The sequence below is a fragment of the Micromonospora sp. DT233 genome (assembly GCF_049841815.1).
Classification (GTDB): domain Bacteria; phylum Actinomycetota; class Actinomycetes; order Mycobacteriales; family Micromonosporaceae; genus Micromonospora.
The window spans coordinates 449,536-507,206 of the sequence record NZ_JBNCLB010000001.1; the positions used below are offsets into that span (position 1 = coordinate 449,536).

The window sequence follows — 57,671 nt, forward strand, 5'->3', positions numbered from 1 at the left end:
TGTCGCTCGCCGCGCCGCTCCTCGGCCATGAGCGGAGACACCTTGCCCGACATGCGGGAGTGGGAATATCCCCGGCCGGCGGGATCAGACGCCGGGGACCAGCTCGCCCGCGTACCGGCGGCCGTCGAGGTAGGGCCAGGCATTGGCGACGCAGCCGTCCAGGCCGTACGTCTGCTGTTGCATCACCGGCGCGGGCTCGCCGGGGCCGGGGCACGCCTCGTGCAGCTCGCCGAACTCGTGCCCGACCTCGTGGTTGACCACGTACGTCCGGTACACGGCCAGCGGCGCCCCGTAGTCCGGTACCGCCTCCATCCAGCGGGCCAGGTTGATGATGACCTGGCCGGGGAGCCGGCAGGAGGTGTACCGCTCGGTGCTCAGCCCGCCGAACGCGCACATCCGCTCGGACGTCTCCGGGGTGGCCAGGTAGATCGTGAAGTCGGCGTCGGCGTCGGCCACCCGCTGCACCCGCAGGTGCCCGGAGGCGATCCAGCTGCGTGGGTCGCCGAGCACCTCGTCGACGCCTGCCGCGAAGGCGTCCACGTCCTGGCCGCTGTCCTGCTCGACGAGCACCCGGTAGCGGTGCAGCGGCCCGTCCGCGCCCCGCTCCGGCGACTGCCCCGCCGCCGTGGTGAACCGGCCGGAGCCGCTGGTCGGCCAGCCGGTCGGCGCGGCCCGGTCGGCCGCCCCGCTCGGCGCGACCCGGTCGCCCGCGCCGCCGCCGGGCACGATCCACCGCCCGCCGCCGATGCCGGCCGGGCCGCCCGCCGATCCGAGGCCGAGCACCAGGGCCACCGCCGCGCCGAGCGCCACCAGCGCGGCAAGACCGCCGAGCAGGGTACGCGCACGCAGTCGCCGCCCGGCTCGCCCGGATCGGCGCGCGGCCGGACGGGCGGGGCGGGACGGCTCGGATGGGGACGCCGAAGTCACCCCCTCAGCGTGCCAGACCAACCGGGCATTTCGCCGACTTTGCCGCGACTACCGTGAAAACGCCTCGCGTTGCCCGGGCCGCCTCGGGTGTGGGCGGTCTACAGCGGCGGGCCGACGTGGCGGCGACCCTTCAGGTAGGGCCACGGATTCGCCTTGCACCCCTTCAGGAACAGGGTCTGCTGCATCATCACCGGCGCCGGCCGGCCCGCCTTCGGGCAGCGCTCGTGGCGGTGCCCGAGTTGGTGGCCGACCTCGTGGTTGACGACGTACGTCCGGTACACCGACAGCGGCACGCCGGCCGAGACGAAGTGCGGCACCGAGGTCCGCCAGCGATCCAGGTTGATGATCACCTTTCCCGGGGCCCGACAGGAGGTGTACGGCCGGCCGCCCACCCGGATGTCGACCCCGCCGGCCGCGCACATCCGACCCGCCGTGCGCGCCGTGGCCAGGTAGACCGTGAAGTCGTGCCGGCCGTCGCCCGGAACCCGCTGCAACCGCAGCCGGCCGCCGTCGACCCAGCTCCCCGGCCCGGCCAGCGCCTGCTGCACCGCCGCGCCGAACCCGCCCGCGTCCTCGCCCGTCTCCCGCTCCACCGCCACCCGGAAGCGGCGCAGCCGGCCGGCCGTGCCGAGCACCGCACCGGCGGAGGTGTCGTCGTACCGGAAGACGCCCCGGCCGGTCGACGGCACCGGGCCGGGCAGCCGCAGCACCGGCGGCCCGGAGTCGCCGGTGCTCGGCGCGGCCGACGGGACACCCGACGAGGCCGACGCGCCGGGCGCGTCCCTAGGGCCGCTCGGACCGCTCGGACCGCTCGGGCCGCTCGGGCCGCTCGGGCCGCTCGGGCCGCTCGGGCCGCTCGGGCCGCTCGGGCCGCTCGGGCCGCTCGGGCCGGCGAGCTTCACCGGGTCGGCCAAGCCGAGCGCCGGGGCGACGAGGGTCACCGGGGCCGGTGACGACAGGGCCTGGCCCAGGGCCAGCCCCGCCGCTTCGGCCGGCGGGTGCGAGGGGTGCGACGCGTGCGGCGGCTCGCCGACCGACTGCCGGCCGGCCGTCGGTGTCACGCCGGCCAGCACGCAGCCGGCGAGCGTGACCAGCGAGACGACGGCCCGCCGACGGCGGGCGGGGCGGGGCGCGGCGGCCGCCGGGACGCTCGCGCGCAGGACGCGACGGAAGAATGATCCGGACATCCCGGTCAGCTTGCCATGTCCCGCTCGACCGTATCGTGCCCGGTCTCGGCCAGCAGCCCGAGCACGGCCCGGGCCACGGTGCGGGGTACCTCCATCTGCGCCACGTGCCCGACGCCCTTGAGCATCAGCAGCCGACTGTCCGGGATCGTCCGGGCGGCCTGCGGCGCCACCCGCACGTCGACCAGCCGATCGTGCGACCCGCCGATCACCAGCGTCGGCGCGGTCACCGAGGCGGCCATCCGCCACAGCGACTCCGACCCCGGCAGGTAGGAGCGCAGGAAGCTGGAGACCAGCCCGCGGAAACTGCGCACGTACGCGGCGGCGTAGTGCGCGGCGGAGTTGCGTTCCCGGATCTCCTCCAACGTCTCCTGGCGGCGCTGCTCGCTGATCCGGGTCAGGTCCGCCACGCACGACTCCATCACCTGCCGCGCCATCGCCTCGGGGGCCAGCCGGGCGAGCTGCCAGCCGACCAGGCGTTCCGCCCGGGGCACGGCCAGCACCGGCAGCATGCGGCCCTGTAGCGACCGGCGGAAGTCGAGGAACGGCAACGCCGGGGAGACCAGCGTCAGGGTACGCACCAGGTCGGGTCGCAGCGCCGCGATCCGCACCGAGACGGCCCCGCCCAGCGAGTTGCCGAACAGGTGCACCGGCCCCCGGCCGGAGTACTCGATCCAGCGGACCAGCCGGTCGGCGAAGGCGGGGACCGTGTAGCGCGGCCCCGGCTCGCTACGCCCGAAGCCGGGCAGGTCGACGGCCTGGCCGTCGAGGCGGTCGGCGAGCAGCCCGGCCAGGTCGGTCCAGTTCTGCGCGGAGCCGCCGAGGCCGTGCACGTAGAGCGCCGGCTCCGCGCCGGGCGCGGTGGCCGGGGTGTCCCGGACGTGCAGGACCGAGCCGTCGAGGTGGATCTCCCGGCCGGGCCACGGCGGCGGGACCGCGTGGGCGGGAAGGAGGTGGTCCGGCCCGAGGATGGCGCGCTTCATGGCCTCAAGTCTGCCCGCCCGGGTCGCCCCGTCCAACGCTTGGCCGTCACCCGCGCAGCGGGGAAGGCCGGTCAGGCCAGCAGCGCCTCGAGCCGCCGGTTGACCGCTGCCAGGGTGGCCCGGACGACGGCCTGCCGCGGATCGCCCGCGACCAGCGCCGACCCGGCGAGCTGCTCGACCCAACCGTCACAGACCAGCAGCACCACGACCGTGGCCACCTCGCAGTTGCCGAACGGCACCACCGCGGCGTGCTCGACGAAGCACCGGCCCCGGTCGGTCTCCTCCTCCTCCTCGCCGCGCAGCAACCGGTCGACCGCCGAAGCGGCGGCGATCGCGCAGAGCCTGAGCACGTAGCCGTCCACGGCCGGCCCGGTGGAGAGCCCCTGCGCGCTCGCCGGGCCGGCGAGGAGCCGGACCTCCACGGTGGCGTCCAGGCCGAACGTGCTGACCTGCACGTGGTCGATCACCACCCGGGGGCCCGGCACGCCGCCGGTGTCCAGCGGTCTCGACGGCGCGGTCTCCGTCGTGGTCACCTGACCGCCCGAGTACGAGGCGCCGACCGTCACCGGGCTGCCGGTCGCCGACCCGGCCACGCCGGTCGGTGCGGTCGCCACCTGACCCGGCTCCTCCACGGCGGCCCGGCCACGGTGCGCGCTGCCCTGACGGCGGCGACGCAGCAGCTCACCCGTCGGCTCGGTGCGCCGCTCCTCCGGGTACGGCGACGCCTCGGCCGACGTGGTGCGGCCGTCGGCGAACCGACCCTCGGGCAGCCGGGACTGCGGCATCGGCTCCGCCGAGCGGCGGCGCACCGGCGCGGGCGGCGGGGCGGCGGGCATGCCGGGCAGGTTCTGCGGCGCGGCGGCCAGCCCCATCCGGTCCTGAAGCAGTCGGGCCACGTGCCGGCTCACCTCGGCCGGGTCCGCGCCGTCGGCGAGGTCGAGGCGGAGGCTGTGCGCGCCGGCGGGGGTACGGCGCAGCGACGCCCCCCGCACCCCGGCCACGCCCCGGACGGCGTCGAGGATGGCGTCGACGTCGAACCCCTCCGGCCGTTCCTGTGGTGGCGCGGGCTCGTCGTCCCGGCGTAGGTGGGTGGCGATGCGGGCGAGTTCCGGGGTTTCGGCGGGTGGCTCCACGGCTGGCAGCTCCGGCACTACGGGCACGTCCGGTTCGGCGGGGACGCGCTGCGGCAGCACCGCCGAGGCGCGATCCGGACGCCGGTCCCCGTCGACCGGGGCGGCCGGGGATACCGGGTCGGGCGCGGATCGACGGGCCGCGTACGGGGGTGCGCTCGTCGGCGCGGGCGCTGGGGTGCGGATGAGCCGCCCGATTCCGCTCGTGGCGGGCACGGCGGCCGGCCCGGCGCCGGTGGGCGCCTGCGGTCGGCCGGGAACCTCGGTGGACGGGGCATCGTCGCTGCCGGGGCGTGGCCGCGACGACCGGGCGGCCCGCAGCTCGGCCGGGTCGACGGCACCGGTCTCCGGATCCGGCTCACCGAGACCGGCCGGGGCCGGCGCGGGCGGGGCCGCCCCACCGGCCCAGGCGGGCCGCTCGGTCGTCGCCGGGGCCGCCTGGGCAGCCGGGTCCAGGCCCGCCCGCGCCTGCGGCCGCGAGAAGTCGTACGGCCCACCGGCCCCGGCTCGCAGCGGCTGGGCGGGCTCGGCCCGCGCACCCTGGTACGGCCGATGTGGTTCCGTCGGCTGCGGACGATCGGCCTCGCCCGGATGCGGGCGCAGCGGCTCTTCCGCCCGGCCGGGGGTCGGCTCCGCCTGGGGCGGGTAGACCGGCTCCCCCGCCTGGGCCCGGGGCCACCCCCCGACCGGGGCAGCGGTCGACTCGCCGGCCTGCGGGCCGGCGGCCTCGGGGACGTAGGGGCGGCCCGCATCGGGCCGGTACCCCCCGGGGCTCGGCTCCGGTGCCCAGTCGACGGCCTGCTCCTCGCGGGGCCGGCGGCCGGTCACATCGCTTTCCTCGGCACGGGATCGGCGACCGATCGGGACCTCCTCGTCACGGGACCGACCGGCGGTCGGGCCCTCCTCCTCACGAGCGCGGCGGGCGGCCGGGGCGGCCTCCTCGCGGGGCGGAGCGGCGACGTCGCCGCCGCCCTGCTCTCGGGACCAGGGCGGGGCCCAGGCACCGCCCCAACTCGGCCTGTTCCAGGCCGGTTCGGGCCACCCCGGCTCGGCCGACGCGGCGCGCTCGTCGCCGGCCCGACGATCACCGGCGGCACCGGGACGGCCCGCCCGCTCGGCGTCGACCCCGGTCCGCTGCCCGACCCGCTCGGCGTCGGCCGGACGCGGCGGACGCTCGGGATCGACCGGAGGCGGGTATCCCGCGGGCCCGGGGTCGGCCGGAGGGCTCTCGTCGGGCAGGTATGCGGGTCGAGCCGCCGGCCCCGGTTCGGCACCGGGGTGACCGGCCTGGTCTGCGGGGAACGGGTGGGCGGGTCGCTCGGCGCCGAGCGATTCGGCCGGCGGATATCCGCGCGGGTCGACGTCGGGCGGGAGCCGATCGCCCCACTCGGACGAGCGGTCGGCCCGCTCGACCGGACGGCCCGGGAGGCGGGCCGCCCACTCCGAGGCACGGTCGGCCCAGTCGGCAGGCGTACCGCCGGACGGGGTCGGCTCGGGGCCGGAGCGGGCGGGAGCCACCGGGTGCGGCCCGGCGGGGGCCTCGAAGTCGGGGGCCGTCGCGCCGGCCGGGGGCGCGGACGACGGGACGCTCGCCGGTGGCCAGCCGCCGGCACGGGCGGTCGGCGATTGCTCCGAGGCGTGCCGGGCCGACGCCGGGTCGGCCTCGACGCCGTACTGCGGCGCGGTCGACCGTTCGACGGCCGACGCCAGCCGAGGCGCGGGGACGATCGGCCGATCGCCGTCGCCGTCCGGGCCGGGCTCCCCGCCCAGGGGCGGCGCGCTGACCGGCGTCCGGCGGGGCGCTGGCGGCTGCCCCTCGGCGGCACTCACGCCGTTGACGTGCGAATGACCGTTGGCCCGGAGCGGGGGCCCTGACTCCGGGGACAGCCCCGGCAAGGGCGGCGGTAGGTCTCCGTAACGTGACGACGAGGCCCCCCAGCCGGCGGTGAGCTCGGGCCGACGCCAGGGGGACGCGGACTCCCGCCCCCCGTCTGCCCCGGTGGACCAGTCGGCCGCCGAGGGCGCCCACCCGCTGGCGGAACGGGCCAGGTCATCCTGCCGACCCGTCCCGTCGCCGTGCTCTCCCGGGGTGGCGGCACCGGGTTGCCCTGTTTCACTCACCGCGCGCTCCTTGGTCGCCCCCGCTGAGGCTACCGTGTGGTGACAGTGGCGATAAGTTACAGCGGCGGGCCAATTCCGCGAGGGGGTCGAACCCCGTCCGGTTCGGGCGATAAGTGCCGGCTCCAACGAACAGCTTCGGAGGTTCCCATGACGGCTGTGGGGAACGGTGCCCAGACTGCAGGCCGGCCCACCCGGCTGCCCCGCTCGGCGCGGCGCCAGCAACTGCTGGCGGCGGCACAGGAGGTGTTCGTGGCGCAGGGTTATCACGCCGCCGCCATGGACGACATCGCCGAGCGGGCGGGCGTCTCCAAGCCGGTGCTCTACCAACACTTTCCCGGCAAGATGGATCTCTACCTGGCGCTGCTGGACACGCACTGCGACGCGATCGTCGCCAAGGTGCGCGAGGCCATGCGCGGCACCAACGACAACAAGGAGCGGGTCAGCGCCTCGGTGCGCGCCTACTTCGACTTCGTCGACCACGAGAGCGAGGCGTTCCGCCTCGTCTTCGAGTCCGACCTGCGCAACGACCCGGCCGTGCGGCAGCGGGTGGAACGCGTGGAGCAGGGCTGCATCGCGGCGATAACCGACACGATCATCTCCGACACCGGGGTCAGTCGGGCGCATGCCGAGCTGCTGGCCTCCGGGCTGGTCGGCGCGGCGGAGACGGCTGCGCAGTTCTGGCTCGCCGACGGCCGGCAGCTGCCCAAGGCCGAGGCCGAGGCGCTCGTGGCCGCGTTGTCCTGGCGGGGCATCGCCAGCTTCCCCCTGCAGGGTGAGTCAGCCTGAACATCAGCTCGCGAGATCGGATAGCCTTCCTGCGGCGGCTTTTTCGCCCCAGTTGAGGAGGCATCGTGGAGGTCAAGATCGGCGTGCAGTACGCGCCGCGCGAGCTGGTTCTGGAGAGCGCGCAGTCGCCGGCCGAGATCGAGCAGATCGTGACCGACGCCATCGCCAAGGGCGACGGCACGCTTTCCCTGACCGACGAGAAGGGTCGGCGGGTCATCGTGCCGATCGGCAAGGTCGCCTACGTCGAGATCGCCGAGGCGTCCCCCCGGGCAGTCGGTTTCACCGTCCGCTGATCCGTCCGGCGTCCGTGGCCGGGCGCGGCACACGCAGCCCGCCGCCCGCCACGGACGCCCGGCCTGTCTAGTAGGTCCCGGCAGTCGTAGGACCTGGCAGTCGGAGCGGGCGCGGAATCTTGGGCGCTTCACGTCATCTCTGCACGTGAAGCGTCTCTGCACGTGAAGCGTCCAAGGTCCGCCGAACATCCTGATCGCGCCCGCCATGAACTATCCCGCCCGCCGCGAGCTGCCCCGCCCGCCGCGAGCGGCGGTCGTCGATGCGCGCGGCCCGGCCGACGCCGCTGCTCCCGAGCGCCAAGATCCGCACATCTTCGGGGAAGATGTCGCCTCCCCTCCGAGCCCAGGCAGCATTTTCCCCGAAAATGCTGCCTGCCGGTGCCCGCGAGGGCGCGGGGTGGGGTGGGCGGGACGAGAGCGGGGCAGCGGGTGTGACTCGGGTCACAGTTCGGCCCCCCGGATGTCGGGCCGCCGCCCTGAACAGGGACGACAACGCGCAGGCTCAGGTAGTATTGAGCAGTTGCCGCGGACGTCGATCATCTTGACGTCCTGCCCGCGACGCGCGTGCGGCCCGGTCCGGCTCGGCGATTCCGCCCCTGACCGTGTGGCCCGCGCAAATACCGACCGCGCCCTGAGGACATGAGGGGCGCACCACGAGAGGGCACCCCCAAATCCATATGAGCGAGCAGATTTTCGATCCCACAGCGGACCACGAGCTGGTCCCGACCGCCCCGGTCCGCCCGGAGGCCCCGACCTTCGCCGAGCTCGGCGCCCGGCCGGAGACCGTCGAGGCCCTGGCCGCCTCCGGCATCACCCGCGCGTTCGCCATCCAGGAGTACGCGATCCCGATCGCGATGCGCGGCACCGACATGATCGGCCAGGCGCCGACCGGCACCGGCAAGACCCTCGGCTTCGGCGTCCCGCTGCTGGAGCGGGTCTTCGCCCCCGCCGAGGGCAGCGACGGCGTGCCGCAGGCACTGGTCGTCGTCCCCACCCGTGAGCTGGGCATCCAGGTCGCCAAGGACCTCGCCGCCGCCGGCCGCACCCGGGGCGTGCGGGTGCTGCCGATCTACGGCGGAGTGGCGTACGAGCCGCAGATCGACGCGCTGCGCAAGGGCGTGGAGATCCTGGTCGGCACCCCGGGCCGCCTGATGGACCTGCAGAAGCAGAAGCACCTGCGGCTCGACCGGGTGCGCGCACTCGTCCTGGACGAGGCCGACCGGATGCTCGACCTGGGCTTCCTCGACGACGTCGAGAAGATCCTGGCGATGTTGCCGGAGGACCGGCAGACCATGCTCTTCTCGGCCACCATGCCCGACCCGATCGTCACGCTGTCCCGGCGCTTCCTGCGCCGGCCGATGACGATCCACGCCGGGCACACCGCCGAGACCGGCCCGTCGCCGCAGACCCAGCAGCTGGTCTACCGCACCCACTCGATGAACAAGATCGAGATTGTGGCCCGGATCCTCCAGGCGGAGGGGCGCGGCCTCACCATGATCTTCACCCGCACCAAGCGGGCCGCCGACCGGGTCGCCGAGGACCTCGACTTCCGGGGCTTCGCCGTGGCGGCCGTGCACGGTGACCTGGGCCAGGGTGCCCGCGAGCGGGCGCTGCGCGCGTTCCGGGCCGGGAAGATCGACACGCTGGTCGCCACCGACGTGGCGGCCCGGGGCATCGACGTCAGCGGCGTCACCCACGTCATCAACTACGACTGCCCCGAGGACCAGGACACCTACACCCACCGGATCGGTCGTACCGGGCGGGCCGGCGCCACCGGCGTCGCGGTGACCTTCGTCGACTGGGACGACATGCCCCGCTGGCGGATCATCGACAAGACGCTCGGGCTGGACATGCCGGAGCCGGCGGAGACGTACCACACCTCCCCGCACCTCTACACCGACCTGGACATCTCCACCGAGATGAGCGGCACGCTGCCCACCGCGGAGCGGACCCGGGCCGGGCTGTCGGCCGAGATCGAGGAGGACCTCGGTGGCCGGCCCCGACGCGGCGACAGCGCCGGTGGCGGCCGTACCGCCCGACGCGGCGAGAGCCGCCCCCGCAGCGAGTCGCGGGTCGGCGGCGACCGCCGGCGGAGCCGCTCCGGCCCGGCCGCCGAGCCGGACGCCGAGCAGGCCCCGGTGGCAGACCAGCCCGGCGATCTCTCCGCCGACGAGGGCGCCCGCACCCCGCGCCGGAGGCGTCGTCGTCGGGCCGGTGAGCCGGTCGCCGGCGAGCCGACCGCGGTGATCTCCGCCGAGGCGTCCGGCACCGAGCCGGCCACGACCGAGGCCGGCGCCGAGGGCGACCCGACCAAGCCGCGCCGCCGCCGGCGTCGCCGGGGTGGCTCCGGCACCGGTACGCCCGCCGAGGCGACCGCCGACTGATCACGCTCGACCCTCGACATCCCCCGTTCCGGTCCTCGGCGCGGGGGATGTCGCCGTTTCCGCCGAGACGACCTCCCCGGGCCGACATCGCCCGACGCCACCGCCCGACGCCGTCGGCGACTCGACGAGGAAGATGGAGACCATGCCCCAACCGCTGGACGCCGCCCTGACCGAGGTCCGGGCGCTGCTGCTCGACCCCTCGCTGACCCGGGCGGTCGCCGCCGGGCGCCGCCGGGGACACCGGCCCTCGGTGGAACGCGCCGAACTGCGCCCGGTGGCCCTCAAGGGCGGCCCCCGGCTGCAGATCGCCACCTCTGACGGCGCGCGCCCGTACACCCGCAACGTCGCTGCCGGCGCGGAGGCCGACGCGGCCGTGGACGCCCTGCTGGCCGAGCCGTTCGGCAACTGGCACGTGGAGACCACCGACGTGACGCTCCAGCTCCGGGTGACCAAGTCCGGCGAGGCGCAGGTGCACCGGTCCGCCGCCACCCGCCCCCCGGTCGAACCCGGCGGCCACGACCGGGCCAAGGAGTGGCTGCTCGACCCGGGCGACGAGATCTTCACCGAGATCGGTGGCTCGGCGGCGAAGCGCCGCCAGGTCGACGCCTTCCTGCGGGCGCTCGCGGCCACCCTGCCCGACGACCTCACCGGCCGGCTACGGGTGGTCGACCTGGGCTGCGGCAACGCTTACCTGACCTTCGCCGCCTACCGTTACCTGTCGCAGCGCGGGCTGGACGTGCGGCTGGTCGGCGTGGACGTACGCGAGGACCAGCGGCGGCGCAACACCGAGCTGGCCGAGCGGCTGGGCTGGGCCGACCGGGTGAGCTTCGTGGCCGGCACGATCGCCGACGCGGTCGTCGAGCCCGCCCCCGATCTGGTGCTCGCCCTGCACGCCTGCGACACCGCCACCGATGAGGCGCTGGCCCGCGCGGTGCGGTGGGGCGCCCGCTGGGTGCTGGCCGCGCCGTGCTGCCACCACGACCTCGCCGCCCAGCTACGGGCCCGGCCGGCCCCGGCCCCGTACGAGCTGCTGACCCGCCACGGCATCCTGCGGGAGCGCTTCGCGGACGTGCTCACCGACTCGCTGCGGGCCGCGCTGCTGCGGCTGCACGGGTACCGCACCGAGGTGGTGGAGTTCGTCGACTCCCGGCACACGCCCCGGAACCTGCTGATCCGGGCCCGTCGGGTCGAGGCCACCCCCGGTTCCGCCACCGGTTCCGCCACCGATGACGAGCAGCGGGCGCAGTACCGGGCGTTGCTGGACCAGTGGCAGGTCACCCCGCGCCTGGAGACGCTGCTGGCCGACGCGCCAGGCTGATCCCGCGCCGACGCGCGAAGCTCATCCCGCGCGGACGCGCGAAGCTCATCCCGCGCCGACGCGCCAGGCTGAGCCCCGGCCCCGGGTCGGTCCGGGGTGGCTCAGCGGTGCCGCTCGCCGTTGCCGCCCCGGTCCCGCCCGGCCTTGCGCTCGTTGGTGAGGCTCCGGTCGAGGATCGACACCCGGGCTCCGGTGCCCCGGCCGGAGCGCTCGGTCTCCGACGACGTCGTGGGGAAGGGCGCCACCTTGCCCTGGGCCTCGGCGTTGCCCTGGGTCTCGGAGTTGCCGGCGGCGGTGAAGGCGTTCCAGGAGATGTCGACCAGCAGCCGCTTGAGCTCGGCGTGCCGCACCGCCGCGTTGCGTTGCAGGGCCATCCGGGCACCGAGGACCACGCCGACGAGCGTCGTGGTGATCCCGCCTGCGGCGGCCAGCACCTGCGTCGGGCCGGGCTCGTCGGCGAAGAGCACGAGGACCAGCAGCCAGCCCCAGAAGCCGGCGGCGAAGACGCCGGCCTTGGCCACGAAGAAGAGGCTGACCGCGCCCGGACGGTACGGCAGGGGACGACGCGACTCGGCCATGCTGCTCCTCTTCGGCACGCCGACCGAGCGGCCGGTTCGGGACGGTACGGGACGAGGATCGAGCCTAGTTGGCGGGCGCAACCATCGACGTTCACCGGGCCGGAGCGCTCCGGAAAGGCACGCCCGCCGAAATATGAGGAATACTCGCAGGTCAGCCGGGACCGGTGCCCGGACGACGATCGACGAGGGCGGGCGCTCGGTTGCGGGTGCCCTCGGTGGTACTACGCTCGAAGGGCACTGTCCGGTTGCTTCGGCCCGGGAAGGAAGAAAGTCCGCAGGCATGGGTTCTCCAGAGGTCTCGCCGCAGATGGCCTTCGCACGGTTCGTGCGACGGGCTATCGACGACGCTCGGGAGGATCGGGGCTGGACGGTCAGCGACCTCGCCGCGCACACCGGGGTGGGGCGCTCCACCGTCTTCCGCTGGCTGGCCGGCGACTGGCAGGACTACCCCGAGCTGGCAAAGGTGCGGGGGTTCTGCGCAGCCCTCGACCTGCCCGTGACCGCGGCCTTCCGCGCCCTCGGTCTGCCCGACGCGGGGCCCGCCCCACGTCGACGCGGCGACGAGGGGCCGGTCGAGTCCGACGTGCGGGTCATCCTGCAACGGCTGGCCGACCCGGCCGTGCCGGCCGAGGAGAAGCACCACATCCGCGACCTGCTCCGCTACCTGGCCCGCCGCCCCGTCCGCCGGGCCGGCTGACCGACGCCCGCCGGGACCGTGGGCCGCCGACCCCGGGCCCTCCGACCCCGGGCCCTGCGCAACCGGCACCGCCGGCCCCCATCGGCGCGGCCATCGCCGGCCGCAGCGCGGCCGCCCTGGCTCGACGGTGCAGCGCGGCCGCCCTGGCTCGACGGTCAGGGTGCCGTGAGGGTGAACTCGGCGGTCCGCACCACGCCCGCCACCTGGAAGTCGAAGAACAGTCGGTAGCGCCCCGGCCCCGGCACGGTCAGCTGGAAGGTCACCCCGTCCTCGACCGGCCCCGCCTCCGGGTGCACGTGCAGATAGCCCAGGTCCCCCTCGCGCAACGCCACCAGGTGCCCGTACGCGCCCAGGTAGCGCTCCAGCTTCGGGGTGTCCCCACCGGCGCGGACCACGAACCGCAGCGGGCCGGTTGCCCCGACCTTGGGCTCACCCGACCAGCTCACCGTGAACCCGTCCACGGCGGCGCTCCGGGCCGGCGGCGGCAGCGGCCGGGGCGCGTACCCGCCGGGAACGGCAAGATCCACACCGAGGGTACGGGCGCTCTGCGCGCCGTCGTCGGTGACGACGGTGAAGTCCGCGTACGCCCGCCAGACCCCGGCCTGCGGCACGGTCAGCGGCACCGACCAGGTGCCGTCGGCGGCCATCGTCGGGTGCAGGTGCTGGTAGCCGGTGAGGTCGCGGCGGACCACGACGAGGTGCATCGGCTTGTCGTGCACCACCGCGAAGCGGGTCACGGGGCGTCCCACGAAGTCCCTGATCTGGAAGCGGAACTCCCCCGCCCGGCCGGCGGCGAGCCCGGCGGAGAGCGGGGCCAGCGTCCAGCCCCCGGAGCCGACCGCGAGGCCACCGACCTCGGTCGACGCGCCGGTGTCGGCGTCGACGCCGTGCTCGTGCGCCCCGGTGCCGGCGGGGTGACCGTGATCCGTGCCGGCGACGGCGGTCTGCGCGGTCGGCCCGGTCGGCGACGGGTTGACCCGCCCGAGGCCGAACCCGAGCAGCACGGCGAAGACCAGCCCGCCCACCACCAGCCCGAGCCGCAGCGTGCCCCGGTCCACCAGCACCCCGGCCGCCTCGGGCGCGGGGGGCGCAGTCGCCGGGCCGCTCTGCGACCCGTCCGCCACCGAGGGGGCGGTGGCCGACCCCTCGGGCGCCGACGGCGCCGCGCCGGGTCGCTGATCGGTCATGTGGCCACAGTACCGCCGGGTCACCGGACGGTCGGCCGACGGTCGCGCAGCGTGGCACCGGTCGCAATCCGCCCCCGCCAGGGAACTTCCCGCCCCGACCGCACCCGACCGCACCCCGGCGGACGCGCGGGTGCGGGGTCGCGCGGGTGCGGTCAGCCGGCGACGGCCAGGGCGAGGGGGAGCACGTCGGGCACGCCGGCCCGGCGCAACAGCCGGGTCACCATGGTCATCGTCCAGCCCGTGTCGACGAGGTCGTCGACGAGGAGCACCGGGCCGTCCAGCCCGGCGAGGGCGTCGGCGAGGCCGTCCGGCACGGCGAAGGCGTCGTGCAGGGCGCGTACCCGCTGGGCGCTGTTGCCGCGCGGGCCGTCGGGGCCGGCGGACCCGGTGGGGGTCACCTGGCCGAGCAGCGGCAGCCGGCCCACCGCGGCGATCCGCTCGGCCAGCGAACCGACCAGCTCGGGCCGCCGCCGGGAGCCGACCGCGACCACCCCGACCGGGCGGCGCGGCCACGGGTCGTCGCCGTGTGCCCACGCCTTCAGCACCTCGACCACCGCGCCGGCCACGTCGTCGGGGACGGGTCGGTCCACCGCGTCCGGGCCGACCAGCTCGCGCAGCCGGCCGCCCCAGCCCAGGTCGGAGAGCCGCCCCACGGCCCGCCCCGGCAGCGCCTGCTGCGCCGGGGGAATGCGCCCCTTCAGGGGTACGCCGACCGCGTCCAACCCGGTCGGCCAGAGCTTCTTCGGCGCGATCTCCACCCCGGGTCGACCCAGGTACGCCTGCGCGCCCGTCAACGCCGGGGACGACGTGTCGGCGGCGAAGATCGGCTCGGCGCACCGGTCGCACCGACCGCAGTCGTCGGCCCCGACGTCGTCCAGGCACTCCCGCAGGTACCGCATCCGGCAGCCGGGCGTGGTCGCGTACTCCCGCATGGCCTGCTGCTCGGCGGTGCGCGCCTGGGCGACGCGGCGCAACCGGGCCTCGTCGTAGGTCCAGGGCTCGCCGGTGGCCAGCCAGCCGCCGCGCACCCGGCGGACCGCGCCGTCCACGTCGAGCACCTTGAGCATCAGCTCCAGCCGGGCCCGGCGCAGGTCGACGATCGGCTCCAGGGCCTGCGTGGAGAGCGGCCGGTCGGTACGCAGGGCGGCCAGCACGGCCCGGACCTGCTCCTCGGGCGGGAAGGCGAGCGAGGCGAAGTACCGCCAGATGGCCGCGTCCTCCGCGCCGGGCAGCAGCAGCACCTCGGCGTGCTCGACGGCGCGCCCGGCGCGGCCGACCTGCTGGTAGTACGCGATGGGCGACGGTGGGGCGCCCAGGTGCACCACGAAGCCGAGGTCGGGCTTGTCGAAGCCCATCCCCAGCGCGCTCGTCGCCACCAGCGCCTTGATCTTGTTGTCGAGCAGGTCCTGCTCGGCGGCCCGCCGGTCGGCGTCCTCGGACTGCCCCGTGTACGAGGCCACCGGGTACCCGCGCGAGCGCAGGAACTCCGCCGTCTCCCCGGCCGCCGCCACGGTCAGCGTGTAGATGATCCCCGAGCCGGGGAGGCGGTCGAGGTGGTCGGCGAGCCAGCCGAGCCGGTGCGCCGGGCTGGGCAGGTCGAGCACGCCCAGCCGCAGCGACTCCCGGTCCAGGGTGCCGCGCAGCACCAGCACGTCGGGCCGCTCCCCGCCGGCCTGCTCGGTGCCGGGCTGCCCGCCGGGCTGCTCGCCGCCGGTCGGGGCGGTGCCGAGTTGCTCGGCGACGTCGGCGGTGACCCGGGCGTTGGCGGTGGCCGTGGTGGCCAGCACCGGCGTGCGCTCCGGCAGGTTGCCCAGGAACGTGCGAAGCCGCCGGTAGTCGGGGCGGAAGTCGTGCCCCCAGTCGGAGACGCAGTGCGCCTCGTCGACCACCAGCAGCCCGGTGGTCGCCGCCAGCCTCGGCAGCACGCTGTCCCGGAAGTCCGGGTTGTTCAGCCGCTCCGGGCTGATCAGCAGCACGTCCACCGCGCCGTCGTGGATCTCGGCGGTGATCCCGTCCCACTCGTCGAGGTTCGCGGAGTTGATCGTGCGGGCCCGGATGCCGGCGCGGGCGGCCGACTCGACCTGGTTGCGCATGAGCGCCAACAGCGGGGAGACGATCACGGTGGGCCCGTGCTCGCCGCGCTCGCGCAGCAGCGCGGTCGCCACGAAGTACACCGCCGACTTGCCCCACCCGGTGCGCTGCACGCAGAGCACCCGCCGCCGGTCGATGACCAACGCCTCGATGGCCCGCCACTGATCTTCCCGCAGCCGGGCGTGCTCCCCGGCCAGCCGGCGCAGCACCGCCTCGGCCCGTTCCCGTACCGCCGCCCGATCCTGACTCATCCGGCATTTCTACCAGGCGTTCGGCGCTGCCGACCGATCACGATGCGGCAGGCCCGGCGGCAGGAAGAGCAGGATGTCGCGGAGGTGGTCGGTGACGGTCGGCGGCAGCAGGCACCGACCGGCCAGTTCCTCCACCGACGAGTACGGGCCGCGCAGGGCCCGCTCGGCGATGATGTGCCGGCACTGGTCGGGGGTCAGCCCAGGCAGTGCGGCGAGCACCTGGTCAGTGACCGCGTTGATGTCGACGAGCCCGCCGTCGTCGAAGACGCGGGGCAGGTCGGGGCGGCCGACACCCAGTTCGTGCCGGGCCGCCGGATGGTGGTGCAGCAGGTGACGGGCCTGCTCCCGCCGTGCCCGTCGGTCGTCCTCGTTGGCCCGGCTGCGGCGCCCGAAACTGCGCCCCAGCAGGGTCTGCAGCTCCCGGTTCAGCAGCACGACGTGCAGCAGCCCACCGCACCAGCAGACCGCCAACACGGCGAGGAAGTAGAGGACTCCCCCGTCTCCGGGTTCGCCCTCGGTGCTGATGGCGATGTAGAAGAAGCTGACGACCAGCCCCAGGTAGCCCAGGCTCGCCACGGCCAGCCGCCAGCTACGCCGCCACGCCGCGTACGCGAGAGTGATCACCCAGGTGAGGGCGCCGAGCGACAGCAGGGTGACGGCGACGCCCACGACGGTCGAGGTGACGCTCAGCCAGCGGGGCGCACGCCAGAGCGCCCCGCTCGCCGGGACACCGGGCACGGGAGACACATACGGCAGAGCCGGCACGGCAGAGGCGACGGCGGGCGGGGGCGACGCGGGCGGCCAGGCCGCGCCCCCGGGCCCCGGCGCGGCGGGCGGCGCCGACGTTACGGGCCCCGGCGCGGGCGGCGCCGACGTTACGGGCCCCGGCGCGCTGACCGGAGGCACGGCGACCGGGGACACGGACGGCGGGGCTCCGGCAGCGGGCGGCGGAACGACGGCCGGGGGTCCCGACGCCCCGAGCGACGGGTCGGAACGCAGGATTCGTCGGTGCAGTTCCTGGAGCGCGTTCCCCGGCTCGATGCCGTACTCGTCACGCAGCAGCTCGCCGATCTCCCGGTACGCGGCGAGCGCCTCGGCCTGCCGGCCGCTGCGGTAGAGGGCGAGCATGAGCTGGTGGCGCAGCCGCTCCCGCAGCGGAAACTCGGCCACCATCTCCGCCAGTTCCCCGGCGAGTTCCCGGTACCGGCCGAGCTGTAGTTCCAGCTCCACCCGGGTCTCCAGCGCGGTGGCACGCAGCTCGACCAGCCGGTACCGCGCCGAGTCGAAGAACGGGCCGGGAAGCCCGGCCAGTGGCTCGCCACGCCAGAGCTCGGTGGCCGCCCGCAGCTCGATGACCGCCTCGGCCTCCCGGCCCTCTGCCCGTAGTTGCTGCGCGCGGCGTACCGACCGTTCGAACTGAATGGCGTCCACCGCATCCGGCGGCACCCGCAGCAGGTATCCCGCCTCGCTCAGGGTGAGCACCTGAGACGGCGTACGCGGAGAACGCTCCGGCTCCAGCACGCGCCGCAGCCCGGCGACGTACTTCTGCACCACGTTGGGACCATTCGCCGGAGACTCCTCCGGCCACACCGCCTCGATGATCTGCCCGGTCGGCACGGGCCGGCCCACGGAGAGCAGCAGGACCGCCAACACGGCGCGCTGCTTGCCGGGGCCGGTATCGATTTCCTGCTCGGCGTGCCGGACCCGTTGGGGACCGAGAATCTCGAAGCGCAGCGTTGACATGCGAATTCCTGCTCCTGACACCCCCGCTCGTGCCGGCGGCAGCCGTACGGCAGTCGGACGGCAGCATATCCGCAGCGATTCCGCAGCGACGCCCCGCAGCATCGTCTGCGGCAACCGCCAGACTGTGAGAAAGAGATCCGCGATGACACAGCACAGCCGTACCGCCGGGCTCCTCCGCCGGGTCGTGACCACCACCGCCGTCGCCCTGGTCGCGAGCGCCCTGGTGGTGGGATGCGGGGGGGCGGATTCCGACCCGGCCGCAGCCCCCGAGAAGAGCGCCGCGCCGACGCCGAAGGAGACCCTGCTCGCCGCCGTTCCCGACGAGGAGGACGGCGCCTTCCGCTTCGCCGGTCGGGACTCCGAGGCCACCCTTTCCGGCCTGGTCGACCCGGCCGCGAAGGGGATGGAGCTGACCCACTCGGTCAAGGACGCCGAGCTGGGCTTCACCACCCGGATGACCTTCCGGATCGTGTCGGAGCAGGTCTGGATGAAGGTGCGGTTCACCGGCACGAAGGGCCTGACCGGCCTGCCGAAGCTGCCGGAGCGCTGGTTGAAGCTGGACCGCGCCCGGCTCACCGACGCCGCGAGCGCGCCGGTCTGGGAGGGTCCGGACGTGGGCAACACCGGCCCCCTGATCGAGGCCGCGACGACGGTCGAGGAGCAGGGCGCCGGGAAGTACGCGGGCACGATCGACCTCACCGCCGGCAACGCCGCCGAGGTGCTGGAGGCCGAGGAGACGAGGGCGCTTGGCGCGTCGGCGAAGGCGGTGCCCTTCACCGCGCAGGTCGGCCCGGACGGCAACCTCACCCGGCTGACCCTTCAGGTTCCGGCCGCCGGCAAGCGCAAGGCGTACCCGTATGTCGTCGAGTACCGCGACCACGGCAGCGCGCCGAAGGTCACCGCCCCCACCGGCGCCGCCGCTCAGGACGCGCCGAAGATCGCGTACGAGATGCTGAACGGCTGATCGGCGGGCGAGTGACGGGAGGGGCGCGGCCGCACGGGGGGCCCGCGCCCCTTCCGTCGTGGTCGCTCGCAGCGGCAGCGTCGGGCAGCCCGGTCGAGGGGCCTGCGGCAGGCGTCCGTCACGCCCCGGGGTCAGCGGGGTGGGGGTGCGGGGTCAGCCGCGCGCCCGCTTCGGCAGGGTGAGGATTTCGGCGCCGTCGCCGGTGATGGCGATCGTGTGCTCGCTGTGCGCGGTACGGCAGCCCGTCACGCTCTTCAGCGTCCAGCCGTCGGCGGCGGTGACGAGCTCGGCGGTGTCCGCCATGATCCAGGGCTCCAGCGCCAGCAGCAGCCCGGGGCGCAGCTTGTATCCCCGGCCGGGCTGCCCGGTGTTCGACACGTGCGGGTCCTGGTGCATCGTCGACCCGACGCCGTGACCGCCGAACTCGGTGTTGACCTGGTACCCCGCTTCGCGCAGGACCGAGCCGATGGCGTGGGAGAGGTCGCCGACGCGAGCGCCGGGCCGGGCCGCCGCGATCCCCGCAGCCAGCGCCCGCTCGGTCGCCTCGATCATCGCGACGCTCTCCGCGGGCCGCGAGTCGCCCACGATGAAGCTGATGGCGGAGTCCGCGACCACTCCGCTCTTGTTGACGGCGAGGTCGAGCGAGAGCAGGTCGCCGTCGACGAGGGAGTAGTCGTACGGCCGGCCGTGCAGCACGGCGTCGTTGACGGACGTACAGATGTAGTGGCCGAACGGCCCGCGCCCGAAGGACGGCGCGTAGTCGACGTAGCAGGACACTCCCCCGGCCTCGATGATCATGGCCTTGGCCCACGCGTCGATTTCCATGAGGTTGGTACCCACCACGGTACGGCTCTTCAGCGTCTGCAGAATGTCCGCGACCAGGGCGCCCGCCTCCCTCGCGCGGGGCAGTTCGGTGGGGTTCAGGATCTCGATCATGCGACGCCTTCCTAGCGAGCAATAACTATCCCGGCCATGTTATCCCGGTACTAGAATCGCAGCCATGGTCAGGTTGCCGCTCACCCCCGCAGAGGTCGAGCGCGGGCAGCGCCTCGGCGCACTGTTGCGTCGCGCCCGGGGAGAGCGCTCGATGCTCGGGATCGCGCTCGACGCCCGGGTCTCGCCGGAGACCCTCCGCAAGATCGAATCGGGCCGGGTGGCGACCCCGTCGTTCCCCACCATCGCCGCGATCGCCGACGTCCTCGGCCTCTCCCTGGACGCGGTCTGGGCGGAGATCAAGGAGATCCAGGAGAGCGAGGGAGGCAAGGGGAGCAATCAGATCAAAGAGAGCAGCCGGCCCGAATTGATCGGCTCTGGGCACGACGACGCGGGCGAGCGACTGGCCTCGTAGCCCGGCAGGCGCGGCGATCGGTCTCGGCACCGTACTGCTGATGCTGCCGGCCGCCACCAGCGAGCACCGGGCACCCCGTTCGTCACCGCGCTCTTCACCGCCGCCCGGCGGTCTCCGAGGTCGCGCCGCCGTGCCCGATGCCACCCTGCCACCGAGCACGCCCACCCCGCCCGGCGTCTGGTCCTGAACGGTAGCAATCCGTGCAAGGGGCGAGCTGGGCGCGCTTCGGAGAGAGTGACCGCCGCCACTGACGGGTAGGGGTCGTAGGGTTCGCCCACTATGCGGCGGTGGGAGGGCGGGCTTGCCTCCCACCGCCGGGCAGCTGGGCGTTTCGGCACCGGCGGCCGGCCGGCACAGGAAGATTGGCCTGGTGCGCCGGTTCTTCCGTCATCCCGTCCGGCTGGTGCCGCTCGGGTTCCTGGCGGCGATCGGTCTCGGCACCGTCCTGCTGATGCTGCCGGCCGCGACCAGCGCACACCGGGGCACCCCGTTCGTCACCGCGCTCTTCACCGCCACCTCGGCGGTCTCCGTCACCGGCATGTCGGTGGTGGACACCCCGGGCTACTGGAGCGCGTTCGGGCTGGTGCTGATCACCGTGTTCACCCAGGTCGGCGGGCTCGGCATCCTGACCGGCGCGACCCTGGTGATCATGGTGGTGGCCCGGCAGCTCGGGCTGCGTAACCGGCTGCTGGTGCAGGCCGAGACGGCGGAGTTCGGCATCGGCGACGTACGCCGGCTGTTGCTCGGCATCGCCGCCACCGCCGGCGTCTGCGAGGTGGCGATGACCGCCGTCCTCGCCGGCCGGTTCTGGCTCGGCTACGACTACCCGCCCGGCCGGGCGCTCTGGTACGGCCTCTTCCACGCGGTGCAGGGGTTCAACAACGGCGGGTTCGCGCTCTTCCCCGACAGCCTCGTCGGCTTCGCCCGGGACCCGTGGATCTGCCTGCCCCTCGCGTTCGGCACGATCGTCGGCGGGCTGGGCTTCCCCGCCCTGTTCGAGGCGACCCGGCAGTGGCGTCGCCCCGGCCACTGGGCGATCGCCACCCAGCTCACCGTCTGGGGCAGCGCGGCGCTGCTGGTGGTCGGCTTCGCCGGCCTGCTGGCCGCCGAGTGGTCCGACCCGCGCACCATTGGCGGGTACGACGTCGCGGGCAAGGTGCTGGCCGTGTTCACCCAGAACGCGGTGGTCCGCACCGGCGGCTTCGCCACCCTCGACATGGCGGGGGTCGACGAGGAGAGCATTCCGCTGCTGATCGCGCTGATGTTCATCGGCGGCGGCAGCGCCAGCACCGCCGGCGGGATCAAGGTCTCCACGTTCTTCCTGCTCGGCTTCACCATCTGGGCCGAGCTGCGCGGCGAGCCGGACGTCACGGTGGGCCACCGCCGGGTCGCCACGGCGAGCCAGCGGCAGGCGCTGACCGTGGCGCTGCTCAGCGTCGCCCTGGTGGTCGGCGGCACGGTCGTGCTGCTGCTGTTGACCGAGGGGTTGCCGTACCACCGGGCGCTGCTGGAGGTGACCTCGGCGTTCAGCACGACCGGCCTCTCCACCGGGGTCGCCTCGGCCGTCGCCGACCCGGGGCAGCTCCTGCTGACCCTGCTGATGTACGTCGGCCGGGTCGGCCCGCTCACCCTCGGGTCGGCCATCGCGTTGAACACCCGACGACGCCTGTACCGCTACCCGGAGGAGCATCCCATTGTCGGCTAGGAACGCGGACGACAGCGGCATCGCGGTGATCGGGCTCGGGCGCTTCGGCTGCCACCTGGCCACCTCGCTGACCCAGCTCGGCCACGACGTGCTCGCCATCGACCGCGACGCCGACCGGGTGCAGAAGTGGTCCCGGCACCTGGACCGGGTGGTGCAGGCCGACGCCACCGAGGAGGGCGCGCTGCGCCAGCTCGGGGTGGTCGACTTCCGCCGGGTGGTGGTGGCCATCGGCGCGTCGCTGGAGGCCAGCGTGCTGACCGTCCTGGCGCTGGCCGAGCTGGACGTGCCGCAGATCTGGGCGCGGGCGACCTCGGACAAGCACGCGTTGATCCTCGGCTCGGTCGGCGCCCACCACGTGATCTTTCCGGAGGCGGAGACGGGCGAGCGGGTGGCGCACCTGATCGTCAGCAAGATGCTGGACTTCATCGAGTTCGGCGACGACTTCGCCATCGCCAAGGTCCGGGTGCCGGACGCGCTGGTCGGGCGGCCGCTGCGCGAGCTGGCCCCGGCGGAGCGCTACGGGGTGATGATCGTCGGCGCGAAGCTGCCCGGTGAGCGGTTCCGGTACGCCGACCCGGCGACCGTGCTCACCACCGGCAGCGTGGTGGTGGTGGAGGGCAACATCGCCCAGGTGCAGCGCTTCGCCATGCTGGGCTGAGCCATGCTGGGCTGAGCGGTCACCTGCCCCGGGCCTCGTGCCGACCCCGGCCCTCGTCCCGGTGCCGGCCCTGGTCCCGGCCCCTGCCTGCCCCCTTCCCCTCGGTCAGCGGCCTTTTCCCCGGCCGGGCCCCTCGGCCTTGCCGGGCTTCGCGGGCTTGACCGGCGGCGCGGGCTTGCCGGCCTTCGCGGGCTTGCCGGCCTTCGCGGGCTTGCCGGCGCCCGCCTTGGACCCGCCGCCGGAGCCGCCGCCCGCCTTCGCCACCGTCGCCTTCCTGGTGCCGGGCTTCGCCGGGGCCTTGGTGGTCGGCGTCGACCCGGCCACCCCGGAGACCCGCGCCCGGCAGGCCGCGTCGCCGAGGCGGAACTCCACCGGCAGCGGGTTCGTCCCCGTGTAGCGGCCGGACAGGGCGACCTTGCGGGCCGCGCCGGGGGCCAGCGCGGCCTGCGCCCCGGCCGGCCGCACCTCGACGGTGCGGCCCTGCTGGCGTACGGCCGGGTCGGTCGTCGTGACCGTCTGCTGGCCGGGGAAGGCGAAGCTGACCGCCCAGTCCCGCAGCTCCCGGTCGCCGGTGTTGGTCACGGTCAGCTCGGCCGAGAAGTCCCGGCCGGAGTCCCTGCGCAGCGCGTAGTCGACGGCGCACGGGGCCGGGCCGGTCAGCGCCATCCGGGCCGTGGTGGGCCGCTCGGCGCCCCCGCTGGCGGGGCTGCGCGACGTCACCCCCCAGACCGTCGCGGTCACCGCGACCAGGCTGGCCGCCGCCACCCCCGCCTCGATCCGACGCCGCCGGGCCAGGGTCTTGCGGCTGCGGGTCCGCCTGGAGAACGGCAACGCGTCGGTGTCGCAGGACCAGGGCAGGATCGTGGTGCCGGCGTTGGCCAGCATGGCCGCGTCGAGCGGGGTGGCCCCGCCCGGGGCCGGCGACACCGGCACCACGGCCAGCATCCCGGCCGCCCCGGCGAGGGTGCGGGCCACCTCCACGGTGGCCGGCCGGTCCTCGGGGCGCTTGGCCAGGCAGCGGTGCACCAGCTCGGCCACCTCGCCGGGCAGGCCGGGCAGGCCGGGCATCGGCTCCGGGTCGGCGTACATGTGGGCGCGCAGCATCTGCGTGGTGGTGCTGGCCTGCCAGGGCAGCCGGCCGGTGAGCATCCGGTACAGCAGCAGGCCGACGGCGTACACGTCGGTCGCCGGGGAGACCTGGCCGTTGTCCAGCCGCTCCGGGGCCAGGTACGCGGGGGTGCCGAGCAGGGTGCCGTCGGGGCCCTTCTCGCGCTCCCCGGCCAGCGCCGAGATGCCGAAGTCGACCACCTTCACCCCGGTCGAGGTGAGCATGACGTTGCCCGGGGTCACGTCCCGGTGCACCACCCCCCGGGCGTGCGCGGTGGCCAGCGCCGAGGTGACCTCCGCCCCGATGGTCACCGCCTCCCGCCAGGGCAGCGACCCGTCCCGGCCGAGTCGGGCGCTCAGCGGCCCGCCGTCGACCAGCTCCATCACGACGTACGGCATGGTCAGCCCGACCTGCTCGGACTCGCCGTAGTCGTACACGTTGGTGATGTGGGGGTGGCAGAGCCGGGCGGCGGCCTGGGCCTCGGCGCGGATGCGGTGCCGGAACGCCCGGTCGCTGGCCAGCCGGGAGGCGAGCACCTTCACCGCGACCTGGCGGCCGAGCACCTCGTCGTACCCGCGCCAGACGACGGACATGCCGCCCGCGCCGAGCTGCTCGATGAGCCGGTACCGGCCACCGAGCAGCTGCGCGCCGTTACCCACCTCTGCACCCATGGTCGCAGTTCTTGCCCGACCAGCCCGCTCCTAACCCTCGGCGGTCGGAATCGGTCAGCGGTTCACCCGTTCAGGCGGTCGCTAGGCGTTCAGGCGGTCGCTAAGCGTTCAGGCAGTCGCGAGGAGCTGGTCGACGGGGGCGTAGTCGTCGGTGAGCACCAGCGAATCGCCGACGAACGCGTCCAGGGTCGCGCCGGTGAGCAGGCTCGCGGCCTCCGGCAGGGCGGCCACCCGCTGCCCCAGCGGGGTCAGCGGCAGCGGCGCGTCGGAGGCGACGATCAGGAAGTTGGCCCCCACCCGGCCGGCGACCGCGTCCGGCGGGGCGACCAGGGCGACGTGCCGGAACGCGGCGGCGACGGTGGCGATCTCGCTGCGCACGAAGCGGCCGGGCGGGTAGTCGATGACGTTCTGCACGTAGATCCCGCCGGGGCGCAGCACCCGGTTGACCTCGACGGCCATCTCCCGGGTCGCCAGGTGCCAGGGCACCACCAGGTGCCCGAACGCGTCGCCGACGACCAGGTCACGGCTGTCGGCGGCCTCCCGGCCGACCAGCACCCGGGCGTCGCCGACCTCGGTACGCAGGTCGGGGCCGGGGCGCACGCCCAGCTTCGCCCGGTCCAGCTCCACCAGGCCGCCGTCGATCTCGAAGACCAGGTTGTCGGTGCCCGGCCGGGTGGCGGTCAGGTAGCGCGGCACGGTGAAGCCGCCGCCGCCCAGGTGCAGGGCGTCCAGCCGCCGCCCGGCCGGCGCGGCCACGTCGGCCGCCGCGCCGATCCACTGCGTGTACGCGTACTCCAGGTGGGTCGGGTCGGCCAGGTCGACGTAGGAGTGTTGGGCGGAGTTGAGGAGCAGCGTCCGCCCCGACGGCCGATCGGGATCGGTCTGCACCGATGCGCAGTGGTACGCCGTCTCCACGTCGCACGGGTTCGGGGCGATGGTGGTCAGCCCCGCCCCGACCAGCCCGAGCACGGCCAGCGCGGCCCTGACCCGGCCCGGACCGGGCAGCCCCGCGCCTCCCTGCCGGCTCAGGTACGCCCACAGGCCCAGCCCGGTGACGCCGAGCAGCACCGCCAGGGCGAGCACGATGACGGTGCTGGGCAGCGCGGCCACCAGCACGAAGCCGGTCAGCAGGGTGGCGGTGATGCCGCCCAGCGTGCCGATGCCGGAGAGCCGGCCGACCACCTGCCCGGTGCGCCGCAGGTCGGCGAGCTGGAGCTTGACCACCAGCGGGGTGACCGCCGAGAGCAGCGCCGCCGGCACGAAGACGGCCAGCGCGGTGAGCAGCAGCACGGCGCTGGCCGCCCCGCCGCGCAGCAGCTCGCCGGCGTACCGGACGACCGGGAGGGTGACCGCGGTGGCGATGCCGGCGAGCACCAGCGCCGGGGCGATCAGGCCGCGCGGGTCGCGCCGGTCGGCCAGCCACCCGCCGGTCCACGCCCCGTAGGCGATGGCGGCCAGGGCGATGCCGATGACCGAGCTGGTGACCTGGAGGGTGACCCCGACGTACGGGCCGACCAGGCGCAGCGAGACGGTCTCCAGCACCAGCACCGCGCCGCTGGAGGCGAAGACCAGGAACGCGGCGAGCCCGTTGGGCAGGGCGCGGTCGGCGGCCGGCACGGGCCCGGCCGACGCATGCGCGACGTCGGGGGATGAGCTGCTCACCCGCGTGATGGTACGTCTCGCGGCCGACGACCCGGGTCAGTACATCGAGAGATGAACGTGGTTCGTGTGGTCGGCGGCCGGGCTGCCGCTGCCGCCGTACGCGCGCCAGCCGGTGTTCGGCATCCAGATCTGCCGGTACCAGATCACGTAGAGCACCCCGAGCCGGCTGGCGTTGTTCTTGTAGAAGTTGGCCAGCCGGTCGCCGTACGCCTTGTCCCCGCCGGTGGCCGTCTCGTCCTTGAAGCCGTTCGGCGCGGCGGAGAAGTCGCAGGCCCGCCCCTTGGGGTGCTCGCCGCTGCCGCCGCTGCGGTGGCAGGAGACGTGCCGCGTGTAGCCGGCGGCCTTGGCCTGCTGCATGGCGTGCAGGGTGCGCGGGGTGATGCAGCCGGAGGTGGTCGGGTCGTTGACGGAGCAGGACTCCGAGGGCCACGAGCCGTCGGAGTTGCGCGGGGCCGGGCGCGCCGAGGAGGAGCCGCCGGAGAACCCGGCGCCGCCGCCGGAGCTGACCGCCGCCAGCGCCGTCTCCGCCTCCCGCTTCTTCTTCGCCAGCGCGGCGAGCTGCCTGCGCTGCTCGCGCACCTCGGTGTCGATACCGATCTTGGCGCGGTTGGCCTCCTCGCGGGCCTGGGCCAGCTCGCGCAGCCGGCGGCTGTCCCGCTGGGCCATCACGTCCAGCTCGGCGGCGCGGCGCAGGAACGACTCCGGCGACGCGCTCTGCAACAGCAGCGCCGGGGCCGAGACCCGCCCCATCCGGTACGACTGCGCGGCCACCTCGACCACCTGCTCGGTCAGCCCGCCCAGCCGGGACTCCACGGCCTTGAGCTGATCGTTGAGCAGCCGCTGGCGACGCTTGGAGTTGTCCAGCTTCGCCTTCGCCTCGATGTGTCCCTTCGCGGCGGCGTTCAGGGCCTCGTGCAGCTTCTTCGTCCCGCCCTCGTCGGGCTCGGCCGAGGCCGGCACCGCCCCGACGCCGAGCAGCAGCGCCACGGCGGCCAGCAGCACCGTCCACACCGCCCGGCCGCGCCGACCGCCGGCCGGGGTGGGCGGTGACCCCTCGGAACGGCGACCGGCCGGGGTGGGCGGTGACCCCTCGGAACGGCGATCCGTCGAGGCGGGCGACGGCCCCGCGCCGCGCCGCCGGATGAGGCTGGTACCAGGCACGGGCAGCGTCCCTTCCGTCGACCGCCGAGCCCATCGTCGCGGCGCGGCGGCGTCCCCCACCGGCGCCGGGCGGCGGCCTGCTGGGCGGGAACCGCCGGTCAGAATACCGGATCCGCCGCCGCCACCCAGGCCCGTGACCTCGCGCCGCGTCGATGTGGACGCAGCGTCCCCGGTCGATCGCGCACCGGATCGACCGGACCGGTTCCGGCGGCGTCGACGGGGCCGGTCCGGTCGGGTGCGGCGGCGGCGCCGGACCGGTCAGGTCAGGTTCAGGGCGTCGTGGGCCTCGGCCCAGACCCGCTCGTTCGTGGCGACCAGCAGGCCGTGGCCGTCGTCGCCGGGGTGGTAGTCGCTGCCGTCGAACCGCCGGGCCACCCCGCCGGCCTCGCGCACCAGCAGCGTCCCCGGGGCGTGGTCCCAGGGCAGGGTGCGCCAGAAGAGCACGAACTGCTGCTCGCCGACGAGCAGGTCCAGGTATTCCCGGCCGGCGCAGTGCTGGCCGGGCAGCAGCTGACCGATCCGCTTCCCGCCGGCCTCGGCCCGCCGCCGGTCCTCCGGCGGCAGGAACCGGGTCATCGCCGTGCCGCGCAGCTCACCGACCGGCGGCGCGTCGTCGCCGGCCCGGACCGGTACGCCGTTGACCCGGGTCCCCTCGCCCGCGCGGGTCACCGCCAGCGTCTCCCCGAGCGGGTCGAGCACCCACGCGGCGGCCGGGGCACGATCGGTCAGCAGCGCCACCATCAGCGCGAACGGCCGCTTCCCGGCCGCGAAGTTGGAGGTGCCGTCGACCGGGTCGACGAGCCACACGTCCCCGCCGCCGCGCAACTGGTCGAGCAAGGTCGGGTCCGCCGCGACGGCCTCCTCGCCGACCACCACGGAGCCGGGGCGCAACCGGCGCAGCTCGGCGCTGATCAGCTCCTCGGCCCGCTGGTCGGCGACGGTCACCAGCTCGCCGGGGGCCTTCTCGGCGATGTCGGCGTCGTCGAGCTTCTGGAACAGGGGCAGCACCACCTGGGCGGCGGCCCGGTGCAGCAGCTCCGCTACGTCGTCGAGCAGGGTGTCAGCCACGGGGCGGCAACTTGACCACGCTGACGAAGAACTCGTCGATCTGCCGGACCACCGAGATGAACCGCTCGAAGTCCACCGGCTTGGTGACGTACGCGTTCGCGTGCAACTGGTAGCTGCGCAGGATGTCCTCGTCAGCCTCAGAGGTGGTCAGCACCACCACCGGGATGCGGCAGAGGCGCTCGTCCTTCTTGATCTCCTCCAGCACCTCCCGGCCGTCGCGGCGGGGCAGGTTGAGGTCGAGCAGGATCAGGTCCGGGGCGACGGCGTCGGCGTACCGGCCCTCCCGGCGCAGGTAGGCCAGCGCCTCGGCCCCGTCGGAGACGACGGTCAGCCGGTTGCGCAGCTTGTGCTCCTCGAACGCCTCCTGGGTCATCAGCACGTCGCCCGGATCGTCCTCGACCAGCAGGACCTCGATGGGGCTCCTGCCGTCCGCTGGTGCCGTCATGTCACCGTCTCCTTCGCGCCGCCCGTGCTCTCGCTCTCCTGGGCCGCGTCGTCCCCGGCCGCGTCGTCCCCGGCCGTGCCATCCCCGGCCGTGCGGGGTGCGGGTGGGCGGGGCAGTCCCGCCCCCGCCGCGCCGGCCTCGGTGGGCGTCGCGCCGTCGGCCGGCGCCCCGGCCTCCCTGGCCTCGTCCGCCTCGTCGGCCACGCCCTCGTCGGCCACGCCCTCGTCGGCCCGCTGCGCGGCGGCCCGTGCCGCCTCCACGTGCTCCGGCAGCGCCGGGAGGCTGAACCGGATCGCGGTCCCCTCGGGAACGTCGGTGTCCACCCAGACCCGGCCCCCGTGGTACTCGACGATCTTCTTGACGATCGCCAGGCCGATGCCGGTGCCCGGGTACGCGTCCTTCGAGTGCAGCCGCTGGAAGATCACGAAGATCTTGTCGGCGAATTCCGGCTCGATGCCGATGCCGTTGTCCTGGCAGCTGATCTCCCACTCGTCGTCGACCAGCCGCGCCGAGACGTGCACCTTCGCCCGTACGTCCGGGCGGCGGAACTTGATCGAGTTGCTGACCAGGTTCGCCAGCAGGTTGGTCAGCAGCGGCTCCTCGCCGCGGATCGCGGGCAGCTCGTCCCAGGTCAGCTCGGCGTCGGCGTACTGCAGGGCGGACTCCGTCTGCCCGGCCACGTCCCCCATCACCCGGTTCAGGTCGACCTCGGTGAAGCCGGTGGTGAGCCGCCCGATCCGGGAGAACGCCAACAGGTCGTTGATCAGGCGCTGCATCCGCTGCGCGCCGTCGACGGCGAAGGCGATGTACTGGTCGGCCCGCTCGTCGAGCTGCCCCGCGTACCGGCGTTGCAGGAGCTGGCAGAAGCTGGCCACCTTGCGCAGCGGCTCCTGCAGGTCGTGCGAGGCGACGTACGCGAACTGCTCCAGGTCGCGGTTGGAGCGCACCAGCTCCTCGGCCTGCTTCTGCAGCTGGCTGTTGACCCACTCGATGCTCGCCCGCGCCTCGCGCACCTCGCTGAGGTCCTTGGCGATCTTCTGGCGCATCGCGTCCACGTCCACGGCGAGCCGCTGGAACTCGGGCGGACCCGTCCCGGCGATGTGGTGCTGGTAGTCGCCCTCGGCCACCTCGCGGACCTGCTCGGCGAGACCGGTCAGCGGCCGGACCACCATCCGCTCCAGCGAGATCAGCAGCACCACACCGGCCGCGACCACCACCAGCGCCGCCACGATCAGCAGCACCACCAGCAGGGTGCTGGTGCGGTAGATGTTGTCGGCGCCCTTCTCCCGCTCGTCGAGGATGCCCTGCTGAAGCTGGGCCACGGAGTCCCGGATCCCGTCGAAGCGCTGCCGGGGCTGATCGGTGATCAACGCCTGCCCGGCCGCGGTGCCGTCCCGCGCGGTGGTGTCGACCACCGGCTGGGCGACCGTCCGCCGCCACTCGGCGGCCTCCGCCTTGATGGTGGCAAGCAGCCGGTCCAGCCTCGGGTAGATCTTGATCAGCGGCTCCATCGCGCGGTAGAGCTGCTGCTCCCGCTCACCGCCCTGGACGTACGGTTCGAGGTCCTCGCGGTCGCCGGTGACCGCGTAGCCACGCACCGCGGTCTCCTGGTCGACCAGCACGCTGAGCAGTTCCTGGGAGTGGGCGCGCAGCGGGCCGGTGCGCTCCAGCAGCGTCTGGATGTGCTGCCGGTTCTTCGCCGCGACGGCGATCTCCGCCACCACCGAGGCGCCGAGCAGCACGCTGACCACGGCGAGCAGCGCGACGACCCGGCGGCGCAGGGTCCACGGCGGGCCCGCGCTCACCGGCCACCGCCCCTGCTCAGCAGGAGCATGGCGACGTCGTCGGCGAGGGGGCCGCCGTTGATCTGCTCGGCCCGCCCCACCAGCCAGGCCGGCAGCTCGTCCAGCGGCACGGCGGCGTTCTCCGGCTCGCCCAGCAGGGTGGTCAGACCGTCGACGTCGAGCCGTTCGTCGCCGTCGCCCACCCGTCCCTCGATCAGGCCGTCGGTGTACATCAGCAGGGACCAGTCATCGGTGTCGAACTCCAGGTCGAAGGCCACGGGCCGGCGCGGCCGCACGCCGAGCAGCAAACCACCCGGGGCCGGCACCGGCGCGACCTTACCCCCGGAGAGCAGCAGCGGCGGCGGATGCCCCGCCAGTCGCACCGTGGCGGCGTTGCGGCTCAGGTCGAGCCGGGCGGTGGCCACGGTGGCGAAGATCTCCTGGAGCCGGCGCTCACTCATCAGCACCTGCTCCAGCGCGGGCAGCACCTCGTCGTCGGGGACCCGGGCGAGCACCAGCGCCCGCCAGGCGACCCGCAGCTCCACCCCGAGCGCCGCCTCGTCGACCCCGTGCCCGCACACGTCGCCGACGATCAGGTCCACCCGGTCGGGCCGGGTCTGCACCACGTCGTAGAAGTCGCCGCCGATCAGCGCCGCGTGCCGGCCGGGCCGGTAGAAGGTGTGCACCTCGACCTCGTCGGTCGACATCAGCGGCTGCGGCAGCAGGCCCCGCTCCAGCCGGGCCGACTCGGCCTGGCGCAGCTCCACCTCGCGCAGCCGCCGGGCGTTGACGTCGGCCCGCTTGCGCTCCACCGCGTAGCGCAGCGCCCGGGTCAGCAGCACCCCGTCGACCTGCCCCTTGACCAGGTAGTCCTGCGCGCCCTCGGCGACCGCGACGATGCCCAGGTGCTCGTCGGAGCGCCCGGTCAGCACGCACACCGCGGCGCCGCTGGACATCTCCAGCACCTGGCGCAGCCCGTCCAGCCCCTGCGCGTCGGGCAGCCCCAGGTCGAGCAGGACGCAGTCGACCCCCATCACCCGCTGCCGGGCCTCGCTGAGGCTCGTGGCGACCAGCAGGTCGATCATCGAGTTGGTCTCGGCGAGCAGCTCGCCGACCAGAAAGGCGTCGCCCTCGTCGTCCTCGACCAGCAGCACCCGCAGCCGCTCACCGGGCGGCAGGTTGGGGTGCCGCCCGAGGCCGCCGTGCGGGTACGGCACGACGGAGGAACCGGCAGACCCGGTCCCCCGGTACGGCCTGGTCACGGCACCGAGGCGCGGAAGATCGCTGGTGATGTCGGGCTCCTTCCGAGTGCCCTGCTGATCCTGTATTAGACAACGGTCGCACACAACACGGCGGGCCCTGCACCGGCCGCCCGCCCCACCCATGATCAACCAGGCTGATCCGCGGCCGGCGAAGGCCCCGCCACCCGCGCCGACGGGGCAGGATGGTGCCCACCTGTGGCCCCACCCCCGAGGAGTCCCCGTGGGCGCACCGCCCCCCACCCGCCCCGCCGACCACGCGTTGGCCCGGCCCCGTCGCCGGGCGCTCGCCGCCCTGGCCGCGCTCGCCGCCCTGCTCGCGGTCGGCGGCACCGTCGCGTACGACCTGGAAACCCCCGCCCCGGCCCCGGCCGACGCCCCGGCCGACTCGTTCAGCGCCGGCCGGGCGTACCAGCACGTGCAGGCCATCTCCGGCCAACCGCACCCGGCCGGCAGCGCGGCCAACGACCAGGTCCGCGCGCACGTGGAGAGCACGCTGCGCGGCCTGGGCCTGCAGACCGAGGTGCAGGACACCACCGCCGAGGAGGCCGGCCAGCTCAGCGGGGCCGCCGCCGGGGCGACCCTGGCCCGGGTCCGCAACGTGGTCGCCCGGCTCCCCGGCACCGACCCGACCGGGAAGGTCTTCCTGGTCGCCCACTACGACTCGGTGCAGACCGGGCCGGGCGGCAACGACGACGCCGCCGGCACCTCCGCCGTGCTGGAGGCGGCGCGGGCGCTCACCGCCGGCCCCCGCCCCCGCAACGACGTCGTCTTCGTGCTCACCGACGCCGAGGAGGCGTGCCTCTGCGGGGCCTCGGCGTTCGCCGCCGACCACCCGCTCGCCGCCGACGGCGGGGTGGTGCTCAACCTGGAGGCGCGCGGCTCGACCGGGCCGGTGGTCATGTTCGAGACGTCCCGCGACAACGCGAAGCTGGTGGACGTCTTCGGCCGGGCCGCCCCGCACCCCGTCGGCACCTCGTTCGCGGTGGAGATCTACCGGGCGCTGCCCAACGACACCGACTTCACCCCGTTCCTCGACCGCGCCGGGTTCGTCGGGCTGAACTCGGCGTACATCGACGGCGCGGCGATCTACCACACCCCGCTGGACACCCCCGCCAAGGTCGACCGGGGCAGCCTGCAACAGCACGGCGACAACGCGCTCGGCCTGGCCCGGGAGTTCGGCCGCGCCGACCTGACCGACCTGCGCGCCGGGCACGACGCCACCTACTTCCCGGTCCCCGGCGGGCTGGCCCGCTACCCCGGCTGGCTGGTGCTGCCGCTGGCGCTGGCCGCCCTGGTCGCCGTGGCCGCCCTCGGCTGGTTGGCCCGCCGCCGGGGCCGGAGCACGTACGGCCGGATCGCCGCCGGGTTCGGGCTGACGCTGGTGCCGATCGTCGCCGCGCCGCTGGCCGCCCAACTGCTCTGGGCGGGGATCACCGCCATCCGCCCCAACCACGCCGAGCTGCTCGACCCGTACCGGCCGACCTGGTACCGGCTGGCGGTGGTGGCGCTCGCCGCCACGATCCTGCTCGTCTGGTACGCGCTGACCCGCCGCCGGGTCGGCCCGGCCGCCCTGGCGATCGGCGGGCTGGGCTGGCTCGCCGTGCTCGGGGTGCTGCTCGCGGTGCTGGTGCCCGGTGGGGCGTACCTGACGAGCCTGCCGGCCCTGGCCGGCGCGCTGGCCGGCCTGGTCGCGCTGACCGCCCGGATCGACGGGCCGTGGCCGGTGGTCGCGGTGACCCTGGCCGGCGCGGTCGCCGTGCTGATCCTGCTGCCGCCCGTGGTGCTGCTCTTCCCCGCGCTCGGCATGGCGATGGGCGGCGTCGCGGCCCTGGTCGTGGCGCTGCTCGGCCTGGCCGCGCTGCCGGTGGCGGACCTGCTGCACCCCGAGGCGGGCGGGCAGCGCGGGCTGGTCGCCGCCCGCGCCCGCCGGGCCGGCGCGCTGCCGGCCGTCGCCGCCGGCCTCGCGGCGGCGGTCTTCGCCGGGGTCGGGCTCGCCGCCGACCGCTTCGACGCCACCCACCCCACCCCCACCCACCTGATGTACGCCCTCGACGCCGGCACCGGGCAGGCCCGCTGGCTCAGCCGGGAGGCCGAACCGCAGCCCTGGACGGCGCAGTTCGTCGACGGGCCGGCCGACGTCGGCGACCTCCCCGGCCTCGGCGACCCCGACCTGCGGGGCGGCCCGGCCCAGGCGGCGAGCCTGCCCGCGCCGAAGGTGGACGTGCTGGCCGACACCCGCGCCGCCGGGCAGCGCACCGTGCGGGTACGGCTCGTCCCGCAGCGGACGGTCCGCTTCGTCACCCTGCACGTCGACGCCGGCACCGTGGTCGAGTCGGCCACCGTCAACGGGCGACGGCTCGGCGGCGGCCGGGCCACCGACGGCGCGCCCTGGGGTTACGGGATCGTCTTCCACGCGCCGCCGCCGGAGGGCGTCGAGATCACGCTGGTGCTGGCGGCCGGCGACCGGCCGACGACGCTGCGGGCCATGGACGGCAGCGACGGCCTGACCGCCGTGCCCGGCTTCCGCCCCCGCCCGGCGGACGTCGGGGTGGTCGGCTCGCACAGCTCGGAGCTGCTCGCGGTGGCCCGCACGTACCCGCTGTGAGCCGTCGCGCGGCCGGGGCGGGCGGGACGCCCGCCCCGGCCGTGCTCCCTTGGCCGCGCCTCCCCCGGCCCTGCCTTCCGGCCGCCTCGGCCGCAGGTCTCCGTAACGCGTCTCCGCCTCCGCCGGTCACCCGCCGGTCGTCAGGCGGTCAGGTCCTTGGCCATGACGTGCTCCCGGCGGACGCCGTCGGGCATGAGGTCGCCCAGCTCGCCGGTGTCGCGGAAGCCGTTGCGCCGGTAGAGCGCCGAGGCGGTGTCGTTGCCCTCCGTCACGGCCAGCCGCAGCGTCCCCGCGCCGGCCCGCCGCGCCCACTGCTCGACCGCCCGCACCAGGTGGTCGCCCACGCCCCGGCCCCGACCCGCCGGGGCCACGTACATGGAGATCAACTCCGCGACGCCGGCCCGATCGGTCGGCATCCCGCCGGCCATGCCGACCGGCTCGCCGTCGCGCGTCGCCACGATGTTGTACGAGCCGGGGACGGCCAGCCGGGCGCGCCAGCGCTCCTCGCGGTCGCCGTCGCCCTGCCAGTCGGCGAGCTGGGAGCCGAAGGCGTACGCCGCCTCCGTCAGCGCGGCCAGCCGCAGCCGGCGCCACAGCTTCCAGTCGTCCTCGGTCAGCACTCGGGTCTCGATCACGCGGGAAGGGTGGCCCAGACGTGCGGAGCAGGCAACCCGTATCCGCAGTTGCCGGCCTTCGTGCCGACGATGGCGGCCCACGAAGAACTCGGTCGTCGGCCCCGCCGCCGCCCGCTAGGGTCCGCGACATGCGGCTGGCGAAGATCACTCCGGAGAACTACGAGGCGGCGCTGGCCCTGTCGGTGCGCCCCGATCAGGCGGATCTGGTGGAGCCGGTGGTCACGTCACTGGCCGAGGCGTACGTCTTCGGCGACCGGGCCTGGCCGAGGCTGATCTGCGCCGACGACCGGCCGGTCGGCTTCGTCATGGCCTTCCTCGACATCCCGTGGGGCGACGATCCCGACGACCTGCGCTCCGGCCTCTGGCGCCTGAACATCGCCGCCGACGCCCAGGGCAACGGTTACGGCCGGTTCGCCGTGGCGGCCGTCTGCGCGGAGATCCGGGCCCGAGGTGGCACCCGGGCACACGTCACGTGGGAGCCTCGGGCGGGTGGGCCGGAGGGCTTCTACCTGAAGTTGGGCTTCCGGCCGACGGGCGAGCAGAGCGGCGGCCAGACGGTCGGCGTCCTGGCCCTCTGAACCGTCAGCCCGGTATACGGGACACTGACGACGATGTCGCTACTTCCAGCGGAAGTGGATGAAGAGGCGGCCGAAGTTCTTCGAGTCCTTCTCGACCCGGTGGTAGAGCTGCTTGACGTCCTTCTGGTCGAGGAAGCGCAGGACCCGCTTCTTGAGCTGGCCGGAGCCCTTGCCGGGGATGATCTCGACGAGGGTGGCCTTCTTCGCCACCGCCTCGTCCATGATCCCGCGCAGCGCGCGGTCGATGTCCTGCCCCTTGTTGAAGATGTCGTGCAGGTCCAGCTTGAGCTTCATCGCGCCTCCACCACCTGCGCAGCGTCCATTGGCTGCCCATGGTAGGCCCGCAGCCACCGCGAGGGCACTCAGGCGTTCCCCGCCCGGCGTAGCGCCCGCGACCTTGGACACTTCACGTCGCGGTGAACGCGAAGTGTCCAAGGTCTGCCGGACAACCCGCCGTTGCGTCAGCGGCGGCCGCCGATGCGGCTCTCCACCCGGCGCAGCGCGGTCGTGTAGTCGGTGTTCGTCGCGTACATCGCGGCGGCGATGCGCAGGTGCCGCAGCGCCTCCACCGGGCGGTTCATCCGCTCCAGCGTCCGACCGAGCACGTGATGGGCGTAGTGGTCGCTGGGGTCCCGTTCCACCAGCTCACGCAGCTGCTCCTCGGCGCGGCCGAGCTGGGCGGTCTGGAAGTACGCCCGGGCCAGCAGCTGCCGCACCGAGGAGTTGCCGGGCTCGGCCGCGATGATCGGCTCCAGCAGCCGGGCCGCCTCGGACGCGTCGCCCATCTCGAAGAACATGGTCGCCCGCCGGTACTCCGCCAGCAGATCCATCGACCCCACCCCCTCGTCTCGCGCCGCCACTGCTCCGACGCTGGCACAACGCCGGGCGGAGCGCGAGTGTTCCTCGGCGGAAGTCGCGGCGGCGGTCAGGACCGGGCCCGCTGGCCCCGTAGCTCCCAGGCGCGCACGCCGCCCACGATGCCGGCCGTGTTGGGGACCACCACCACGTCGTCGCCCATCCGGGCGAGCTGTTCGGGGCGGATCAGCCGGGAGTTGCCGCCGCCGAGATAGAGCCGGTCCCAGCGGAACACCGGGCGCAGCCCGTCGACGGTCTGCCGGACCCGGCGGGACCAGAACGCGTCGCCGAGGCGGCGGCGCTCCGGCTCCCCCACGTACGTGTCGTAGGTGGTGCCCCAACGCACCGGGGCGTGCGACAGCTCCAGGTGCGGGGCGAGCACCCCGCCGTCGAAGACCGCGCTGCCCAGCCCGGTGCCGAGCGTCAGCACCAGCTCCAGGCCGGTGCCGGCGATCACCCCCGCACCGTGCACCTCCGCGTCGTTGAGCACCAGCGCGGGCACGCCGAAGGCCTCGGCGATCGCGGTCCGCGCGTCGAAACCGGACCACTCGGCCAGCAGGTCGGGGTCGACCCGGCTGCGCGGCCCGGCGCGGGTCACGTAGTGCGGGGTGGCCACCACCACGCCGTGCCGCAGCATGCCGGGCATCCCGACGGTCACCCGGTCCGCCGTGGGCAGCCGGGCACCGAGATCCAGCAGGGTCTTCACGAGCAGCGCCGGCGGCAGCGGGTACGGGGTGGGCACCCGCAGCGGCCGGGCCCGCATCGTCCCCGCCCCGTCGAGCACCGACGCCTTGATCCCGCCGCCCCCGCAGTCGATCGCCAAAGTCGTCACCACGCCGCTGAGTCTCCCCCGCGCCACCCCTCCACGGGGAACCCCCACCAAACCCACCCCCACGCCCCCACCGCCTCGTTGATCAAGAGGTTTCGGTCAGACCAGAGATCAAACTTGACGCAAACCTCTTGATCAACGAGGCGGGGGGGCGGGCGGGCGGGGGGCGGGGGGGTGGGGGGGTGGGCAGGGTGGGGTGGGTGGGGTGGGGTGGGGCGATAGGGTCGGGGACTGATGAGCGCGACGATGGTGGTCAAGGAGCTTTCCGCCGGGCACGGTGAGCGGTTGCTCTTCTCGGGGCTGGACCTGGTGGTCGCCCCGGGCGACGTGATCGGCCTGGTCGGGGCGAACGGGGCGGGCAAGTCGACGCTGCTGCGTACCCTCGCGGGGTTGTTGCCCGTGGAGGCCGGCGGCGTCACGTTGAGCCCGCCCACCGCGAGCGTCGGGCACCTGCCGCAGGAGCCGGAGCGGCGGCCCGGCGAGACGGTGCGGGACTTCCTGGCCCGGCGCACCGGGGTGACGGCCGCGCAGGCCGCCCTCGACGCGGCCACCGAGGCGCTGACGGCCGGGGCGGCCGGGGCCGACGACGCGTACGCGGAGGCGTTGGAGCGCTGGCTCGCCCTCGGCGGCGCGGACCTCGACGAGCGGGCCGCGCAGGTCGCCGCCGAGCTGGGGCTCGCCGTCGACCTGGACCACCCGACGACCGGGCTCTCCGGCGGCCAGGCGGCGCGGGCGGGGCTGGCGTCGCTGCTGCTCAGCCGGTACGACATCTTCCTGCTCGACGAGCCCACCAACGATCTCGACCTGGCCGGGCTGGAGCGGCTGGAGCGCTTCGTCACCGGGCTGCGCGCCGGCACGGTGCTGGTCAGCCACGACCGGGAGTTCCTGGCCCGCACGGTGACCCGGGTACTGGAGCTGGACCTGGCCCAGCAGCAGGTCCGGCACTACGGCGGCGGTTACGCCGGTTACCTGGAGGAGCGGGAGGTGGCCCGCCGGCACGCCCGCGCCGACTACGAGGAGTACGCCGACACCCGGGCCGGGTTGGAGGCGCGGGGGCGCACCCAGCGGGCCTGGATGGAGAAGGGCGTGCGCAACGCCCGGCGCAAGGCCACCGACGGCGACAAGCACGTCAAGAACTTCCGCGGCCAGACGTCGGAGAAGCAGGCGGCGAAGGCCAAGCAGACGGACCGGCTGATCGAGCGGCTGGAGGTGGTCGAGGAGCCGCGCAAGGAGTGGGAGCTGCGCATGGAGATCGCCGCCGCGCCCCGCGCCGGCGCCGTCGTGGCCTCGCTGCGCGACGCCGTGGTACGCCGGGGCGGCTTCACCCTCGGCCCGGTGACCCTCCAGGTCGACTGGGCCGACCGGGTGGCGATCACCGGGGCGAACGGCTCCGGCAAGACCACCCTGCTGGCGGCGCTGCTGGGCCGGCTGCCGCTGGACGGCGGGCACGCCGCGCTGGGCCCCGGCGTGGTCGTCGGCGAGGTCGACCAGGCCCGGGGGCTCTTCCTCGGCGACCAGCCCCTGCTGGACGCGTTCCGGCTGGCCGTACCGGAGCTGGCGCCGGCGGACGCGCGGACGCTGCTGGCCAAGTTCGGCCTGCGGGCCGAGCACGTGCTGCGGCCGGCGGCGTCGCTGTCGCCGGGCGAGCGGACCCGGGCGGCGCTGGCGCTGTTGCAGGGGCGCGGGGTGAACCTGTTGGTGCTCGACGAGCCGACCAACCACCTCGACCTGGCGGCCATCGAGCAGCTCGAGTCGGCGCTGGCCGGGTACCCGGGGACGCTGCTGCTGGTCACCCACGACCGGCGGATGCTCGACGCGGTCGCGGTGAACCGCCGGATCCGGGTGGACGCGGGGCGGATCACCGAGGGGTGACGCGCCCGCCGGGGTGGGCATATCCGCTGCTCGTTCGGGTATCGGGCGCACCGGAGGTGCCCATGGTTGCGCTGGCCCCGATGACACCGCCCTCGGCCGAGCGGCTGCGGTCGGTCGACGAGTTCCTCACCGAGGCGTGGGCGGATCAGGCGTCCCACGACGCGCGGCTGCGCGACCTGGCGGTGCGGGTGCGCTTCGACCAGGGGGTGGCCCACCTGACCGGCGAGGTGGCCGAGGCGGGGCAGTTGCGCCTGGTCCGGGACCTGGTCGGCCGGCTCGCCGGGGTCTTCGCGATCTGGGGGCGGGTCCGGGTCGCCGGGCGGGACCCGATCGTGGTGGACGTGGGCTGCGGCGCGACCAAGCAGTACCCGGACAACCTGGGGCTGGACATCTTCCCCGCCCTCGGCGTGGACGTGGTGGCCGACCTCTCCGGCTCGCTGCCGCTGGCCGACGACTCGGTGGACGTGATCTTCGCGGTGCACATCCTGGAGCACCTGATCGACTTCCTGCCGCTGGTCGACGAGTGCCACCGGGTGCTCCGGCCGGGCGGGGTGCTGCACGTGATGAGCCCCTGGTGGGGGCACGTGAATGCGGTCGCCGACCCGACCCACGTCCGCCTGCTGGACGTCCAAACGATCAAGGGCATCTGCCTGCAACGCCCTCCGGGGACCCCCCGCTGGCACCCCCTGCACGCCGGCTGCGACGGCGCCAGCATCTTCGCCGACCTGACCCCAACTCCCCCCACCACCCCCGCTCCACCCACCCCCCACCTATCCCGCTTCTTCACCTAACCCCACCCCACCCCGTTGGCGGGGTCACGGGGGTCAGCGGGGGGTGGTGCTTTCTCGGGGGGTCAGGTGGTGGGGGGCCGTTAGTTCCTGGGGTGGGGAGTTCGGGTCGCCGTCGATGCGGTTGGCCAGGAGTTCGACCGCCAGCCTTGCGATGCGTTCCTTGTCGGGGGAGATGGTGGTGAGGGTGGGGATCGAGAAGCGACCGTCCTCGATGTCGTCGAAGCCGGCCACCGCCACGTCGTCGGGGACCCGCAGGCCCGCCTCGTGCAGCGCCCGCAGGGCGCCCAGGGCGAGGGTGTCGTTGAAGCAGAAGACGGCGTCGGGGCGTACCCCGGTGGCGAGCAGGTGGCGCATGGCGGCCGCGCCGTCCGCGCGGTGCCAGGCCGGCGCGGGCGCGACGAGGGCCTCGTCGTAGGCGATGCCGGCGTCGGCGAGGGCGGCGGCGTAGCCGGCCAGCCGGAGCCGCGCGCTGGCCCCCTCGGCGGTGCCCTGCGCCCCGACGGCGGCGATCCGCCGGCGGCCGAGGCCGATCAGGTGGGCGGTGACCTCCCGGGCGGCGGCCACGTTGTCGATGGCCACGTGGTCGGCCGGGCCGTGGTCGACGCGCTCGCCGAGCAGCACCATCGGGGTGCCGTCCAGGCCGGTCAGGTCCTCCGCGGTGAGGGCCAGCGGGCTGAAGATCAGCCCGTCGATCAGGTGGTCGGCGATGCCGGCGGCGGCGACCCGCTCCTGCTCCGGGCCGCCGCCGGTCTGGTCGATCAGCACCGTCCAGCCCAGCTCGGCGGCGACGGTGACCACGTGGCGGGCCAGTTCGGCGAAGTACGGGATGTCCAGCTCGGGCACGGCCAGGGCGATCACCCCGGTACGCCCCTTGCGCAGGCTGCGGGCGGAGAGGTTGGGGCGGTAGTTGAGCTCGGCGAGGGCCTGCTCCACGCGGGCCCGGGTGCCCGGCCGGACGTGCTGGTAACCGTTGACGACGTTGGAGACGGTCTTCACCGACACCCCGGCGCGCTCCGCCACGTCCTTCAGTCTGTGCCGCACTCATGCCTCCCCGTTGACAACCCGGCACCCTACCGTGTCACAAGCGCATTACAGACCCTTTACAACGTTGCTTACAACGTTGTAGAAACCAGGGGCACGGGTGACCCAGATCACCGGGTGGCGTCGTCGTCGCACGGGCGAACCTCGACGGCGGTCGACGCCGCCGCGCCAACGCGACGACGAAAGGCGACACCTTGCGGAGCGCGCAACTCACCATCGACCCGGCCTTCGTGATCGGACCGGCCGACCGCCGGCTCTTCGGCTCCTTCGTCGAGCACATGGGGCGCTGCGTCTACGGCGGCGTCTACGAGCCCGGCCACCCCGCCGCCGACCCCCTCGGCCTGCGTCAGGACGTGCTGGAGCTGACCCGTGAGCTGGGCGTCTCCGTGGTCCGCTACCCCGGCGGCAACTTCGTCTCCGGCTACCGCTGGGAGGACGGCGTCGGCCCGGCCGGCGACCGGCCCCGCCGCCTCGACCTGGCCTGGAAGACCATCGAGACCAACGCGTTCGGCCTCGACGAGTTCATGACCTGGGCCGGCGCGGCCGGCGTGGAGCCGATGATGGCGGTCAACCTCGGCACCCGGGGCGCGCAGGAGGCCTGCGACCTGCTGGAGTACGCCAACCACCCCGGCGGCACCCGGCTGTCGGACCTGCGCCGCTCCCACGGCGCCCAGGAGCCGTACGGGGTGCGGCTGTGGTGCCTCGGCAACGAGCTGGACGGCCCGTGGCAGGTGGGCCACAAGACCGCCGACGAGTACGGCCGGCTCGCCGCCGAGACCGCCCGCGCGATGAAACTGATCGACCCCTCGATCAGCCTGGTCGCCTGCGGCAGCTCCGGTCGGGGGATGCCCACCTTCGCCTCCTGGGAGGCGACCGTGCTGGAGCACAGCTACGAGCACGTCGACTACATCTCCGCGCACACCTACTACGACCCCTCCGACGGCGACCGGGCCAGCATCCTCGCCTCGGCGGTGGACATGGACAACTTCATCACCGAGGTGGTGGCCACCGCCGACCACGTGGCGGCCAGGCAGCGGCAGCGGCGCAAGCTCAAGATCTCCTTCGACGAGTGGAACGTCTGGTACCAGTCCCGCCTCCAGGCCGACCTGGACCGGCGCGGCTGGGTGGAGGCCCCGGCCCTGATCGAGGACGACTTCACCGCCGTCGACGCGGTGGTGGTCGGCGACCTGCTGATCACCCTGCTCCGGCACGCCGACCGGGTCGGCGTGGCCTGCCAGGCGCAGCTCGCCAACGTGATCGCCCCGATCCGCACCCGCACCGGGGGGCCGGCCTGGCGGCAGAGCATCTTCCACCCGTTCGCCCTCACCGCCCGCCACGCCCGGGGCACCGTGCTGCGCACCGAGCCGGTCGGCCCGACGTACGCGACCGCGCGCTACGGCGACGTCCCGGTGCTGGACACGGTGGCGCTGCGCGACGAGGAGACCGGCGAGCTGACCCTCCTGGCGGTCAACCGGGGCACCGACGACCTCCCCCTCGAGCTGGACCTGCGCGGCCTGCCGGGGCTGACCGGGGTCGAGCACCGCGCCCTCGCCGCCGGCGACGACCCGACGGCCACGAACACCGAGGCCGAGCCCGACCGGGTGACGCCGCAGCGGCGGCCCGTCCCCGCCGTCGACGCCGGCCGGTGCGCGGTGCTGCTGCCGGCGATCTCCTGGAACCTGCTGCGCTTCGGCCCGAGCGGCGGGTAGCGGCGGGCGCCTCGACTCCAGCGGACCGGCCCCCGAACAGGCACACTCATCCCGTCCGTCCCCAAAGGAGAGACCCCCGAATGATGCACAGCGAAATGAGCCGGCGCCGCCTGCTCGGCCTCGGCGTCGGGCTCGGCACCGCGGCGACGTTGACCCTGGCCGGCTGCGGCGGCGGCAGCAGCACCAAGCCGGGCGGGGCCGCCGGCAACGGCGGCAAGGACTACACCGGCCCCAAGGTCGACCTGAAGCTCTGGAACGGCTTCACCGGCGGCGACGGCGAGATCTTCAAGAAGCTGGTCGAACGCTTCAACAGCGAGCACCAGAACATCGCCGTGGGGGTCGCCACCTACCGGTGGGAGGACTACTACAGCAAGCTGCCCGGCGCGGTCTCCAGCGGCAACGGCCCGGACATCGCGGTCATGCACATGGACCAGCTGGCCACCTACGCCGCCCGTGGCGTGATCACCGAGCTGGACGACGTGGCCACGGCGTTGGAGCTCAGCGAGGCCGACTTCGCCCCGACCGTCTGGAAGGGCGGCCTCTACCGCGACAAGCGGTACGGCATCCCGCTGGACATGCACCCGCTGGGCTTCTACTACAACAAGTCGGTTATGCAGAAGGCCGGGCTGGACCCGAACAAGCCGCCGACCACCCGCGACGACTACACCGCGGCGCTGACCGAGCTGAAGAAGTCCGGCGTGCAGGGCTTCTGGGTCAGCCCGTTCCAGTTCACCGGCGGGATGACCTTCTACTCGTTGCTGCACCAGTGGGGCGGGACCCTCTTCGACGCCGAGGTCGCCAAGGCCACCTTCAACTCCGACCAGGCGGTCGAGGCGTGCACCTGGCTGGTCGACATGGTCAAGCAGGGGCACTCCCCCGCCAACGTCGGCCAGGACGCCGACTACCTGGCCCTCAAGAGCGGCCGCAACGCGTTCCACTGGAACGGCATCTGGCAGGTCAACGACCTGAAGAAGAGCGCCGACGTGCAGTGGGGGGTGGCGCCGCTGCCGCAGATCGGCAGCCAGCGGGCCGCCTGGGCGAACTCGCACAACTTCACCATCGTCAAGCAGCGCGGCGCCGACGCCAACAAGGTCTCCGGCGCGAAGGTCTTCATCAACTGGCTCAGCCAGCACTCGCAGGACTGGGCCGCCGGCGGTCAGGTGCCGGCCCGCAAGGCCGTCCGCGACAGCGCCGAGTTCAAGGCGCTCACCGAGGTCGCCGCGCTGGCCCCCGAGCTGGAGTACGCGGCGTTCCCGCCGGCCGTGCCGGGCCTCGGCGAGGTGATCCTCACCTTCTACAGCGCGTTCAACGAGGCGGCGCTGGGCAAGAAGCCCCCGAGGCAGGCGCTCGACGACGGGGTGGCCAAGGCCGACAAGCAGCTCGCGGACAACCGCAAGAAGTACGGGAACTGAGCGCCCGTGGCGGACGAGACGTTGGTCGGGGCGGCGCGCGGCGACGCGCCGCCCCGGGCGGCCGGGGCCACCCGTCGGGGGCCGGTACGGCGGGGCCGGGCCAGCACCCCGTACCTCTTCCTCGCCCCGTACCTGGTGCTGTTCCTGGCCTTCGGGTTGGCCCCGATCCTCTTCGGGGCCTGGTTGAGCGTGCACCAGTGGGACCTGCAACTGCCCAGTCGCCCCTTCGTCGGGCTGGCCAACTACCGGGACCTCTTCTCCAGCGACTCGGCGATCTACGGGGACTGGTGGGCCAGCGTCCGGGCCACCGGGATCTTCACCGTCTTCTCGGTGCCGCTGCTGGTGGTCGTCCCGCTGGGGCTGGCGCTGCTGCTCAACCGCTCGTTTCCGGGGCGGACCTTCTTCCGGGCGGTCTACTTCGCCCCGTACGTGCTCGGGGTGGCGGTGATCGGCCTGCTCTGGCGCTTCCTGCTGGACGCCAACCTGGGCCTGGTCAACCGGATGCTCGCGGCCGTCGGCCTGCCGGCGGACACCCCCTGGGTCACCGACGTGCCGTGGGCCTGGGTCTCCCTGGTGGGCGTGACGGTGTGGTGGACCTCCGGCTTCAACGCGGTGATCTACCTGGCCGGGTTGCAGGACATTCCACCCGAGCTCTACGAGGCGGCGCAGCTGGACGGTGCGGGCGGCTGGGCCCGGTTCCGGCACGTCACGATCCCCGGGCTGCGCCCGGTCCTGCTCTTCGTGCTGACCACCACGATCCTCGCCTCCGCGAACGTCTTCGGCCAGTCGTTCCTCATCACCCAGGGCGCGCCGGGCCAGCAGACCCGCACGGTGGTCTGGCGGATCGTGGACGAGGGGCTGCGGGACAACGACGCGGGCCGGGCCGCCGCGATGAGCATCGTCTTCGCGCTGGCGCTGGCCGTGGTCAGCGTCGTCAACTTCCGGTTCCTGCGGTACCGGGACCAGTGAGGGGCCGACCATGACGAAACTGCGCCGCGCCGGCCGCTACGCGGTCCTGGTGCTCCTGGCCCTGGTGTTTCTCACCCCGCTGGTCTGGATGCTGCTGACCTCCCTGAAGACCAACGGGGACGCCCAGCGCGTCCCGCCGGGCCTGCTGCCGGAGCCGTTCTCCACGTACGGCTACGAGCAGATCCTCGGCAGCGCCGCCAACCCGGTGCCGCGCTGGTTCCTCAACAGCATGCTGGCCGCCAGCCTGCACGCCGTGCTGGTGCTGGCGACCGCGTCGATGGCCGCGTACGCGCTGGCCCGGATGCGGTTCCGGGGCCGGGGGGTGGGCTTCGCGCTGATCGTGGGCACCCTCTTCGTCCCGCCCACCTCGATGATCATTCCGAACTTCGTGATCGCCGACCGGCTGGGCTGGCTGGACACCCTCGCCGTGGTGGTGGTGCCGGGCGCGGCCAGCGCGTTCGGGGTCTTCTTCCTGCGCCAGTTCTTCCTCTCCGTCCCGGCGGAGCTGGAGGAGGCCGCCGTCCTCGACGGGGCGAACCACTGGCAGGTCTTCACCCGGGTGCTGCTGCCGCTGTCGAAGCCGGCGCTGGCGACCCTCGCGGTGCTGTCGTTCCTGACCAACTGGAACGACTTCCTCTGGCCGATCTACGTGCTGTTCAGCCCCGAGCGGCTCACCCTGCCGTCCGGGCTGGGCCTGCTCCAGGGCGCGTACGCCACCGACTATCCGGTGATCATGGCGGGCGCGGTGCTGGCCAGCGTGCCGGTGCTGATCCTCTTCGTCGCCGCCCAGCGGCACATCATCCAGGGCGTCTCCCGCAGCGGCCTGAAGGGCTGAGGCCGATGACCACCCGGTGACGGCGGCGCGGCGGCGGGCCGGGCGAAGCGCGGCGGGCCGGGCGAAGCGCGGCGGGCCGGGTGAACGGGCAGCGCGGGGGGTGGGCCGGGCCTAGCGTGGCTGCCATGGATCTCAGCATCGACCCGGGCCTCCGCCCGCCCGCCGCCCCGGAGCCGATCCCGGCCGCGCCGCAGCCCGCCGAGCCGAAGGCCACCGCCGAGCACGCCACCGCCGAGCCGGCCGCCGCCGAGCCGAAGGCCACCGACCGGGCCGCCGACGCGCCGCACGCCGCCGACCGGCACGACCTGATCCGGGTGCACGGGGCTCGGGGGAACAACCTGCGCGACGTCAGCGTCGAGATCCCGAAGCGCCGGCTGACGGTCTTCACCGGGGTCTCCGGCTCCGGCAAGAGCTCGCTGGTCTTCGGCACGATCGCCGCGGAGTCGCAGCGGCTGATCAACGAGACGTACAGCGCCTTCGTGCAGGGCTTCATGCCGACGCTGGCGCGACCGGAGGTCGACGTGCTGGACGGGCTGACCACCGCGATCGTCGTCGGTCAGCAGCGGATGGGCGCCGACCCGCGCTCCACCGTCGGCACGGCCACCGACGCGAACGCGCTGCTGCGGATCCTGTTCAGCCGGCTCGGGCGACCGCACATCGGCTCGCCCCAGGCGTTCTCCTTCAACGTCGCCTCGATCAGCGGGGCGGGCGCGGTGACCACGGAACGCGCCGGGCGGACCGTGAAGGAGCGGCGCGACTTCAGCATCACCGGCGGCATGTGCTCCCGGTGCGAGGGCCGGGGCGCGGTGACCGACATCGACCTCGGCCAGCTCTACGACGACTCGAAGTCGATCGCCGAGGGCGCGTTCACCATCCCCGGCTGGAAGTCGGACAGCTGGTGGACGGTGCGGACCTACGCCGAGTCCGGCTTCCTCGACCCGCACAAGCCGATCCGCGACTTCACCGCCAAGGAGATGCAGGACTTCCTCTACCGGGAGCCGACGAAGGTGAAGGTCGAGGGGGCCAGCCTCACCTACGAGGGGCTGATCCCGAAGGTCCAGAGGTCGTTCCTGGCCAAGGACCGGGAGGCGATGCAGCCGCACATCCGGGCCTTCGTGGACCGGGCGGTCACCTTCACCACCTGCCCCGACTGCGCCGGCACCCGGCTCAGTGCGGCGGCCCGGTCGTCGAAGATCAAGGGAGTCAGCATCGCCGACGCGTGCGCGATGCAGATCAGCGACCTCGCCGGGTGGGTCCGTGGCCTCGACGAGCCGTCGATGACGCCGCTGTTGACGACGCTGGGCGGGATCCTCGACTCGTTCGTGGAGATCGGGCTGGGCTACCTCTCGCTCGACCGGCCGGCGGGCACCCTCTCCGGCGGCGAGGCGCAGCGGGTCAAGATGATCCGCCACCTCGGTTCGGCGCTCACCGACGTCAGCTACGTCTTCGACGAGCCGACGATCGGGCTGCACCCGCACGACATCGCACGGATGAACGACCTGCTGCTGCGGCTGCGCGACAAGGGCAACACGGTGCTGGTCGTGGAGCACAAGCCGGAGACCATCGCCATCGCCGACCACGTCGTCGACCTCGGCCCGGGGGCCGGCACGGCGGGCGGCACCGTCTGCTTCGAGGGCACCGTGGCGGGGCTGCGGGCCAGCGGCACCGTCACCGGCCGGCACCTCGACGACCGGGCCGCCCTGAAGACGACGGTACGCCGGCCCACCGGCGCCCTGCGGATCCGCGGCGCGTCGGCGCACAACCTGCGCGACGTCGACGTCGACATCCCGCTCGGGGTGCTGGTCGTGGTCACCGGCGTCGCCGGCTCCGGCAAGAGCTCACTGGTGCACGGGTCGATGCCCACCGACGCGGGGGTGGTCTCGGTCGACCAGACCCCGATCCGGGGCTCGCGGCGGAGCAACCCGGCGACGTACACCGGGCTGCTCGACCCGATCCGCAAGGCGTTCGCGAAGGCCAACGGGGTGAAGCCGGCCCTGTTCAGCGCGAACTCCGAGGGCGCCTGCCCGCACTGCGGCGGCGCGGGCGTCGTCTACGTCGACCTGGGGATGCTGGCCGGGGTGCCCACCACCTGCGAGGAGTGCGAGGGCAAGCGCTTCCAGGCGGCGGTGCTGGAGCACCGCCTCGGCGGCCGGGACATCAGCGAGGTGCTGGCGATGTCGGTGACCGAGGCCGCGGAGTTCTTCGGGACGGGCGAGGCGCACACCCCGGCCGCGCACGCCGTCCTGGGCCGCCTCGCCGACGTCGGGCTCGGCTACCTCAGCCTCGGCCAGCCGCTGAGCACGCTCTCCGGCGGCGAGCGGCAGCGGCTGAAGCTCGCCACCCACCTGGGCGACGCCAGCGGCGTCTACGTTCTCGACGAGCCGACCACCGGCCTGCACCTGGCCGACGTCGCCCAGCTGCTCGGCCTGCTCGACCGGCTCGTCGACGCCGGCAAGTCGGTGATCGTCGTCGAGCACCACCAGGCGGTGATGGCGCACGCCGACTGGATCATCGACCTGGGCCCCGGCGCCGGCCACGACGGCGGCCGGATCGTCTTCGAGGGCACCCCCGCCGACCTCGTCGCCGCCCGGCACACCCTGACCGGCCAGCACCTGGCGGCGTACGTCGGGACCTGAGCACCGCCGGCGCGACGGCGGCCGGTGGCACGGGCACGGCGGCGCGGACGGGCCGGTGTGGCCCGCCCGCGCCGCCGACGCCCCGGCCGCGAGACGGTCAGGTGGCCTTGGCGTCCGCATCCTTGTCGGCCTGGGCCAGGCGGTTGCGGCGGTGGCCGTAGCCGAAGTAGATGATCGCGCCCAGCGCCATCCAGATCAGGAACCGGATCCAGGTCTCCACCGACAGGTTGAGCATCAGGTAGAGGCAGGCCAGCGCGGAGACGATCGGCAGCACCGGGGAGAACGGCACCCGGAACGGCCGCTCCAGGTCGGGGCGCCTGTGGCGCAGGATCGGCACCGCGATCGAGACCAGCACGAACGCGCAGAGCGCGCCGATGCTGACCAGGTCGGCCAGCGCCGACAGCGGCAGGAAGCCGGCCAGCAACGCCACGGCCACGGTCATGATCGCCGAGATCCGGTACGGGGTGCCCCACCGCGGGTGGACCTTGGCGATCCCCGGCGGGATCAGCCCGTCCCGGGCGATGGCGAAGCCGATCCGGCCCATGGCCACCAGGTCCACCAGGATCACGCTGGTCAGGCCGGCGACGGCGGCGATGGAGACGAGCACCCCGGCCCACTGCGCGCCGACCGCGTTGAAGGCCGAGGCGATCGGCGCACCCCGGTCGATCTCGGTGTACGGCACCATGCCGACCACGACCAGCGAGACGCCGATGTAGAGCACGGTGGAGATCAGCAGGGTGCCGAGCAGGCCGAGGGGGAGGTCCCGCTTGGGGCGCCTGGTCTCCTCGCCGAGGTTGGCCACCGCCTCGAAGCCGGTGTACGCGAAGAAGACCACGGCGGCGGCGCTGAGCACCCCGGCGAAGCCGAAGACGGAGGGTTCCAGCCCGAACAGCGCCTGGGTGACGGGCTGCTTGATGCCGTCGTCGCCGCCCCCGGCGGGCTCGGCCGGCGGAATGAACGGGGTGAGGTTCGCGGCCTTCACGAAGAACAGGCCGGCGACCACGATGAAGACGCAGATGGCCACCTTGACCAGCACCAGCAGGTTGGTCACCCGGGCGGACTCGCGGATGCCGACGATCGCCACGATGCCGAGCAGCAGCACGACGCCGATCGCCCCGACGTTGACCACGCTGCCCTCCTCGCCGAACCAGGCGGTGGGCAGGCCGATCAGTTCGGCGAGGTAACCGGACCAGCCCCGGGCCACCACCGCCGCGCCGAGCGCGAACTCCAGCAGCAGGTCCCAGCCGATGATCCAGGCGACGATCTCGCCCATGGTGGCGTACGCGTAGGTGTAGGCGCTGCCGGCGGTCGGCACGCTGGAGGCCAGCTCGGCGTAGCAGAGCGCGGCCAGCAGGGCGACCAGGCCTGCGATGCCGAACGAGATCACCACGCCCGGCCCGGCGCTGTCGCGGGCCTCGATGCCGGTGAGCGTGAAGATTCCGGTGCCGATGACGATGCCGATGCCGAAGCCGGTGAGGTCGACGGCGCCGAGGCGGCGTCTCAGGCCGGGTCCGCCGTCGCTGCCGTCCGCGTCGCCCTGGGCGATCACGTCCTTGATCGGTTTCGTACGCAGCATGGACACCGGACTCACCCCTCCCACGGTGCGACCACCACGGCGGCGGCCGGCAACCGGCCCGCGCCCATGGCGACCGGTAACCGGCCAGCTACCCAGACCGCCACCCGGCGAACCATCACCCAGGGTGCCGATAATGTCACGTGCGGGCAGGCGCGCCGGAGAACGGGCGACTGATCCAGGCCCGGCGACACGGATCCGGCCGGAGGGCTTGCGCCACCCCCGCAGATGTGAAAATTTCCTACCAGCGACAGATTGCCTTCGGCGAATCTTGCCGTCGGGCGGGTGTCGCGCGTTTCCACCCGGGGCGGTATCCGTCACGAACCGCCCCCTGCCACGCCGAGCCCCAATGAAGGGACGCACCGGATGAAGGCAACTCGGCTCAGAGCCGCCGGGCTGGCCGTAGCCCTGCTCGGCGCCCTCGTCGCCGTCTCCCCCACCGCCGCGAGCGCGGCCGAGCCCGACGCGGCGCGCACCGCCACCACCTCCTGCGCCATCGACCCGGCCACCCCGAAGCGTCAGTTCCGGGCCATGTGGATCTCGTCGGTGGTCAACATCGACTGGCCGACCAAGGCGTCGCAGACCGACCCGGACCGGATCGCCGCCCAGAAGGCGGAGTACCTGGGCTGGCTCGACCTGGCCGACAGGCTCAACCACAACGCGGTCGTGGTGCAGGTCCGCCCCACCGCCGACGCGTTCTGGCCCTCGCCGTACGAGCCGTGGTCGGAGTACCTGACCGGGGTGCGCGGGCAGGACCCGGGCTGGGACCCGCTGGCGTTCCTCGTCGAGCAGGCGCACCTGCGCAACCTGGAGTTCCACGCCTGGTTCAACCCGTACCGGATCTCCATGCCGCTGCCGCAGGGCGCGGGCGCGGACCTCACCGCGCTGGCCCCGAACCACCCGGCCCGCCAGCACCCGGAGTGGACCTTCGCGTACCCGCCGGCCGGGGTCGCCGGCAGCCGGCTCTACTACAACCCCGGCATCCCCGAGGTCCGCGAGTTCGTCCAGACCGCGATGATGGACGCCGTCAAGCGGTACGACGTCGACGGGGTGCACTTCGACGACTACTTCTACCCGTACCCCAGCGGCACCCACCAGGTGCCGGACGACGCGGCGTTCGCCGCGTACAACCGGGGCTTCACCGACCGGGCCGACTGGCGGCGGGACAACATCAACCTGCTGATCCAGGAGATGAACGGCAAGATCAAGGCGGCGAAGCCGTGGGTGAAGTTCGGGGTCAGCCCGTTCGGCATCTGGCGCAACGCCTCCGCCGACCCGGCCGGCTCGGACACCACCGGCAGCCAGTCGTACGACATCATCTCCGCCGACACCCGCAAGTGGGTCAAGCAGGAGTGGATCGACTACATCGTGCCGCAGCTCTACTGGCACATCGGCCAGTACCCGGCGGCCGACTACGCCCGGCTGGTGCCGTGGTGGGCCGAGACGGTGCGCGGCACCCGCGTGCAGCTCTACATCGGCCAGGCCGACTACAAGAGCGGTGACCCCGCGTACGGGTCGTTCTGGATGAACCCGCGCGAGCTGTCGGACCACCTGACGCTCAACCGGTCGTACCCGGAGGTGCTCGGCAACGTGCACTTCTCCGCGGTGCAGGTGCGGACGAACCGGCTCGGGGCGACCGACATCTACGCCGGCGAGCACTACTCCCGGCCGGCCCTGGTGCCCGCGATGCCGCACCTGCCGAAGAAGCCGCTGCTGCCCCCGGTGGTCACCGGCGCGCAGCGGCAGGACGACGGCGTGCGGCTGAGCTGGCGGCAGCTCGCCGACGGGGTGGGCCCGCTCGGCAAGGCCACCTCGTACGCGATCTACCGCCTCGACGGCAACCGCCTCGCCGAGCGGTGCGACTTCGCCGACGCGGCCCACCTGGTCGGCACCGTCCGGGCCACGCCGGGCGCGGTGCGCACCTTCACCGACACCACGGCGGAGGCCGGCAAGCGGTACACGTACCACGTGACCGCGTTGGACCGGCTCGCCAACGAGAGCCTCGTCAGCCCACCGCGTTTCGTGCGCTGACGACAGGACCGAATGCCCCGGGACGCCCCAGCGTTCCGGGGCATTCGTCTTTTCTACTCATCTCCCTAGATGTTCGTACCCGACGTCCCGGGACGCCTCCACGCTGATCGACACTTGTCGACACCTGGTGACTCAGCGGTAACCCACCGCACCACCCACGGAGGTCCACGTGCCCAGACGCCTCACCACCCTGCTCGCCACCGGCGCCCTCGCATTGCTCACCGCGCTGGGGGCGGCCTCTCCCGCCGCCGCCGTCACTCCCGACCAGAAGCTCGCCGTGCTGTCGAGCTGGACGCAGACCAGCGCCGCCAGCTACAACTCGTGGAACTCGGCCCGGCTCAACCAGGCCGCCTGGAGCGAGTACGCCTTCACCTGGTCGACCGACTACTGCTCGTCGAGCCCGGACAACCCGCTCGGCTTCAACTTCAAGCTCTCCTGCCACCGGCACGACTTCGGCTACCGCAACTACAAGGCGGTGGGGCGCTTCCCGGCCAACAAGGCCCGCCTGGACAACGCCCTCTACGCCGACCTGAAGCGGGTCTGCGCCACGTACAACGCGATCGTCCGGCCGGCCTGCAACAGCCTCGCCTGGACCTACTACGAGGCGGTCAGCGCCTTCGGCACGGTGGCCGCGGTCAAGCAGACCGACCTCGACCGCGCCGCCCGGATCAAGGCCGACGCCGAGGCCCGCGCGGCCGCCTAACCCCCACCCCGTTGGGGAATCGGCGAGCGCAGGCGATCGCAGCCGGTGGGGCGGTGGGGCTGTGGGTGATGGGGCGGCGGCGATGACGTAGGCGACTCAGCTCCAGATATGCCGAACCGCAAGTGCCTGGCCTCCCGGCCGCTCGGCTTTCCGGCGACGGCGGATCGTCCCAGCGGCGGGCCGGTGGCTCAGCAGCCGCAGCCACCACCGCAGCAGCCGCCACCGCCACCGCCGGCCGGTGCCGGACCGGCGGCGCCGGCACCGCCCCGGCCGGTCACCGCCACCGTGGAGAGCAGTTTGACGGTGTCGGCGTGGCCCTGCGGGCAGGATGCGGCCTCGCCCGCCCGCGCCATCGGACGGTTGACCTCGAAGGTGTCGCCGCAGGCGCGGCAGCGAAACTCGTACCTGGGCATGACCCAAGGGTACGACCGGTCCTGACGGGACGTCGAACATGGGTGATACTCGACAGGTGGTGGACGGCGAGGACGCATCGAGGGTTCGGCCCCTACGACCGGCCGCGCCGCCCGAGGAACCCGGCGGCCCTCCGGCTCCTATCAGGCTGCCTCGCCCCCGCCGACCGTGGCTGCGGTCGACGGCCCCCGACGAGCCCGCTCCCCGCACCCCCGAGCCGACCGAGCCCGCCTCCGCCGAGCCGACCGAGCCCGCCGAGCCCGCCTCTGCCGAGCCGACGACTGCCGAGCCGACGACGGGTGACCGGGCCGGCACCGACCCGGCCACCGGCCCGGGATCCGCCGCCGCGGCCGACACCGACACGCCGAGCCCTGCCGACGACGCCACGAAGACCGCCGCCGGGCAGACCGACGCCACGAAGACCGAGGCCACGAAGACCGACGCCACGAAGACCGACGCCGGGCAGGACGGCGAGGGCGCGAAGGACGGCGAGAGCGCGAAGGACGGGGCCGGGCGTGCCGGGGCCGCCCGGCGGCGGCGGGTGCCCTTCGCGCACGCCGTACGCATGCCTCCGCCGCGGCAGGCGGCCGTCGCCGCCGCTCGGGCCACCCGGGCCTGGTCGCGCCGCCCGAGCGGCCGGCTGGCCCTGCCCGGCCTGTTCCTGCTCGCCCTGGTCGGGGCGACCGCCGCCGCCGGCGCGCTGGTGGTGCCGGCGACCGCGCCGCAACCCCGCCCGGCCGCTGTCGACGCCACCTCCGCCCCGCCGGAGGTCAGCGCCGCGCCGTCGGGCGGCGTGCTGCCCGGCGGCTCCGCCGCCCCGCTGCCGCCCGGCACCACGCCGTTCCCCGGCACGACGGGGCTGCCCGCCGCGACCCCGGGACCGGGCGGCCAGGTGCCGGCCGGCCGGCCCGCCGACGCGCTCGCCACCTGGGCGCAGCAGATCGGGGCCAAGGCCCAGATCGCCCCGGTTGCCATGCAGGCGTACGGCTACGCCGAGCTGGTGCTCGCCCAGACCACGCCGGGCTGCCGGCTGAGCTGGACCACGCTCGCCGCCATCGGGTACGTCGAGTCGCGGCACGGCCAGGCCAACGACACCAGCCTCGGCGCGGACGGGCGGACGCTGAAGGAGATCATCGGCGATCCGCTGGACGGCAACGGCGGTCGGCAGCGGATCATGGACACCGACCGGGGGCTCTACGACCGGGACACGGTCTACGACCGGGCGATCGGGCCCATGCAGTTCATCCCCACCACCTGGCAGGAGATCGGCGCGGACGCGGACGGCGACGGCCGCCGGGACCCGCACGACATCGACGACGCCGCCCTGGCCGCCGGCAACTACCTCTGCAAGGGCGGCCGGAACCTGACCGTCTCCGGCGACTGGTGGGGCGCGATCCTGTCGTACAACGACGTGCGTCGGTACGCCCAGGACGTCTTCGACCGGGCCAACGAGTACGGATTGGCCAGTCGTAAACCGTGATCGGGTGCCGATATTTTGACGAAATGGACACTTCCGTCATGCTGCCGTTGACGGCAAGCTAGACGGGTGAAGCTGCGCGAGTGGGATGCCCGGACCGCGTCGTCCGCCGAGATCGCGTCGCTGCTGGGCACGCTCAACGCGGCGCTGGCGGCCGACCTCCCCCAGGACCCGCCCTGGCGGGACAGTCACCTGCGGGAGTACTTCTCGGAGGTGATGCCCGGCGAACGGCGGATCTCCTGGGTCGCCGAGGCCGATTCGACCAGCGAGGGCGCGCCCGGGCAGATCCTCGGCCACGTCCAGGTGTTGCTCCTCGGCGACATCGGCGTGCTGGAGGTGCTGGTGCACCCCACCGCCCGCCGCACCGGCCTGGGCCGGGAGCTGGTCCGCACCGCCGCCCGGCGGGTCTACCAGGAGGGGTTCCGGTCGATCGGGGTCGAGGTGGTCGGCGACACCGCCGGCGTGGGCTTCTACGAGGCGCTCGGCTTCACCCGGGAGTACGTCGAGACCCGCAGCGTGCTCGACCTCGCCACGGTGGACTGGTCGGCGCTGACCGGGATGGCCGCCGGCGTCGACGCGGGATACCGGGTGCGGTTCTGCCCCGGCGGCCCACCCGACGGGCTGATCGAGGCGTACACGCGGGCCAAGGCCGAGGCGCGCGACAGCGACGACGGCGAGTTGCGCCCCAGCTCGTACGACCCGCAGCGGCTGCGCGACAGCCTGGACACCCTGCACCGGCGGGGGCTGAGGCCCTACATCGTGCTGGCCACCCACGACGGCACCGGGGAGGTGGCCGGGCTGACCGAGGTGGTGGTGCCGACCCAGCACCCGACCCGCGCCGACCAGTACGACACGATCGTGGCCCAGGCCCACCAGGGCTACGGCATCGACCGGGCGATCAAGGCGCGGATGCTGCTGGAGCTGCGCTCGGCCGAGCCGGCGCTGACCGAGGTGCAGACCTGGAACGCGCAGGCCAACGAGGCGATGCTCAAGGTCAACGCCGAGCTGGGCTACCGCCCCGACCGGGAGTGGTCCGAATACAGCGTGGACGTGGCCGAGCTGGTGCACCGGCTGGACGCGCCCCGCTGACCCCGCACCGGCCGGCCGCGCCCCGCTGACCCTGCGGGGGATGGACGGCGCACCGCGCCGCACCTTAACGTTCGTTGGTTCCCGCCCGCCCATCGTGGAGGCCCTATGCGCCCGCGCCGCAGTTTCGCCGCGCTCGCGACCGCCGTTGCCGTCACCATCCCGGTCATCGGCCTCGCACCCCCTGCGGCCAGCGCCGCGCCCACCGACCTGTTCATCTCCGAGTACGTCGAGGGCTCGTCGAACAACAAGGCGATCGAGCTGTTCAACGGCACCGGCGCCCCCGTCGACCTCGCCGCCGGCGGGTACCGGCTCCAGTTGCACTTCAACGGCAGCACCACGGCGACCACGCTGGCACTGACCGGCACCGTGGCCGCGGGCGACGCGTTCGTCCTCGCCGCCGCCTCGGCGGCCCCGGCGATCCTCGCCCAGGCCGACCAGACGACCAGCGCCAGCCTCTTCAACGGCGACGACGCGATCGTGCTGCGCCGGGGCGACACCGTGCTCGACGCGATCGGCCAGGTCGGCGTCGACCCGGGCAGCGAGTGGGGCGCCGGGTCGACCAGCACCGCCGACAACACGCTGCGCCGGCTGCCCACGGTCACCTCCGGCGACACCGACCCGGCGGACGCGTTCGACCCGGCCGCCCAGTGGGCCGGCCTGGCCACCGACACCTTCGACGGGCTCGGCGCGCACACCGTCGACGGTGGCGGCCCGGTCGACCAGCCCGCCACCGTCACCTGCGGCGGGGCGCTGACCACGGCGGGGGGCACCGCCGCCAGCCGCGAGGTCACCGCCACCGACCCCGACGACACGATCGTCGACCTGGCCGTCACCGCCGTCAGCCCGGCCCCGACCACCGGGTCGATCACCCGCACGGCCCTCACCCCCGCCGACGCCGTTGGCGGCACCGCCCGCGCCACCGTCGCCACCAGCGCCGACCTGGCCGCCGGGGCGTACACGGTGACCGTGACCGCGACCGACGCCGACGGTGGCACCGCGACCTGCGCGCTGGCCGTGACGGTGACCCGGGAGCTGACCGTCGGGGAGGTGCAGGGCCCGACGACCGACGCCGAGTCCGGCCCGGCCGACCGGTCGCCGCTCGCGCCGGCCTCCGGCAACGGCACCAGCAGCATCCTGTACGACGTCCGGGGCGTGATCACCCAGCGCACCCTGGCCCGCACCTCGGCCGGGGCCGAGCAGCACGGCTTCTTCCTGCAGAGCCGCGCCGACGCCACCGACGCCGACCCGACCTCCTCCGACGGCGTCTTCGTCTTCATGGGCGCGTTCACCTCGCTGATCGGCGGCTACGTGCCGACCGTCGGCGACGAGGTGGTGCTCCGGGCGCGGGTGTCGGAGTACTACAACTTCACCCAGCTCTCCGGGGCCTCCCTGGTCCGCAAGGTCGCCTCCGGGCTGGACGTGAACGCCGTGGTCGCGGTCGACTACGCGATGCCCCCGTCCGACCTGACCGCCGCGCAGCGGTTCTGGGAACGGCACGAGGGTGCCCGGCTGCGGGTGCGCGCCGGCAGCGGCGCGGTGAGCGGGCGGGCCGTCTTCGCCTCCACCGCCGACTCGGAGACCTGGGTGGTGGACCGCGACGACCCGCTGCTGCGGCGCACCGACCCGTACGCCCGCCGGGTCTTCCGGGACTCGCATCCGCTGGACAACGATCCGAGCCGGCGCTTCGACGACGGCAACGGCCAGCGGATCCTGCTGGGCGCGATGGGCGTCAAGGCCACCGCCGGGGACAGCGCCGCGCTGCTGCCGCCGACGCGGACCTTCGACACCCTCACCGCCGACGCGTTCGGCGCGCTCTACTACTCGTTCGAGAAGTACGGCGTCCAGGTCGAGCGGGCCGCCTTCGCGGCCGGGGCCGACCCGTCGCGCAACTCCCCGCCGAAGCCGGCCGACCGGACGCGGGAGGTCGCGATCGCGACGTACAACGTGGAGAACCTCTACGACCACCGCGACGACCCGTTCGACAGCTGCGACTTCACCGGCAACGCCGGCTGCCCCGGGGTGAGCCCGCCGTTCGACTATGTGCCGGCCGGTGAGGCCGCCTACCGGGAGCACCTGACGGCGCTGGCCGACCAGATCCGCACCGACCTGCA

Annotated in this window: 44 protein-coding genes and 2 pseudogenes (1 of these 46 running past the window's edge); 23 read left to right on the plus strand and 23 right to left on the minus strand. The window is 74.2% G+C overall.

Annotation, left to right across the window (positions count from 1 at the left end; translation table 11 throughout):
- Window positions 1–84: 84 nt before the first annotated feature.
- The 4 genes and pseudogenes from ACLQ2V_RS02190 to ACLQ2V_RS02205 form a co-directional block, all read right to left on the minus strand.
- Window positions 85–927 (minus strand): DUF3152 domain-containing protein, encoded by an 843-nt coding sequence (locus ACLQ2V_RS02190; RefSeq protein ID WP_425716616.1) that lies wholly within the window; start codon window positions 925–927, stop codon window positions 85–87.
- A 98-nt stretch (window positions 928–1,025) separates the two neighbouring features.
- Window positions 1,026–2,114: a DUF3152 domain-containing protein gene (locus ACLQ2V_RS02195; protein ID WP_425716617.1), complete on the minus strand. Its 1,089-nt coding sequence runs from the start codon at window positions 2,112–2,114 to the stop codon at window positions 1,026–1,028.
- Window positions 2,115–2,119: 5 nt separating this feature from the next.
- Entirely contained in the window at window positions 2,120–3,094 is a 975-nt protein-coding gene (locus ACLQ2V_RS02200; RefSeq protein WP_425716618.1) for an alpha/beta fold hydrolase, read from the minus strand.
- 71 nt (window positions 3,095–3,165) lie between these two features.
- Window positions 3,166–4,581, minus strand: a pseudogene (locus tag ACLQ2V_RS02205) (hypothetical protein); the annotation flags it as partial.
- Window positions 4,582–6,492: 1,911 nt separating this feature from the next.
- On the opposite strand from ACLQ2V_RS02205, the gene ACLQ2V_RS02210 reads away from it, so the two are divergent.
- The 4 genes from ACLQ2V_RS02210 (at window position 6,493) to ACLQ2V_RS02225 (ending at window position 11,126) form a co-directional block, all read left to right on the plus strand.
- On the plus strand, window positions 6,493–7,131 hold the full coding sequence (locus tag ACLQ2V_RS02210) for a TetR/AcrR family transcriptional regulator (RefSeq protein ID WP_425716619.1): 639 nt from the start codon (window positions 6,493–6,495) through the stop codon (window positions 7,129–7,131).
- A gap of 65 nt (window positions 7,132–7,196) precedes the next feature.
- Window positions 7,197–7,424, plus strand: a complete 228-nt coding sequence (locus ACLQ2V_RS02215) for a DUF3107 domain-containing protein (protein ID WP_320069274.1) — start codon at window positions 7,197–7,199, stop codon at window positions 7,422–7,424.
- A gap of 677 nt (window positions 7,425–8,101) precedes the next feature.
- Window positions 8,102–9,808: a DEAD/DEAH box helicase gene (locus tag ACLQ2V_RS02220; protein WP_425716620.1), complete on the plus strand. Its 1,707-nt coding sequence runs from the start codon at window positions 8,102–8,104 to the stop codon at window positions 9,806–9,808.
- Window positions 9,809–9,950: 142 nt separating this feature from the next.
- On the plus strand, window positions 9,951–11,126 hold the full coding sequence (locus ACLQ2V_RS02225) for a class I SAM-dependent methyltransferase (protein ID WP_425716621.1): 1,176 nt from the start codon (window positions 9,951–9,953) through the stop codon (window positions 11,124–11,126).
- A gap of 101 nt (window positions 11,127–11,227) precedes the next feature.
- Here ACLQ2V_RS02225 and ACLQ2V_RS02230 read toward each other — a convergent pair whose 3' ends face one another.
- Window positions 11,228–11,704 (minus strand): hypothetical protein, encoded by a 477-nt coding sequence (locus tag ACLQ2V_RS02230; RefSeq protein WP_425716622.1) that lies wholly within the window; start codon window positions 11,702–11,704, stop codon window positions 11,228–11,230.
- Window positions 11,705–11,984: 280 nt separating this feature from the next.
- On the opposite strand from ACLQ2V_RS02230, the gene ACLQ2V_RS02235 reads away from it, so the two are divergent.
- Window positions 11,985–12,401 (plus strand): helix-turn-helix domain-containing protein, encoded by a 417-nt coding sequence (locus ACLQ2V_RS02235; protein ID WP_425716623.1) that lies wholly within the window; start codon window positions 11,985–11,987, stop codon window positions 12,399–12,401.
- A 155-nt stretch (window positions 12,402–12,556) separates the two neighbouring features.
- On the opposite strand, the gene ACLQ2V_RS02240 is transcribed toward ACLQ2V_RS02235, so the two are convergent.
- The 3 genes from ACLQ2V_RS02240 to ACLQ2V_RS02250 all read right to left on the minus strand — a co-directional run bounded on the left by ACLQ2V_RS02240 (window position 12,557) and on the right by ACLQ2V_RS02250 (window position 17,673).
- Entirely contained in the window at window positions 12,557–13,588 is a 1,032-nt protein-coding gene (locus ACLQ2V_RS02240) for a hypothetical protein (RefSeq protein WP_425716624.1), read from the minus strand.
- 152 nt (window positions 13,589–13,740) lie between these two features.
- Window positions 13,741–15,930, minus strand: coding sequence for a DEAD/DEAH box helicase (locus ACLQ2V_RS02245; RefSeq protein WP_425716625.1), 2,190 nt, complete (start codon window positions 15,928–15,930; stop codon window positions 13,741–13,743).
- A gap of 9 nt (window positions 15,931–15,939) precedes the next feature.
- Complete coding sequence (locus tag ACLQ2V_RS02250) at window positions 15,940–17,673, minus strand: BTAD domain-containing putative transcriptional regulator (protein WP_425716626.1); 1,734 nt, start codon at window positions 17,671–17,673, stop codon at window positions 15,940–15,942.
- A 142-nt stretch (window positions 17,674–17,815) separates the two neighbouring features.
- Between ACLQ2V_RS02250 and ACLQ2V_RS02255 the strand changes: the two genes are divergently transcribed.
- Window positions 17,816–18,637 (plus strand): hypothetical protein, encoded by an 822-nt coding sequence (locus ACLQ2V_RS02255; RefSeq protein ID WP_425716627.1) that lies wholly within the window; start codon window positions 17,816–17,818, stop codon window positions 18,635–18,637.
- A gap of 153 nt (window positions 18,638–18,790) precedes the next feature.
- Here the strand turns inward: ACLQ2V_RS02255 and map are convergent, their stop codons facing one another.
- The gene (gene map / locus ACLQ2V_RS02260; RefSeq protein ID WP_425716628.1) at window positions 18,791–19,573 is read right to left on the minus strand and encodes a type I methionyl aminopeptidase; all 783 of its coding nucleotides are present in this window, start codon (window positions 19,571–19,573) and stop codon (window positions 18,791–18,793) included.
- Window positions 19,574–19,637: 64 nt separating this feature from the next.
- Here map and ACLQ2V_RS02265 point away from each other — a divergent pair.
- The 3 genes and pseudogenes from ACLQ2V_RS02265 to ACLQ2V_RS02275 all read left to right on the plus strand — a co-directional run.
- Window positions 19,638–19,850 (plus strand): annotated as a pseudogene (locus ACLQ2V_RS02265) (helix-turn-helix domain-containing protein); the annotation flags it as partial.
- Between the two features lie 505 nt (window positions 19,851–20,355).
- On the plus strand, window positions 20,356–21,690 hold the full coding sequence (locus tag ACLQ2V_RS02270) for a TrkH family potassium uptake protein (RefSeq protein WP_425716629.1): 1,335 nt from the start codon (window positions 20,356–20,358) through the stop codon (window positions 21,688–21,690).
- Window positions 21,680–22,348 carry a potassium channel family protein gene (locus tag ACLQ2V_RS02275; protein ID WP_425716630.1) on the plus strand — a complete coding sequence of 223 codons (669 nt, stop codon included), beginning with the start codon at window positions 21,680–21,682 and terminating at the stop codon, window positions 22,346–22,348. Before ACLQ2V_RS02270 ends, ACLQ2V_RS02275 begins: the two co-directional genes overlap by 11 nt.
- A 105-nt stretch (window positions 22,349–22,453) precedes the next feature.
- Here the strand turns inward: ACLQ2V_RS02275 and ACLQ2V_RS02280 are convergent, their stop codons facing one another.
- The 7 genes from ACLQ2V_RS02280 to ACLQ2V_RS02310 all read right to left on the minus strand — a co-directional run bounded on the left by ACLQ2V_RS02280 (window position 22,454) and on the right by ACLQ2V_RS02310 (window position 31,464).
- The gene (locus tag ACLQ2V_RS02280) at window positions 22,454–24,127 is read right to left on the minus strand and encodes a protein kinase domain-containing protein (protein WP_425716631.1); all 1,674 of its coding nucleotides are present in this window, start codon (window positions 24,125–24,127) and stop codon (window positions 22,454–22,456) included.
- Between the two features lie 108 nt (window positions 24,128–24,235).
- Window positions 24,236–25,789, minus strand: coding sequence for a fused MFS/spermidine synthase (locus ACLQ2V_RS02285; RefSeq protein WP_425716632.1), 1,554 nt, complete (start codon window positions 25,787–25,789; stop codon window positions 24,236–24,238).
- A gap of 36 nt (window positions 25,790–25,825) precedes the next feature.
- Window positions 25,826–26,788, minus strand: a complete 963-nt coding sequence (locus tag ACLQ2V_RS02290; protein ID WP_425716985.1) for a coiled-coil domain-containing protein — start codon at window positions 26,786–26,788, stop codon at window positions 25,826–25,828.
- Between the two features lie 420 nt (window positions 26,789–27,208).
- Window positions 27,209–28,018 carry an inositol monophosphatase family protein gene (locus tag ACLQ2V_RS02295; RefSeq protein ID WP_425716633.1) on the minus strand — a complete coding sequence of 270 codons (810 nt, stop codon included), beginning with the start codon at window positions 28,016–28,018 and terminating at the stop codon, window positions 27,209–27,211.
- Window positions 28,011–28,463: a response regulator gene (locus tag ACLQ2V_RS02300; protein ID WP_425716634.1), complete on the minus strand. Its 453-nt coding sequence runs from the start codon at window positions 28,461–28,463 to the stop codon at window positions 28,011–28,013. Before ACLQ2V_RS02300 ends, ACLQ2V_RS02295 begins: the two co-directional genes overlap by 8 nt.
- Window positions 28,460–30,268: a sensor histidine kinase gene (locus ACLQ2V_RS02305; protein WP_425716635.1), complete on the minus strand. Its 1,809-nt coding sequence runs from the start codon at window positions 30,266–30,268 to the stop codon at window positions 28,460–28,462. The genes ACLQ2V_RS02300 and ACLQ2V_RS02305 overlap by 4 nt, the downstream gene beginning before the upstream one ends.
- Window positions 30,265–31,464: a PP2C family protein-serine/threonine phosphatase gene (locus tag ACLQ2V_RS02310; protein WP_425716636.1), complete on the minus strand. Its 1,200-nt coding sequence runs from the start codon at window positions 31,462–31,464 to the stop codon at window positions 30,265–30,267. The genes ACLQ2V_RS02305 and ACLQ2V_RS02310 overlap by 4 nt, the downstream gene beginning before the upstream one ends.
- 265 nt (window positions 31,465–31,729) lie before the next feature.
- Between ACLQ2V_RS02310 and ACLQ2V_RS02315 the strand changes: the two genes are divergently transcribed.
- On the plus strand, window positions 31,730–34,114 hold the full coding sequence (locus ACLQ2V_RS02315) for a M28 family peptidase (RefSeq protein ID WP_425716637.1): 2,385 nt from the start codon (window positions 31,730–31,732) through the stop codon (window positions 34,112–34,114).
- Window positions 34,115–34,254: 140 nt separating this feature from the next.
- On the opposite strand, the gene ACLQ2V_RS02320 is transcribed toward ACLQ2V_RS02315, so the two are convergent.
- Window positions 34,255–34,749: a GNAT family N-acetyltransferase gene (locus tag ACLQ2V_RS02320; RefSeq protein WP_425716638.1), complete on the minus strand. Its 495-nt coding sequence runs from the start codon at window positions 34,747–34,749 to the stop codon at window positions 34,255–34,257.
- A 128-nt stretch (window positions 34,750–34,877) separates the two neighbouring features.
- Here ACLQ2V_RS02320 and ACLQ2V_RS02325 point away from each other — a divergent pair, with 128 nt between their 5' ends.
- The gene (locus tag ACLQ2V_RS02325; protein ID WP_425716639.1) at window positions 34,878–35,327 is read left to right on the plus strand and encodes a GNAT family N-acetyltransferase; all 450 of its coding nucleotides are present in this window, start codon (window positions 34,878–34,880) and stop codon (window positions 35,325–35,327) included.
- 39 nt (window positions 35,328–35,366) lie between these two features.
- Here the strand turns inward: ACLQ2V_RS02325 and ACLQ2V_RS02330 are convergent, their stop codons facing one another.
- The 3 genes from ACLQ2V_RS02330 to ACLQ2V_RS02340 all read right to left on the minus strand — a co-directional run bounded on the left by ACLQ2V_RS02330 (window position 35,367) and on the right by ACLQ2V_RS02340 (window position 37,017).
- Entirely contained in the window at window positions 35,367–35,621 is a 255-nt protein-coding gene (locus ACLQ2V_RS02330) for a Smr/MutS family protein (protein ID WP_117664998.1), read from the minus strand.
- Between the two features lie 167 nt (window positions 35,622–35,788).
- Window positions 35,789–36,157, minus strand: coding sequence for a tetratricopeptide repeat protein (locus ACLQ2V_RS02335; protein ID WP_425716986.1), 369 nt, complete (start codon window positions 36,155–36,157; stop codon window positions 35,789–35,791).
- Window positions 36,158–36,252: 95 nt separating this feature from the next.
- Window positions 36,253–37,017: an ROK family protein gene (locus tag ACLQ2V_RS02340; protein ID WP_425716640.1), complete on the minus strand. Its 765-nt coding sequence runs from the start codon at window positions 37,015–37,017 to the stop codon at window positions 36,253–36,255.
- Between the two features lie 228 nt (window positions 37,018–37,245).
- Here ACLQ2V_RS02340 and ACLQ2V_RS02345 point away from each other — a divergent pair, with 228 nt between their 5' ends.
- Together ACLQ2V_RS02345 and ACLQ2V_RS02350 are read left to right on the plus strand one after the other, a co-directional pair.
- A complete protein-coding gene (locus ACLQ2V_RS02345; RefSeq protein WP_425716641.1) occupies window positions 37,246–38,883 on the plus strand; it encodes an ABC-F family ATP-binding cassette domain-containing protein in 1,638 nt (545 codons plus the stop codon).
- A 62-nt stretch (window positions 38,884–38,945) separates the two neighbouring features.
- Window positions 38,946–39,674: a methyltransferase domain-containing protein gene (locus ACLQ2V_RS02350; RefSeq protein WP_425716642.1), complete on the plus strand. Its 729-nt coding sequence runs from the start codon at window positions 38,946–38,948 to the stop codon at window positions 39,672–39,674.
- Window positions 39,675–39,707: 33 nt separating this feature from the next.
- Here the strand turns inward: ACLQ2V_RS02350 and ACLQ2V_RS02355 are convergent, their stop codons facing one another.
- A complete protein-coding gene (locus ACLQ2V_RS02355) occupies window positions 39,708–40,715 on the minus strand; it encodes a LacI family DNA-binding transcriptional regulator (protein WP_425716643.1) in 1,008 nt (335 codons plus the stop codon).
- Between the two features lie 194 nt (window positions 40,716–40,909).
- On the opposite strand from ACLQ2V_RS02355, the gene ACLQ2V_RS02360 reads away from it, so the two are divergent.
- The 5 genes from ACLQ2V_RS02360 to ACLQ2V_RS02380 all read left to right on the plus strand — a co-directional run bounded on the left by ACLQ2V_RS02360 (window position 40,910) and on the right by ACLQ2V_RS02380 (window position 48,276).
- Window positions 40,910–42,424: an alpha-N-arabinofuranosidase gene (locus ACLQ2V_RS02360; protein ID WP_425716644.1), complete on the plus strand. Its 1,515-nt coding sequence runs from the start codon at window positions 40,910–40,912 to the stop codon at window positions 42,422–42,424.
- A gap of 80 nt (window positions 42,425–42,504) precedes the next feature.
- On the plus strand, window positions 42,505–43,836 hold the full coding sequence (locus ACLQ2V_RS02365; protein WP_425716645.1) for an ABC transporter substrate-binding protein: 1,332 nt from the start codon (window positions 42,505–42,507) through the stop codon (window positions 43,834–43,836).
- A gap of 6 nt (window positions 43,837–43,842) precedes the next feature.
- A complete protein-coding gene (locus ACLQ2V_RS02370; RefSeq protein WP_425716646.1) occupies window positions 43,843–44,805 on the plus strand; it encodes a carbohydrate ABC transporter permease in 963 nt (320 codons plus the stop codon).
- A gap of 10 nt (window positions 44,806–44,815) precedes the next feature.
- Complete coding sequence (locus ACLQ2V_RS02375; protein ID WP_425716647.1) at window positions 44,816–45,640, plus strand: carbohydrate ABC transporter permease; 825 nt, start codon at window positions 44,816–44,818, stop codon at window positions 45,638–45,640.
- Between the two features lie 125 nt (window positions 45,641–45,765).
- On the plus strand, window positions 45,766–48,276 hold the full coding sequence (locus tag ACLQ2V_RS02380; protein WP_425716648.1) for an ATP-binding cassette domain-containing protein: 2,511 nt from the start codon (window positions 45,766–45,768) through the stop codon (window positions 48,274–48,276).
- 97 nt (window positions 48,277–48,373) lie between these two features.
- Here the strand turns inward: ACLQ2V_RS02380 and ACLQ2V_RS02385 are convergent, their stop codons facing one another.
- Window positions 48,374–49,867, minus strand: a complete 1,494-nt coding sequence (locus tag ACLQ2V_RS02385) for an amino acid permease (protein ID WP_425716649.1) — start codon at window positions 49,865–49,867, stop codon at window positions 48,374–48,376.
- 348 nt (window positions 49,868–50,215) lie between these two features.
- Between ACLQ2V_RS02385 and ACLQ2V_RS02390 the strand changes: the two genes are divergently transcribed.
- Window positions 50,216–51,880, plus strand: a complete 1,665-nt coding sequence (locus ACLQ2V_RS02390) for a glycoside hydrolase family 10 protein (RefSeq protein ID WP_425716650.1) — start codon at window positions 50,216–50,218, stop codon at window positions 51,878–51,880.
- Between the two features lie 169 nt (window positions 51,881–52,049).
- Entirely contained in the window at window positions 52,050–52,583 is a 534-nt protein-coding gene (locus ACLQ2V_RS02395) for a phospholipase (RefSeq protein ID WP_425716651.1), read from the plus strand.
- A gap of 188 nt (window positions 52,584–52,771) precedes the next feature.
- Here ACLQ2V_RS02395 and ACLQ2V_RS02400 read toward each other — a convergent pair whose 3' ends face one another.
- Window positions 52,772–52,996 (minus strand): FmdB family zinc ribbon protein, encoded by a 225-nt coding sequence (locus ACLQ2V_RS02400; protein WP_425716652.1) that lies wholly within the window; start codon window positions 52,994–52,996, stop codon window positions 52,772–52,774.
- A gap of 38 nt (window positions 52,997–53,034) precedes the next feature.
- Here ACLQ2V_RS02400 and ACLQ2V_RS02405 point away from each other — a divergent pair, with 38 nt between their 5' ends.
- From ACLQ2V_RS02405 to ACLQ2V_RS02415, 3 genes are all read left to right on the plus strand, one after another.
- Window positions 53,035–54,474, plus strand: a complete 1,440-nt coding sequence (locus ACLQ2V_RS02405) for a lytic murein transglycosylase (protein ID WP_425716653.1) — start codon at window positions 53,035–53,037, stop codon at window positions 54,472–54,474.
- A 66-nt stretch (window positions 54,475–54,540) separates the two neighbouring features.
- The gene (locus ACLQ2V_RS02410) at window positions 54,541–55,560 is read left to right on the plus strand and encodes a GNAT family N-acetyltransferase (RefSeq protein ID WP_425716654.1); all 1,020 of its coding nucleotides are present in this window, start codon (window positions 54,541–54,543) and stop codon (window positions 55,558–55,560) included.
- A gap of 105 nt (window positions 55,561–55,665) precedes the next feature.
- A protein-coding gene (locus tag ACLQ2V_RS02415; RefSeq protein WP_425716655.1) for a lamin tail domain-containing protein crosses the window boundary here: on the plus strand, window positions 55,666–57,671 show its 5' portion. The gene runs 1,270 nt beyond the window's last position; 2,006 of the gene's 3,276 nt are visible here — the first part of the coding sequence; its start codon is at window positions 55,666–55,668; its stop codon lies beyond the right edge, outside the window.

Coding starts and splice junctions, on each gene's coding strand:
- ACLQ2V_RS02280 (WP_425716631.1), bottom strand. CDS start 24,127: ATGGGTGCAGAGGTGGGTAACGGCGCGCAGCTGCTCGGTGGCCGGTAC.
- ACLQ2V_RS02335 (WP_425716986.1), bottom strand. CDS start 36,157: ATGGATCTGCTGGCGGAGTACCGGCGGGCGACCATGTTCTTCGAGATG.
- ACLQ2V_RS02210 (WP_425716619.1), top strand. CDS start 6,493: ATGACGGCTGTGGGGAACGGTGCCCAGACTGCAGGCCGGCCCACCCGG.
- ACLQ2V_RS02240 (WP_425716624.1), bottom strand. CDS start 13,588: ATGACCGATCAGCGACCCGGCGCGGCGCCGTCGGCGCCCGAGGGGTCG.
- ACLQ2V_RS02330 (WP_117664998.1), bottom strand. CDS start 35,621: ATGAAGCTCAAGCTGGACCTGCACGACATCTTCAACAAGGGGCAGGAC.
- map (WP_425716628.1), bottom strand. CDS start 19,573: ATGATCGAGATCCTGAACCCCACCGAACTGCCCCGCGCGAGGGAGGCG.
- ACLQ2V_RS02375 (WP_425716647.1), top strand. CDS start 44,816: ATGACGAAACTGCGCCGCGCCGGCCGCTACGCGGTCCTGGTGCTCCTG.
- ACLQ2V_RS02405 (WP_425716653.1), top strand. CDS start 53,035: ATGGGTGATACTCGACAGGTGGTGGACGGCGAGGACGCATCGAGGGTT.
- ACLQ2V_RS02390 (WP_425716650.1), top strand. CDS start 50,216: ATGAAGGCAACTCGGCTCAGAGCCGCCGGGCTGGCCGTAGCCCTGCTC.
- ACLQ2V_RS02235 (WP_425716623.1), top strand. CDS start 11,985: ATGGGTTCTCCAGAGGTCTCGCCGCAGATGGCCTTCGCACGGTTCGTG.
- ACLQ2V_RS02250 (WP_425716626.1), bottom strand. CDS start 17,673: ATGTCAACGCTGCGCTTCGAGATTCTCGGTCCCCAACGGGTCCGGCAC.
- ACLQ2V_RS02300 (WP_425716634.1), bottom strand. CDS start 28,463: ATGACGGCACCAGCGGACGGCAGGAGCCCCATCGAGGTCCTGCTGGTC.
- ACLQ2V_RS02230 (WP_425716622.1), bottom strand. CDS start 11,704: ATGGCCGAGTCGCGTCGTCCCCTGCCGTACCGTCCGGGCGCGGTCAGC.
- ACLQ2V_RS02200 (WP_425716618.1), bottom strand. CDS start 3,094: ATGAAGCGCGCCATCCTCGGGCCGGACCACCTCCTTCCCGCCCACGCG.
- ACLQ2V_RS02400 (WP_425716652.1), bottom strand. CDS start 52,996: ATGCCCAGGTACGAGTTTCGCTGCCGCGCCTGCGGCGACACCTTCGAG.
- ACLQ2V_RS02220 (WP_425716620.1), top strand. CDS start 8,102: ATGAGCGAGCAGATTTTCGATCCCACAGCGGACCACGAGCTGGTCCCG.
- ACLQ2V_RS02345 (WP_425716641.1), top strand. CDS start 37,246: ATGAGCGCGACGATGGTGGTCAAGGAGCTTTCCGCCGGGCACGGTGAG.
- ACLQ2V_RS02350 (WP_425716642.1), top strand. CDS start 38,946: ATGGTTGCGCTGGCCCCGATGACACCGCCCTCGGCCGAGCGGCTGCGG.
- ACLQ2V_RS02245 (WP_425716625.1), bottom strand. CDS start 15,930: ATGAGTCAGGATCGGGCGGCGGTACGGGAACGGGCCGAGGCGGTGCTG.
- ACLQ2V_RS02380 (WP_425716648.1), top strand. CDS start 45,766: ATGGATCTCAGCATCGACCCGGGCCTCCGCCCGCCCGCCGCCCCGGAG.
- ACLQ2V_RS02255 (WP_425716627.1), top strand. CDS start 17,816: ATGACACAGCACAGCCGTACCGCCGGGCTCCTCCGCCGGGTCGTGACC.
- ACLQ2V_RS02365 (WP_425716645.1), top strand. CDS start 42,505: ATGATGCACAGCGAAATGAGCCGGCGCCGCCTGCTCGGCCTCGGCGTC.
- ACLQ2V_RS02325 (WP_425716639.1), top strand. CDS start 34,878: ATGCGGCTGGCGAAGATCACTCCGGAGAACTACGAGGCGGCGCTGGCC.
- ACLQ2V_RS02195 (WP_425716617.1), bottom strand. CDS start 2,114: ATGTCCGGATCATTCTTCCGTCGCGTCCTGCGCGCGAGCGTCCCGGCG.
- ACLQ2V_RS02225 (WP_425716621.1), top strand. CDS start 9,951: ATGCCCCAACCGCTGGACGCCGCCCTGACCGAGGTCCGGGCGCTGCTG.